We start from the raw sequence: 57,671 nt of genomic DNA, 5'->3' as shown, positions 1-57,671 counted from the left end.
ACTCGAACATCCAAATGTGTCGTTTTTTCACGCAAAGTCTCAAAAATGAAATTTTCAACTTTACCGTTAACTATCTGGCCGTGTGATTCAACATCCTCATTCTCACCATCCGCCTCCCAATCAAGGCGAGATGGCTTTACTGCATTATCTACTTCTAACTCACGTTTTACATGTATAAAAATTTTAAACTCGTTCGCGGAGCCACTAAAGGGATTAATTAATTTAGCAAGCGCCGATTTTAAAGAAATGAGCTTAATTCTAGGCCAAGACTCCCTTGGCGAAGTAATCTCAAGAACAGTTCCATGTTCAAGATCATAACACCCATCAGGAACGGAAAAATTATCAGAAGAACTATATTGAACTTGGATATTGACAAACTCGTTTCTGTCATCCTCCTCAAAATTATTCCAATCTATTTCCAATATTTCGACAGGAGCTCCAGGCAAGGCGGTACGTGTCTGAAGACGAAGTGCAGATCCAAGTCGGTCGCAGGAAAATCGTCCCACGCCCTTACTGCCAGCATACGCACGCTTTCCATCTAAACGGTCACGGTAGTCAATAGCAATTTCATCATCCTCGGAGCCATCTTTTTTAGCCGAGTACGCCACGAATAGCCATTTATGGATCAGATCATCATAAGACATCCCTTTTCCATTATCGATGATGAAAATTCTGTCTTCATCAAAGATGACATCAACGCGATCAGCGTGGGCATCAAAGGAATTCTTTACCAATTCAAAAACAGCCACGAAATCATTCGTGATCAAATCACGCCCAATAATTCGTTTAAGACCAGCACTAACTTTGAAATGAAGTGCGCTATCTTTTTTATCCAATGATTCTTACCCCCAATTTATATTCGCTATGGACTTGCAACTTCTTAATAGTTCTGCACTGACTACGATGATATCAACATGGACTAGAGAGGGCTACTTTAATATGCGTATGATATGCATGCATCTACCGAAGGCCATTTGAACCAAGTGATTGAAGTTCAACGTTTATCTTTGATATTACGGCATCAGCGAATGCTTCGATTGAAGGCCAGGTATGCTTTAGCGTTGCAAGATTAACACCCGCCAGCAACGGTTTTGCACTTTCCCAGCGCCCATCTTTTTTGGCCAATACCCGAAGCAGCAGGCACATCAGCTCATCACCTACTCTTGCACCGCTGGGCAACGACACCATCGCAAGCTTGAACGACTCCCCCTCACGCCATTGAAACTCGATTAAACTGCACACCTGCTGCTCACTAGTAATATCTGCAATCGCTACCGCTCGCCTTTGTTTCATCCCAGAATCCAAGTAACTCCATTGCCAGGCCTTATGCGGTTTCGTTAGCGGAATATATGCAATGGTGTCAGATCTCGGGCGGATCCTTGCTTGGCATTCAGGTAATCCATTCAGGTGCTTTACCATGGCCTCGAAATTTTCGAAGCTAGCCGGCATAGCCTCCTGGCGTACATGCCTGGTTTCCGCCGAGGTAGGCGTCACACCGTTATCGGCATAGGTACCATCACCTGTGCCGAGTACTTCCGTTGGTAAAGCAAGTGGACGGACAGTGCTAGCACTGAAGTAGTGGCACATCTCCTTCCCCGGCTTCTCCAGCTCCATCCCATCTAAAGCTCCAAAACGCTCCTCAGGAAGATCAATGATGGCTGAATGGATGTTGTAGGAAGGCTCGTCGTCGCTTTGTAGCTCACCATCGGCAACGTCTTTGCCGGATGGCCACCTCACTGGATATGCAGGCTCTTTCTGATCATCGGGAAGATCTTTCCCTTCTTCCGGCCGCAGGTTGCTGTTATCACGATAACAGGTAATTGCGCTGAACGGAAATGGACCTGAACAGTGTTCCAGTGCAAATACGATGAAACGCCAGCGTTTCTCATCTGGCGTCTTCATCGCTTTCATCCGTACCCGTAAGTTAGTTTCTCCTGAGAATGGAAATGCCACTTCGGGATAAAGGCGAGGCTTACTCTGCACAGCTTGCTTGATCATCGAATCATGAACCAAGGCGGCACCATTAAAAGCTTCTGGGCTATTCAGAACTCGGCCGATAATCCAGGCATCAGCATCGGCGAATTCTTTGCGCAGCTTGAGGATGCAGCGTTTCTCCTGCTCGATATAACCGCACTCTGCAGGATTCACAATTGTATCCAGCTCATGCCGAAAATCACCGGCAAAAATCGCCTTCGCAAGGTCAGTTGAGGTTGCGTAGTAGAACCGTATAATCTCTGCAACAGGTATGATAATGCCGTACGGATCACCCTGCCATTCGATAGCCAAACAATTGGTAGCAAGGCCAGCACCAATCTGATGATATTTCTTGCGAATGATTGAATCACCATCCACCAAGGCATCAGATTTAATCAGTCGCACCGTTTCTGTTGAGATGCCTAAATTATCGAAGGTCTTGGTCTTGCCTGCGTTTTCAACAAGACAGTGCCGACTCCGCCATAGAGAACCAATAGTAACAAGAGGAAGCTGTCCGACACCGATACTGATTGATCGGCGCTCTTCATGAATAACCGCGCTAGTTGCGGCATAGTCAGCCACGCCGTCAACTACCGGACTAATGATGAGTTGGATTTTCGGCTCAGAGGGAACCTGAGAATTGCGCTCTACACCACCAAACCAGTCTACCCTCCAGATTCGACCATCATCTGGAAACTCTCTGATCTTCGGTATTGCCCTTCGCATCTTCGCCCTTTCCAGTAGCGTTTAGCGATGTAGAGTACAAATTAGCGTTGTTCAGTCGCCATTAGCATTGGAAGTCTCATACACCCCCGCCTCGTGCGCCTGCTGATCAGCATGGTAGCTGGAACGCACCAGCGCACCCACGGCCGCATGCTTGAAGCCCATCTCGTAGGCAGTCGTCTCGAAAATCTTGAACTGCTCCGGCGTCACATACCGCAGCACCGGCAGATGTGAGTTGGTCGGTGCGAGATACTGACCGATGGTAATCATGTCGATATCGTGCGCACGCATATCGCGCATCACTTCCAGAATCTCTTCGTCCGTTTCGCCCAGGCCGACCATGATGCCGCTCTTGGTGGCGACATTCGGATTGCGTGCCTTGTAATCCTTCAGCAGCTTCAGCGAGTGCAGGTAATCCGCCCCCGGGCGCGCTTGCTTGTACAGGCGCGGCACGGTTTCCAGATTGTGATTCATCACATCAGGCGGTGTGGTCGTGAGGATGTCGATGGCGATATCCAGACGGCCACGGAAATCCGGGACCAGCACTTCGATCTGGGTACTCGGCGACAGTTCGCGTGTACGGCTGATGCAATCGGCAAAATGCTGCGCGCCGCCATCTCGCAGATCATCACGATCCACCGACGTCACCACGACATACTTCAGCTTGAGCGCGGCAATCGTCTCGGCCAGATGATTGGGCTCGTTCGCATCGAGCGGGTTCGGACGACCATGCCCCACATCGCAGAACGGACAGCGACGGGTACAGATATCACCCATGATCATGAACGTAGCGGTGCCCTTGCCGAAGCATTCGCCAATATTCGGGCAACTGGCTTCTTCGCAGACGGTATGCAGCTTCTGCTCGCGCAGAACATTCTTGATTTCATAGAAGCGGCTGCCGCTGGGCGCACGCACGCGAATCCAGTCAGGCTTTTGCAGCGGCTTATCGAGCGGAACAACCTTGATCGGAATCCGGGCGGTCTTGGCCTCGCCCTTCATCTTGACGCCTTGCTCGGCTTTTTCTGGCGGTGTGGTAATCGTGGGAGAGGACATGCTTGGGTAGACTCGTGTCGAGTGAATCGTAGTTTTAAGATGCCTGTGTCGACGACAATGCGTAGTCGGACACAGATGCTGTCCCCGGAAGGGCCAGCAAGGTATTGATTTTAGCTGCGAAACGCGGCGCAAGCGAGGCTGGCGTTTCATTTAGCCCGAAGTCGTTTAGCTGCACCATGCGCAAACCCTGATAGCCACAGGGATTGATGCGCGAGAATGGTTCGAGATCCATACCAATATTCACAGCCACGCCGTGGTAGCTTTTACCATTGCGGATACGCAGGCCGATACTGGCGATTTTGGCTTCATCAACATACACGCCGGGCGCATCCACCTTGCCATAGGCGTGAATATCAAAATCAGCAAGCAGATCGATGACCGATTGCTCGATGCGGCGCACCAGTTCGCGTACACCCAGCTTGCGGCGGGTGAGGTCAATCAACGGATAAGCCACCAACTGGCCGGGGCCGTGGTAGGTCACCTGACCACCGCGATCAATCTGGATAATCGGAATATTGCCCGGATTCAGCACATGTTCGGGTTTGCCCGCCTGCCCTTGTGTATACACGGGCGGGTGTTCGAGCAGCCAGAGCTCATCCGGCGTCGACTCGGAGCGCGCATCGGTAAAGGCCTGCATGGCACGCCAGGTAGGCTCGTATTCCACCTTGCCCAGCCACTGCGAACGCGCCTGGCCTTCGATATCGGACAGCAGTTCGCCTTCTGGCTTCACAGGACCACCTTCACCATCGGGTGCGCGGTCAGTTCGCGGTACAGATTATCCAGCTGCGGCTTGGAGTGCGCCGTGATGGTAATAGTGACCGATAGAAACCGTCCGCCGGAACTGGCACGCATTTCAACGTCCAGTTCTGTCACGTCGGGCGCATGGCCACGAACAACATGCAGCATGGTGGTGGTGAATTCGTCGTGATGCGCGCCCATGATCTTGATGGGAAAGCGGCACGGAAATTCGAGCAGGGTGTCTTGGGATTCACTCATGAAACGGTTTCTCCTGCACCCATGATGGATGCGGCACGGCAATAATTGATGCTGCGACACAGCAAAGCGGCGCATTTTACCTGATAGTCGATATGTCTGAAATGAGGGACAAGACGCTGATTTACAAGCGGCAAGGCAAAAAGGACGATTCAGCTCGCAGCACGCATCACACGCTGCTTGAAATCCTGATACAAGCCATCGACATGCACGGCCATCGGCCCGACAGCGCCGGCACCCACCGCCAGACCATCCAGCTCGATGATGGACAGCACTTCCTTGGAGGAGCTGGTCATCCAGATTTCATCAGCGGAACGCACTTCAGCTTCGCTGATCGCGCGAATCGCGAGTGGCACCTCGTGACGCTGGCAGAGCTCGATCACCAGATCATAGGTAATCCCCGGCAGCATCAGATTGGATTTGGGCGGCGTGGACACAACGCCCGCGTTCACGATAAAGATATTGCTGGCCGCACCCTCGGTCAGCCAGCCATCGCGAAACAGAATGCACTCGGCGCAGCCAGCGTGTCGCGCGGCTTCCCGCAGCAACACCGTCGGGAGCAGATTCAGGGATTTGATGTCGCAGCGCAGCCAGCGGAAGTCGGCGTGGCTGATGGCGCGCACACCTCGGCCCTTTAAGGCTGCATCCGGCGTAATCAACGGTGCCGGATTGACTAAGACCGTTGGCGGCACATCAGGCGGAAACGGAAAGTCGCGCTCACCTGCATTGCCACGTGTTACGTGGATATACACAGCCTGATCATCAAAGGTTTGCAGAGTAATGGCCTGTATGATGATTGCGCGCCATTCCGCGATCGAATGCGGATTGGCGAGACCAATCGAATCCAGACTGGCCTGCAGGCGATGAAGATGTTCGTCCAGCCTGAATGGCAAGCGAGAATACACTGGAATGACTTCGTACACGCCATCCCCGAACAGGCAGCCTCGATCCAGCGGCGAAATACGCGCATCTTCAGACTTGAGAAACTGCCCGTTCAAGTAAAGCATGGCTGGCTCCCGCCAGAATGGAATCAGCTATTGTAAGCAAACAGCTTGCGAAACGCATATTGCGATTTGACATGCTGATAGCCCAGTCCGCGATAAAAGCGATGGGCTTCCTCGCGCTGCACGGCAGAGCGCAGACTGACGCCGACGATGCCGCGTGTCTGCGCCCACAACTCCAGCGCGGTCATCAGCGAACGACCCACACCCTGACCCCGGTAATTGGAATCCACCACCATACCGTCGACCTCGATGGTCGGTGCGGCACCAATCAGTAGCCGGGTATATCCATGCACCCAGCCACAGATATGGCCTTCTTCGTCCATCGCGATGAAAACGGCGTGATCATCCTTCGCCAGAATGCGCTCCAGATTGGCACGCAATTCGGTTTGATCGACCGGATAACCCAGTTGCGAGGTCAGTTTTGCAAACGCGGCGAAATCACCGATTCCAGCCGCGCGTAGCCTTAGTGTTTGAACCACAGTTTCATACCGTCGATGGTGCGTCCGAAGAATCCCGCCTGTGGCACAGCCTCAAGCGCCTTGAGCGGTAATTCTGCCACGACCTGACCACCTTGGACTACCTTAACCAAACCAAGCGCTTGACCAATAGCAATTGGTGCAACAATTGTCGGCGAAACAACCACTTGCGTTTGCAGATTACTACCCTGACCCTTGGCCACAGTAATGAACTGATCGGCATCGACACCCAGTTTCACCGACTCTGCCGCCCCCTTGTAGACACGCGGCGTAGCCAGCACCTGCCGGGCATTCAGTACCTTGGGCGTATCAAAGAACTGCAGACCATAGCCCAGCAATTTGGCACTTTCATTGGCGCGGACGTTGTCCGACTCGGTGCCCAGCACCACGCTCAGCACGCGACGGCCATCATGCTTCTTGGTGGCGATCAGGCAGAAACCTGCGCTATCGGTATGGCCAGTCTTCATGCCATCCACTTCCGGATCGCGGAACAACAGCAGATTGCGGTTCGGCTGGGTGATATTGTTGTAGCGGTATTCCTTCATCGAATAGATCGGGAAGAACTCCGGGAAATCACGGATGATGGCCTGTGCCAGAATCGACAGGTCACGCGCTGTGGTGAAGTGCTGCGCATGCGGCAAGCCGGTCGAGTTCATGTAATGCGTGTTCTTCATGCCCAGACGCAGGGCTTCCTGATTCATCATGCCGGCAAATACTTCTTCACTACCCGCAATGGCTTCGGCGAGCGTCACGCAGGCATCATTACCCGATTGCACGATCATGCCGCGAATCAGCTCGGCAACAGTGGCAGGCTTCTTCGGATCGAGGAACATGCGCGAACCTTCGGTGCGCCAGCCGCGTTCGGATACGGTATAGCTTTGCTCGAGCGTAATACGACGCGTCTTGACCGCTTTAAAAGTCAGATAAGCCGTCATCAGTTTGGTCAGCGAGGCCGGTTCAACACGTGAGTCCGGGTCCTTGGCAGCCAGCGGAATGCCACTCTGGAAATCGACCAGTAAATAAGCACGTGCGGCGAGATCAGGTGCAGGCGGGACAGGCAGCGCGGCGCTTGCATTGGCAATCGTGATCGCGGCAAGCGCGGCAAGAATCATGTTTTTCATCTGGGATGCACTTCTTGGAGGAGCAAAGCGAGCCGGGACGGGATGCCCGGCGAATCGCGGAGGATTATAACGAATGTTTCGGTATCGTCATGTGACAATACCGGTGATCATGAGTTCGTGTTGTACAACAATCAGGTGAGCGAGTTAAACCCGACATCCAAACCGCCATCTTCAGTCTGAATACGCATCACCCAGTCGCGGCGACCCTGCACGCAGAAAGGAAGTGATACCTTTAGCGTTTGCACGGTATCAGAAGCCTTCTGCATGGGGAACTGCAACGGCCCCATATCCATCCCCATCATGGCCAGCTTGAGGGTGACGGGCTTGCGAATATTTTCGACAGTGAGCGTAAATGGTCGCAGCATCGCGGGTTGCTGATCCGCAGATACCCGAATAGTGCGTTTACCCATTTGCAACACACACCCTTCAACCAGATTGTTGCACATCACGATCTGTTTCGGTTTGGTGTGCTGCACATAGTAGCGGATGGCAAAGCTGCCAAACAGTAGGGCCACCAGCATAAATGCCATGAGTTTGAATCGTTGTGACTTAGCCATTAGATAAATAATCCTTCGTATTGCCAGGCAGCGCTAAGCATGGCAATCCCCTGACCACCACACTGAATGGCCTGCTGCACATCAACGTCGCGCATGCCACCAATGGCATAGACGGGTACAGGCCATCCTTGCGCAATCAATGAAGTGAATCGATCCCATCCAAGCGGCGGCAATTCCGCATGGCTTGGCGTAGCTGCTACATGCCCCAGCACTGCATAGTCCAGCCCTAAACGAGCCGCATGTGCCAGCTCAACCTCATTATGTACCGATGCGCCGACCCAGCCTGCCGGTTTCACCGTCATGTCCGCCAGCATGCGCGAGGACAGATGTACGCCATCGGCACCCAGGCGTGCGGCCAGTTCGATATCCCCGTGGACAATCAATCTGGCATGATACGCGCGGCAGCGTGTGAGCGCCGCTTCGGCCAATGCGGTCAGTGTAACAGCATCCAGCTGAGGCTCGCGCAGCACAAGCAGCTTCAGCCCTCGCGCCAGTGCTGCATCAAGCTGCTGCAGCCATTGATCCGTACCCAGACCCACCGCATTGGACAGCGCGATCATGCCGGAGAGTTGCAATCCACGCAAAATCGGTGCATTTGCGGGCAGAATAGGGTCAGCCGTTGTTGCTCCTGGCACCTGCCAGGCAAATGACTGCCCCTCATGCGATTGCAATTCGCCTTCCCACGCCGTTACCTTGAAGAAATTCAGGCGGACGGTGGCATGCGGATAGGTAAAGGTCTGCACCACCCAGGGCGTCGCAGCGGTGACCATAATGCCCAGCTCTTCCTGCAACTCCCGGGTGAGCGCTTCCAGTGGCGTCTCGCCCGCTTCCAGCTTGCCCCCCGGAAACTCCCACCAGCCAGCGTAGGGTTTGCCCTCCGGTCGACTGGCCAGCAGAAAAGTGCCATCGGGTCGAATCAGGATACCGGCAGAAACATGGGTGATTTTGACGGGTTCATTCATCTTCGCTTACTTTCCGGATACGTCCGTCGCTCGACCTGACGCATCACGTGCAAATTGCCAGGCCACACGCCCCGAACGCGATCCACGCGCCAACGCCCAGTTCAGTGCATCGCGTTCAATCATGTCGTTCCATTGCGGGCCACTTAAGTAGGTCAGCCAGTACTTCACCGCACGCAGATAGTCGTCCTGACTAAATGGATAGAAACTCAACCACAGACCAAATCGTTCCGACAGACTGATTTTCTCCTCCGTCGCATCGGCGGGGTGCCCTTCGCCATCTACATGGCGGACGGACTCGTTCTCTGAGAAATATTCGGGCAACAGATGACGGCGATTGGAGGTCGCGTATACCAGTACATTGGCGGGCGGCTGCGAAATCGACCCATCCAGCGCCGATTTCAGCGCTTTGTAGCCGGGGTCGCCCGCTTCGAACGACAGATCATCACAGAACACAATATAGCGCTCCGGACGCTCGGCCAGCCGCTCGATTACCTCGGGTAATTGCGCCAGATGGTCGCGATCAAGCTCAACCAGTCGCAGTCCGCTTGCCGCACATTGGTTCCACACGGCTTTCACCAGCGAACTTTTGCCCGTACCGCGTGCGCCAGTTAGCAATACATTATTGGCTGTCCGACCTGCTACAAATTGCTCGGTATTACGCAGCAACTCGGCCTTCTGGGCATCTACGTTCTGCAGATCATCCAATGAAATCCGGTGCGGCTGATATACCGCCTGCAACCATCCCAGTGATGCCCCCAACCCAGCCCATGTTCGCCAGCGATAGGCCGAAGCGCTCCAGTCAGTTTCACCACGCGATGGCGGAAGGAACTGTTCTAGGCGGGACAGGAGTTTACTGACGTGGTGCGGATCAAGCGGGGTGGAAGGGTTCATGCCAGTGCGGGCGGGATATGTGATTGGGGTGCATGATACATGGAAGTTGGACACAATTTGCTAACGATGATGCACCAGTTCAGCACTGATGCTTATTTCGTCGAGGTAAGATACTGCAAACATAAACTCAATCAGTGATAGGCATCATTTGATGTAAGATATTTTCTGATTACAACAAATGAAGAGAAATAATGGAATTATCCTGCAAAAAATGTGGTTATCTTCAGCGAACCAGTCGATCTGGTAACACCTGTATTTCCTGCGGCCACGAGATCGCAGCGCCTAAAAGAGCAAATTCCACGGACAACCATCATAGCGCCCGCCCATCCAGTAAAGCATCCACTCACCCGGATTCAATGCCACTTGTAGTTTCCGCATATATCAGGATATTTGACTTCAAAGGAAAAAGCAGCCAGAAAGAATTCTGGTCATTCTTTATATTCAATGTAATTTTTAGCTTGATTATTGCCAAGTTTGATCAACAACTCAGCTTAAATAAAAAAATAGAATCGGGCACACTCAATCTAGCATTCTTTGTCATAAATGCGCTTCCCAACCTATCACTTCAGGTCAGAAGACTTCATGATACCGGCAGAAGTGGCTGGAGCCTGCTGATTTTACTCGCCCCGCTCGTCACATATGCGGGGATGTCAGTCTTTACTTTACTGCTCAAACATTTTTCTCCCTCCAGCACCATTGCTTTCTTAGATCCATCGAATATTCAGGCATTGATTATTATCGGACTAGTTGCACTTTACAGTGTAATCCGTCTGTTGCATTGCTTCCTACAACCCAGTCTTGATGCAGAAGTTTCGCTATCGACCAACCAAAGCAGTGCACTAGATGAAGCTTGCGTACCTACAGAAAGTAAAGAAAAAAAACCAGATCTAAGCATCGATATACTACTTTCATTCTTCATACCCCTTGTTGGTATAACAATCGGCCCATTCGCACTTCTGCGCGGACAATATCGCAGAGGATTGGTTATGTTGCTATCTGGAATATCTGGATGGCTACTCTTTCAATTTATAAAATATTATTTTTTACTCTCAAGGCAGTAAAGGTCGAAAACTCTTGTTTAGCTAATCTAATGAATCAGGCCGGAAATCCGGCCTGATTCTTACAAATTAAATTACTATTTTACGTCCGATAATCCGCATTAATCTTCACGTAATCATACGAGAAGTCACAGGTCCAGACCGTGGCATTGAACTCGCCACGATTCAGTTCCACGCGGATGGTGATTTCGGCTTGCTTCATCACGCGCTGGCCGTCTTCTTCCTTGTAATCGGGATTGCGGCCGCCGTTTTTGGCCACCAGCACATCATCCAGATACAGATTAATGCCATCTACATCGAGATCGCTGATCCCGGCATAGCCTATGGCTGCCAGAATCCGGCCCAGATTGGGGTCGCTGGCGAAGAAGGCTGTTTTGACCAGAGGCGAGCGGCCGATGGCATATCCCACGGCCTTGCACTCTTCGTAAGTACGGCCACCGATGACATTGATGGTCATGAACTTGGTGGCGCCTTCGCCGTCGCGTACGATGGCTTGCGCCAGCACCTTGGCGATGTCGGTAATTGCATCGCGCAGCGTTGCGCACGCAGCGGAATCTACTGAATCAATCTGCACGCCGGATTTGCCGCTGGCAATCAGCATCAGCGAATCATTGGTGGACGTATCGCCATCGATGGTGATCGAGTTGAACGACACATCGGCGGACTGCTTCACCAGCGTCTGCAGGACATCCTGCTTCACGCCTGCATCGGTGGCGATATAGGACAGCATGGTGGCCATGTTCGGGTGAATCATGCCCGCGCCCTTGGCGATACCCGTCACCGTGACTGTCTTGCCGTCAATCACGACTTGCTTGGACGCAACCTTGGGCAGCACATCAGTGGTCATGATGGCTTCGGCTGCTTCGGACCAGCTGGCTTCCGTCAGATTGGCAATGGCTTGCGGCAGCGCGGATACGATCTTCTCAACCGGCAGCGGCTCCATGATCACGCCCGTGGAAAACGGCAGAATCGCTTCGCGCGCCACGCCCAGTTGTCCGGCCAGCGCATCACACACGGCCAGTGCACGTTCGCGTCCGTCCACACCGGTACCCGCATTGGCATTACCGGTATTGATCACCAGTGCCTTGATCGGGCCTGCGGCCAGATGCTGTTTGCAAATCTGCACAGGGGCTGCGCAGAAACGATTCAGCGTAAACACGCCGGCAACGGTTGCGCCGTCTTCGAGCTGGATGACAGTCACATCCTTGCGGCCCGGCTTTTTAATGCCGGCACTGGCAATGCCCAGCTTCACGCCGGGGACGGCATGAATGGTCGCAGGATCGGGGACAACGAGATTGACGGGCATGGCAGATTCCTTCGTACTGACTGTCATGGCATCCGGCAGCAGCCAAGTGAGCCGCGGATACCGCAAATTGTGCGCGATTGTAAACCCCATGCGCTTTTGATGCGATCAATAATTCCTCAATTTGGTGCAATGCAGCGCAAAAATTGCAAAATGTAGTGCGCCGTATGTCGACAACACCCTAAAAAATGTCACATGTTTAAAATTTTCAACACGCAAATAACATAACCCATTGATTTACATACGTTGCCGCAATGCAACAACCATTGCACCCTCATGCAACATATGGATAGAATGAATCTTCGTTGTCGCCACTTTGGTGCGCTCGCTCCGAGTCATCCTTGCCGCGACAAGCGAATGAGCATGTGAACAGCGATCCAGCCCGACCGTCCTACCCCTTGACGGCCTCAACGCCACTTACCCGTGTGGCACTGGCTCCCGGCTTTTGCACAATCGACGCAAAGCCGACGCAGCGATCGCGAACACAGCGCTTGCCCGAAAGCTGATTGGGATCTGATCAGGATCATAATCAGATTGCATGCAATCTGCTGAAGTCAGCTTCCGGGCAAGCGCTTATCCCCAACACGGGGTGCACCGTGTCCACCACGGCACGGCTGTCCGCCTGCAGGTCAGACTGCAGCGAGCGGCGCATCTCACGGCAATGACGGGTTTTACTATGAACGAGAAACAAAGCCGCCTGCGCGGCACGCTGTACCATCCCCGCTTCGAGCAGGACAGTTGCGGTTTCGGCCTGATCGCCCATATGGACGATAAGCCTTCGCACTGGCTGGTCTCTACCGCTATTTCTTCCCTCGCCAATCTCACCCACCGCGGTGCCGTGGCAGCGGACGGCAAGTCCGGTGACGGCTGTGGTCTGCTATTCCGCAAACCGGACGGTTTTTTGCGCGCAGTGGCGCGTGAAAAAGGCTTTGATCTGGCCAACCACTATGCAGCCGGCCTCGTGTTTCACAACGCCGAGCTGGAACAGGGCAAGCAATCGCTGAACCGCCTCCGTGACGCCATCGAATCACAAGGTCTGGAAGTCGCTGGCGTACGCAATGTGCCGGTCGATACCCGCGCCTGCGGCGAATACGCGCTGAAGACCCTGCCCGCGATTGGTCAGATTTTTGTGAACTGTCCCGCCAATATGGATGCGGCCAGTTTCGAGCGTCGTTTGTACATTGCCCGTCGTCTGGCCGAAAAAGCCAACCGTGACGATGCATCCTTCTACCTGCCCACCCTGAGTGCGCATACGATTTCCTACAAGGGTCTGGTGACCCCGGAAAATCTGCCGGTGTTCTACCCGGACCTGCAGGACGAGCGCTTTGCCTCGTCGCTGGCTGTGTTCCACCAGCGTTTCAGTACCAACACCTGGCCGCAGTGGAAGCTGGCACAGCCCTTCCGCTATGTGGCCCACAACGGTGAAATCAACACCATTTCCGGCAATCGTTCCTGGGCACAGGCCCGCGAAGCCATCATGGCCTCGCCGCTGATCCCGAATATGGACGATATCCGCCCCATCGTGCAGACCGATGGCTCGGACTCCATGAGCCTCGACAATATGCTCGAAGGCCTGCTGATGGGTGGCATCGACTTCTTCCGTGCCCTGCGCCTGCTGGTGCCGCCTGCCTGGCAGAATGTCGATACCACAGATAAAGAACTGCGTGCCTTCTACGAATACAACTCCATGCACATGGAGCCATGGGATGGTCCCGCAGGTATCGTACTGACCAATGGCCGCTACGCAGGCTGTATGCTGGATCGCAATGGCTTGCGTCCGGCGCGCTATGTGCTGACCCGCGACCGCCATTTCACCATCTCCTCGGAAACCGGCGTGTGGAACTACAAGCCGGAAGATGTGGTGAAGAAGGGCCGCGTGCGTCCCGGTCAGATCATCGCTGTGGACATGCAATCCGGCCAGCTACTGCTGCCGCATGAAATCGACCACAAGCTGAAATCGGCTCACCCCTACAAGCGCTGGATTCGTCAGTACGCATCCCATCTGGAACTGAGTCTGGATGAGGACTCGCAAGCACCGCGCGTCAGCCGTGACCAGCTCGATACTTATCAGAAGCTGTTCCAGGTCACACAGGAAGAGCGCGAACATGTGATCCGCGTGCTGGCCGACGAAGGTCAGGAAGCCGTGGGTTCCATGGGTGACGACACGCCAATGGCCGTGCTGTCCAAGATGGTGCGCTCACCTTACGACTACCTGCGCCAGCAATTCGCGCAGGTCACCAATCCGCCGATCGACCCGATCCGTGAAGCGGTGGTGATGTCGCTGAATACCGTCTTCGGTTCGGAAAAGAATATCTTTGAAGAAACCGCCGACCACGCCAAGCGCATCGAAGTGCGCAGCCCGGTACTGAGCTACGAGAAATTCCGCATTCTGACCTCGCAGGAAGATCAGGCCTTCCTGTCGCAGACCTTCGATCTTTGCTACGACCCGAAGAAGTCCAGCCTCAAGGACGCCATCGAGCGCCTGTGTGAACAGGTGGTCGCAGCGTCGGCTGCCGGTGTAGTGATCGCGGTGCTGACCGACCGCCATGTCGGCCCGGACAAGCTGCCGATCCATGCATTGTTTGCAACCGGCGCGGTACATCAGGCGCTGGTGTCTGCCGGTCTGCGCTGCAAGACCAATGTGCTGGTGGAAACCGCCACTGTGCGCGATCCGCATCAGTTCGCCTGTCTGCTGGGTTATGGCGCCACGGCGGTCTATCCATGGCTGGCGTACGAAGTGATCGCCGACATGATCGAAGCCGGTTTGCTGGCCGACACGCCGGGCGAAGCCATGAGCAAGTATCGCAAGGGCATCAACAAGGGCCTCTTGAAGGTGCTGTCGAAGATGGGCATTTCTACCATCGCCAGCTACCGTGGTGCGCAATTGTTCGAAGCCGTGGGCGTGGATCAGGAAGTGATCGAACGCTGTATGCAGGAAACCGTCAGCCGGATCGGTGGCTCCAACTTTGCCGATTTCGAAGATGACGCCAAGACGCTGCACCGCCTCGCTTTCAATCCGATGCGTCCGGTGCAACAAGGCGGCCTGCTCAAATATGTACACGGCGAGGAATACCACGCCTACAACCCGGATGTGGTGCAACAGCTGCAGAAAGCTGTTCAAGGCGGCGACTACGCCGAATACCTTGAATACGCCCGTCTGGTCAACGAGCGTCCAGTCTCCATGCTGCGCGATCTGATGACGCTGAAGCTGGATGGCGCGACCCCGATTTCCATCGATGAAGTCGAGCCGGTCGAATCCATCATCAAGCGTTTCGACTCCGCCGGGATGTCGCTGGGCGCCCTGTCGCCGGAAGCGCACGAAGCGCTGGCCGAAGCCATGAACCGTCTGGGTGGTCGCTCCAACTCCGGCGAAGGTGGCGAAGATCCGGCCCGCTACGGCACGGTCAAGATGTCCAAGATCAAGCAGGTGGCCTCGGGCCGCTTTGGCGTGACCCCGCACTATCTGGTCAATGCTGAAGTGCTGCAGATCAAGGTGGCGCAAGGTGCCAAGCCGGGTGAAGGCGGTCAGCTGCCGGGCGATAAGGTGAGCGGTCTGATTGCCCGTCTGCGCCATGCCAAGCCGGGTATCCCGCTGATTTCGCCACCGCCGCATCACGATATCTACTCGATCGAAGATCTGGCACAGCTGATTTTCGACTTGAAGCAGGTGAATCCGCAGGCGCTGGTTTCCGTGAAACTGGTGGCCGAACCGGGCGTGGGTACCGTGGCTGCGGGTGTGGCCAAGGCTTACGCCGATCTGATCACCATCTCCGGTTACGACGGCGGCACCGGTGCCAGCCCGATTACCAGCGTGAAATACGCCGGTACGCCATGGGAACTCGGCCTGACCGAAGCCCAGCAGGTGCTGCGCGCCAATGGTCTGCGCGGTCGGGTACGCATGCAAACGGACGGCGGCCTGAAAACCGGTCTGGACGTTGTGAAAGCGGCGCTGATGGGGGCGGAAAGCTTCGGCTTCGGTACCGGCCCGATGGTGGCGCTGGGCTGTAAATACCTGCGCATCTGCCATCTGAACAACTGCGCAACCGGCGTGGCCACGCAGGAAATCAAGCTTCGCTCGAAGTACTTCCTCGGCCTGCCGGAAATGGTGATGAACTACTTCCAGTTCGTGGCCCAAGAAACCCGCGAGTGGATGGCGCGCATGGGCGTGCGCAAGCTGGAGGACCTGATTGGTCACAGCGAACTGCTGACCCTGCTGGAAGGCGAAACCGAGCGCCAGCAGCGCCTGAATCTGGATGTGCTGCTGAGTCAGGGCGATATCCCGGATCACGAGCCGCGCTTCTGTGTCAGCGACAGCAACCCGAGTTTCGACAAGGGCGAGCTGGCGGAACGCATGGTCAAGGATGCGGCTTACGCCATCATGACCAAGTCTGCCACCACCTTTGAATACAACGTGCGCAACGTCAACCGCTCCATCGGCGCGCGTCTCTCCGGTGAAATTGCCCGTCAGCACGGCGCAGACGGCCTGCCGGACAGCACGCTGGATGTGCGTCTGAAGGGCACCGCAGGCCAGAGTCTGGGCGTATGGAATGCCAAGGGCCTGAACCTGACGCTGGAGGGCGATGCCAACGATTACGTGGGCAAGGGCATGAACGGCGGCCGCATTGTGGTCTACCCGCCCAAGGGCGTGATGTACGAACCACATGAAGGCACCATCATCGGCAACACCTGCCTATATGGCGCCACCGGCGGCGAATTGTTCGCCTCGGGCCTGGCGGGTGAACGTTTTGCGGTGCGCAACTCCGGCGCATTTGCCATGGTGGAAGGCATCGGCGACCACGGTTGCGAATACATGACTGGCGGCTGCGTGATTGTGCTCGGTAATACCGGCCACAACTTCGGTGCAGGCATGACTGGCGGCTTCGCCTTCGTGTACGACCCGGACGAGCGCTTCGCCTATCGCTACAACAATGAGCTGGTGGACATCCACCTGATCAACGGCGAAGCCATGGGCCAGTACCGTGCCTTCCTGCGTGAAAAGATCGAGAAGCACGTTGCGCTGACCGAATCGAAGATTGGCGCACAGATCCTTGAAGACTTCGAGGACTACGTCGACTACTTCTGGCTGGTGAAGCCGAAGGCAGCCAAGCTCGAAGAATTGTTGAAGGATTGATGAACATGAACGACGTTTTCCAATTCATGAATCTGGCCCGCGACCCGGGTGCGAAATTTGACGCAGCCGAGCGCCGGGGCAAGTTCATCGAGATCTATGCTTCGCTGGATAAAGACAGTGCAGCCGATCAGGCGGGGCGCTGCCTCTCCTGCGGCAATCCCTACTGCGAGTGGGAATGCCCGGTGCACAACTACATCCCCAACTGGCTGAGTCTGGTGCAGGAAGGCCGCTTGTTTGAAGCCGCCGAACTCTCGCACAAGACCAATAGCCTGCCGGAAATCTGTGGCCGCGTGTGTCCACAGGATCGCCTGTGCGAAGGCGCATGCACGCTGAATCAGGGTGGCTTTGGCGCGGTGACGATTGGCTCGGTCGAGAAATTCATCAGCGATGAAGCCTTCAAGGCGGGCTGGCGTCCAGATATGAGCCGCGTGGTGAAAACCGGCAAGCGCGTTGCCGTGATCGGTGCGGGTCCGGCTGGTCTGGCCTGTGCGGATGTGCTGGTGCGCAATGGCGTGATGCCAGTCGTCTTTGATCGCTACGAAGAAATCGGTGGCCTGCTCACCTTCGGCATCCCCGAATTCAAGCTGGAAAAAGATGTGGTGCGCCGTCGCCGGGACATCCTTGAAGGCATGGGCGTCGAATTCCGCCTCAATACCGAAATCGGCAAGGATATTGCCTTCGAGACGCTGGAGAAGGACTACGACGCCGTCTTCATGGGCATGGGCGCCTACAAGTATATGAAGGGCGACTTTGCCGGTGAATCCAACCAGGGCGTGCTCGAAGCCCTGCCCTATCTGGTGAACAACATCCGCCAGCGCATGGGCACACTGGGTAACGAGCCCTTCCTCAGCATGGCCGGCAAGCGCGTGCTGGTGCTCGGCGGCGGCGACACCGCCATGGACTGCAACCGCACCGCGATTCGCCAAGGTGCGGACAGCGTGATCTGCGCCTACCGCCGCGATGAAGAAAACATGCCCGGCTCACGCCGCGAAGTGGCCAATGCCAAGGAAGAAGGCGTGCAGTTCCTGTGGAACCGCCAGCCCATCGGCATCCAACAAGCCGCCAATGGCCTCGCCGTCACCCTGGCCGAAACCCGCCTCGGTGCACCGGATGCCAAGGGCCGTCGCAACGCCGAAATCATCTCCGGCTCCGAATCCGTCATCGAAGTCGACCATGTGATTATTGCCTTCGGTTTCAGCGTCGAACCAGCAGAATGGTTTGCACAGCACGGCATCAGGGTCGACGCGCGCGGCCGCACTGAAGCGTCCCCCCGCCAGAAATTCAAACACCAGACCAGCAACGCAAAGGTGTTTGCAGGCGGAGATCAGGTACGCGGCGCGGATCTGGTGGTGCGTGCGGTGTATGAAGGCAGACAGGCAGCGGAAGGGATGCTGGCTTATCTGGGGGTTTGGTAAGCCGCTGAGTAGCTGAAGGAAATCAAAGGCCCGCTTCGGTGAAGTGGGCTTTTTGTTTTTTCATCGCAGGAACACATGTCGACCATGCAGACAAATATGGGCGCTTCAACTCCGAACTGTCCTAGTTAGCACGGCCCGTGGATCAGGCAATCGACAAACAAACTGAAGTACTCCGCTAAAGATTGTGGCGGTGCAGGATAAAATGGTGCAGACATGGCCTGCATCAAAGCAAATAAAATTTGGACAATAAAAAAGAAACCAATTCGAAGCGGCACCGTCGATAGAAATCCGCCCCCTAAAATTGACGATGAAAGTGTAATAACAAGGAGAAGCACCCCAAATATCTCCCCAACCACTGCAGCCCCTCCACATGAGAATTGGCCGAAATATGCGCCACCTTCTGCCGCTAGAAATAAAGCCAAATACGGTAGGTAATTGCGTACCGTTATCCGTTCAGCTTCAAAGGCAGTGCTTCGATTCGAGCCACGAATAGCCGCAAATATGGTGCCGGAGATTGCACCTAGCATTGCAGCAATGCCAGCTGAGATCAAGATTTGGAAAAGGCTGCCGTGCATCCCCACAACAAACATGAGAAAAACCAGCAGCGACAGAATTGCGCCAGCAATGGGTGGCCCAGAGAGGGGGCTACGAAATGATACTGGGAGTAATCGTATTGTAGGGGTTGCAATAATAAATGTTGCGGGATAGGTAAATAACATAACCGGCAGCGCATAAGCCCACACTGGTCCAGGACATCCGGAGCAAGGTTCGCTCAGAAACGTCCAATAGAGATATGCCGCAATAGGAATAATGGCAGGCGCTATAAAATAAGCTGCAATTATCCGCAATTTACTGACCATAATTTGCATCCCGAGCTCGTATTGACGCTGATTTCATCGAAATGATCAATGATAACGCATCTGATTCCACTGAAGCTTTTTAAGCAGCTGAGGAATTACCCCCCACCGACCGCGTCGAGCATCGCAAGCCGCGCCGGGGCAGTCTGGCACCGCTGTTTGAGCCCGGTCAGCGACCGGGCGAGTTCGGTGCCGGCCGGTGCGGCTGAGAAGCACAGAGCACCGATCGCAGACCGGCGTGGCCTCCGGGGGTCGCCTTTTCTTTGGTTCTTTCTTCTTGTGCCCCGCGGGTATGGCGAAGCAAAAGAAAATATCGCGCCCGAGAGGGCAAGACAGCTACGCACATGCACTCGGCTGCGAGCCGCTCCACCCCAACACATCCGCCTGCATCGCCCCCACAGTCATCTATGCTCAATACACCTGCATCCCAGCAATGGAGCACCCGCCATGCGCTTGCAACAACTATTCGGCAGCCTGTTCAGCTCAGGCGAGACACAACCTGCCCAGCAACATCCAGGCAACCCGCAACCGGGCGCACACGTGGAAGATCTCCTGCGCAGCCTGTATGTCATGGCCACAGTCGTCGAAGCGCGCGATCCCTACACCGGCGGCCATCTGTGGCGGGTCTCCCGCTTTAGCCGCCAGCTCGCAGAAGCAGGCGGGCTACCGGCAGCCGATATCGCCCGCATCACGCTGGGCGGATTTCTGCATGATCTGGGCAAGGTGGGCATTCCGGATGCCGTGCTGAACAAACCGGACAAGCTCACGGATGAAGAGTACGCCATCATCAAAACCCATCCGCAGGTAGGGGAACGCCTGCTGGCCGAACATCCGCTTTCACGTCTCGCTCACGCCGCCGTTGTGGCGCACCACGAAACACCCGACGGACGCGGTTATCCCAATGGTTTGTCTGGAGACGCCATTCCCGTGGATGCACGGATTGTGGGGGTATGCGATGCCTTTGATGCCATGACCAGCAATCGCCCCTATCGTCGCGGCATGCCGGTGGAACGGGCACTGTCCATCATCCAGGACAATTTGGGGAGGCAGTTCGACCAGACCTGGGGTCACCTGTTTGTCGAACAGGGCCGGGCTGGGGCCTTTGACCATGTCGTCGGCCATTCGGATACGGGCATGGCGGTTCAAGCCTGTCCCAGCTGCGGCCCGACCATTGTGGTCAAGCGCAGTCAGCGCACGGGGGACACCACCTACTGTCGCTGCTGCGGCGCACAGGTTCGCATCCATGCCAATGGATCGGACATCACCATCGAGCCCACCGGACAGGCCGGCACTGCCGATCAGCTGCAGGCCGATGTGGATATGGCTTTGATTGACGGACTAGTGAGTGAATCGATTAAAGCGCTGCGCATCGAATAAGCGTCAAAAATAAACCCGCCTTGCGGCGGGTTCATCATCTGCTAACTGCTTATTGGGCAGTCCACTGCTTCAACCAACCCAGCACTTCATCGTGCCATTGGATGGAATTGGCAGGCTTCAGCACCCAGTGATTTTCATCCGGGAAGTACACGAACTTGCTCGGAATGCCCTTGCGCTGCAGCGCCGAGAACACCGACAGACCTTGCTCCACGCCCAGACGGAAGTCGTTCTGGCCATGCACCACCAGCATCGGGGTCTTCCAGTTCTTCACGGCGTTAACCGGGTTGTAGCGCTCGTAGTTTTCCGGGTGGTCGTACTGGGTTCCCTTGTTTTCCCACTCGGTGAACCATAGCTCTTCGGTCGCGTAGGCGGCACCACGGGCATCAAAGATACCATCGTGGCTGACCAGACACTTGAAGCGATCCGACCAGTGACCGGCGATGTAGTTGATCATGAAGCCGCCGTATGACGCACCCAGTGCACAGGCGTTGTTGCCATCGATGAAGCTGTACTTCTCGACTGCAGCGGCCAGACCCTTCTGCAGATCTTCGAACGGTGCAGCACCCCAGTTACCGCTAATTTCATCGGTAAACGCCTGGCCATAGCCAGTCGAACCATGGAAATCGATCATCACGGCGGCGTAGCCAGCACCGGCATACACCTGCGGATTCCAGCGATAGTGCCAGTCGTTAGCGAATGAGCCTTGGGGGCCACCGTGGATCAGGAAGGCCAGCGGGTACTTCTTGCCAGCCTGATAGTTGGCCGGCTTCACCACATAGCCGTACACCTTCTCACCCTTGGCGCCAGTAAAGCTGAACTGCTCAGGCTCGCCCAGTGCGGTCTTGGCCATTGCTTCGGCATTCACCGAGGTCAGCTGCACAGCCTTGCCGCCTTCCAGTGCGTACACATCATCCGGGTGCTTCAGATCGTTCCAGGTGTAGACCACGCGATTCTTGCTAACGGACAGACCAGACACCTGACCTGCGCCCGTCAGCTTGCTGACCTTGCCGGAGGCCAGCTCGATCGAGAAAATCGGATGCTGACCGATGTCGTCGGTAGTCACATAGACATGTTCGCTATCGGCTGCAAACTGCAGATCACCCACCGAGCGATCCCAGTCTGCGGCCACGCTGCGGGTGGTGCCAGTTTTCAGATCATGCAGGCGGATGTGGAAACGGTCGGCTTCAAAGCCCGGACGATCCATCGCCTTCCAGGCCAGATAGCGACCGTTTGGCGATACAACCGGCTGGCCATCCCAAGCGGGATTATCACCGCTCAGGTTCTTTGGTGCAGCACTGCCATCCAGCGGCACAGCGTAGATATCAAAGTTGGTCGACCAGGCTTCTTCACGACCGGCCAGACGCACGGAGAAGTAAGCTGTCTTGCCATCCACGCTCACGGTGTAGTCTTCGCTACCGCCATGCGGCTTGGTGTGGGTGTCGCCATCCATACCACGCATCAGATCCACGCCATCCTTGACGGTACCCTGAGCCGGCACTTTCACGGCGAACAGGTGATTGCGGCGACCATCGGCCCACTCGTCCCAGTGACGCACAAACAGGCGGTCATACACCTGTGCGGTGGATTTCACCTTGGCCTTGTCGTCCAGCTTGGTCTTGGTGCAAGCGATGTCATTACAGGCCGGGAATACGCTCAGGGACACCAGCAGGGTGTCATCCTTCGGGCTCAGATTGAAGCTTTCGACATCCAGCGCCAGATCGGTCACTTGCAGGGCTTCGCCGCCATTGGCTGGCAAACGCCAGATCTGGCTGGAACCGCTGCGGCTGGACAGGAAATACAGCCACTGGCCATCGCTGGACCAGCGGGCGTTGCTTTCATTGCCCTTGCCGGAGGTCAGCTGGCGGCTGGCTTTCTGCTTGAAATCGTAGGCCCACAGGTGGGTGGCACCCTTGTTGGCTTCCACATCGATGGTGCGCAGACCATAGATCACGGTATTGCCATCGGGCGACAGGCGCGGTTCGCTCACGCGCTTGAGGGATACCAGCTCGCGAATATCAATCGCGTGTGCCGGAGCAGACAGAGCGGCCAGCGAACCGATAACGGCTGCGACCAGGGCTTTTTTAACTGAAGCCATGCAAGGGACTCCTGCGGGTCTTGGGTAGGGAAACGTCATTCATACGAATGCAACCGCCGAATGATACGACTTTTCCCGCCCCGCGCAATGGACAATCCCCTGAACTGTCTGGCGAATGTCACCCGAAGAGTGCAACCAGTTGACGCGACAGCGCCACCAGCGTGCCGTCAGGCGCGTAGATACTGGCGGTCTGGCTGCTATAGCCATCGCGCGCAGAAATCGCTTCGGCATCAAATAGCCACCAACCATCCTGCGGGAAAGCCGCCGGATGTTGCACAAACTCCAGTGCCCAGGTCATGGAGCTGGCAGGCGATGGGCCCTTCATCAGCGACAAGCCTACCGGCGGAATGGCATCGGCCATTGCAATAATCGCCAGCTCGTCGACATCTCCCGCATCGCGCGGACGCACATAGATCTGATTGGAAGGCTGTTTGCCGCCGGAAAAGGGCAGACTGCCGTCTACCCAGCGGTATTCATAATGACGGGTGAATTCCGGTACGATGCCCGGAATAAAGGGCAGCGAGGGTGCCGCATCGACCGGCTTGGTTTCCGGTGCACGAGGCGCAGCCACTTGCACTGCAGAGTCACGTTCAATACCCAGCAGTGCAATCACCAGACAGGCTGGCTTGCCCTCGGAGAGCAGGCGTACTTCTACCTGCGATGCTGCCCGACCGGTCCGCAGCACATCCACGGTGATCTCGACTTCACCCGGTGCAATCGGTGCGATAAAGGTGGTTTGCAGCGACCATACGGGTGGCGCATCAGGCAGATGCGTCCGGATGGCCTTCATGGCGAGTGCAGCCTGCAGGCCACCAAACAGTGCTCTACCCTGCGCCCATGAAGCGTCTGTGGTTGCGGTGAATCGTCCGTCACCATTTGCAGTGAGGGATTGCAGAACATCGGACAGAGACAGCATGCCACACTCCAGAGTCAGGGTTGATCTGATGACTCTGGCTCAAAGCCGGGTAAAAGTCAAACAAGCGTTTGCTTACCCTACTCAAGCGGCTTGTCGCGGCTTGAATGCTTTCCTCCGATTCGCTTCCGCAGCAAATTCTTCCAGATCCGGATCGAGCGCATGGCGGGCAGACACGATGCCGACCGGCTTGCCATTGACCACCACCGGCACATGACGGAACCCATGCTCAAACATCAGCAGCATCGCGTAACCAAAAGAGTCGCGCGGATCCACGGTCATCGGGTTCACTGTCATCACATCAGACAGCTGCGTGCTATCCGGATCACGATGCTCGGCGACCACGCGGAAGGCCACATCTCGCTCGGTAAAAATACCCACTAGTTGCTCGCCCTCCACCACCATCAATGCACCGACATTCTTGTCGCGCATGTGCTGCGCTGCCTCGGCTACCGTTGTACTAGGTGGCGCCAGGAGAGTCTTTTCGCCCGCCATTAATTCCCTGACTTCGAGTCCGAACATGATTGCGATCCGCATGTAAACTGCATGGAAAAAGCGGCTGCTTCTTTTCGAAGCAACCGCTTAGAGCATACCCAGCTGTTGAGCGAATCGCCTTGACGCCTATCAAACGCCCTGCTTGGCAGGTTTGGCAGGTGGCGAAACAGCAGCAGGAGAAGTCTGCTTTATCACTGCCTGCATGCCTGGACGCGCCGTTGGCAGACGGTTTGCCACCACCATGGCACCTTCTTTCAGCCCCTGTTTGATCGCAACCATGCCCGTGCGTTCGTCGCGTTCGCCAACCTCGACATTCGCTCGCGCCAGCTTGCTACCATCGATCCAGTAGACATATGTCTGACCATTGCCATCCTGAACAGCAGTTTGCGGTATGGCCAGGCGTGCGGACTGGGCGAGCAAGTCCAGCTTGCCCTGAGCAAACATGCCCCCGCGCAACAGTCCGGCATGATTATCCAAAGACAGGAAGACGGTAATGGAACGCGAACCAACCTCAGCTTCCGGATTGATCCGTTTGACGACGCCGGTAAATTGGCGATCGGGAAATCCATCCACAGCAAACTCGGCGCGGCTACCTACCTTGACGCTGGCAATATCGGTGGTAGGCACGGTCGCCTGAAGCTCCATCTCGCTCAGATCGACCACGGATACCAGTTCGGCATTCACCTCTACCTTTTCCCCCGGCTGAATGGCACGCTTACCGATCACGCCCGACATTGGCGCACGTAATACGGTATCGTTCAGCGAAATCTGCGCCGACTCCACCTGCCCTGCAGCCGCTTTCACACGTGCCTTACTCATCTCAACGCTAGCGAGGCTGGAATCGTAATTGGTGGACGAAATAAAGCCCTGCTTTTGCAGCACCACATTCTTTTCGTGGGTGCGCTGATCCAGCGCCAGCTGAGCCTTGGCAACTTCTAAATTGCCTTCCTGCTCATGCAAGTGTGCCAGATAACTGCTCTGATCAAAGCGTGCCAGTACCTGTCCCTTACTGACTTTTTCACCTTCCCGCACCAGTACATCGGTGACGACCGCACTGATCTTGGAGCGGAGCACCGCATGCGTCACCGGCTTGAGCGAGCCACTCAGGGGAATCCGGTGATCGAGGCTACGCATTTCCGCGCGCGCCAGATCGGTCGAAACAAACTCCAGCTTGTCCGGCCCCTTGTTTCCCTCCTCTTCTCCGTCACCCTTGTGACCCTTGCTGGTCGCCATGACAACCACCCCGCACAGGACAACCGCACCCAGTGCGCCTGCCCACAATCCCTTGGATTTCAGATTCATGATGTTCTGTCTCCGTTATCTATTCGTTCAGGCCTGCGAATCTGTCGCCAGAACCTGTGTGTTGATCGTGTCATGCTCATGTGTAGATTGAGCATGCTTGGCCGCTTTGCGAGCGCGGCGCTTGTCCACATAGCCCACCAGATAGCTGTACAGCACCGGCACGACTACCAGCGTCAACATGGTGGAGGTAATCACCCCGCCAATAATCGCCCGTCCCATCGGGGCTTCGATTTCGCCACCGTCACCTGCGCCGATGGCCATCGGCAACATACCCAGCACCATGGCAGCTGTCGTCATCAGAATCGGACGCAAACGTACCTGACCAGCCTCTAGCAGCGCTTCGTGCAACGGCTTACCCTCGGATCGGCCCTTATTGGCAAAGTCCACCAGCAGAATCCCGTTCTTCACCACCAGACCCATCAGCATGATAAAACCGATCATCGAGAACAGATTGAATGTGGTACCCGTCACCAGTAGCGCCAGCACCACCCCGATCAGCGACAGCGGCAGGGAGGCCATGATGGCCAGTGGCTGGACAAAGCTGGCGAATTGCGAAGCTAGAATGAAGTAGATGAACAGGATGGCCAGACCGAGCGCCCCCAGGAAAGCGGTAAACGCCTCCGCCATATCGGATTGCTGACCACCATTATCAAAGCGATAACCCGGTGGCAACGCAGTCTTGTCGAGAATCTTCCTGACCTCTGCCCCCACTGTCCCGCTAGGACGGCCATCCACGTTTGCATAAACCGATACACGGCGCTGCAGATCCAGACGCTTCAGCTGATTCGGGCTGGACGCCTCTACAAAATCAGCCACCTGACGCATGCTTACCAGAATAGGCTTACCATTTTCATCCACCTTGGCACTTGTCACGGTCAAATCCTGCAGATCGGCCGCTGCCTTGCGCTCGGAGCGCGGCAGGCGGGCGATCACATCATAGTTTTGTCCATCCGATGCCAGCCAGTGAGAAATGGCGTCGCCAGCCAGCAGTGGCCGCAGTACCCGGCCTAACTGACCGTTACTGACACCCAGATCGCTCGCCGCTTCATGATTGATGCGCACGGATACAGCAGGTGCTGCCTCCTTTTCACTGCTTTGCAAATCGACAATGCCCGGAATCTTGGCGATTTTCTGCATCAAATCCTGGGAGATTGCAGTCAGCTGTGACGCATCCGGCCCGATAATCGACACAAAGATGGCATTCCCGTTATTACCCAGCTGCAGCTCAATCCCGGCAACCTTCTGGATGGCCTTGCGGACATCGGTTTTGATCTCCTGGGCCGAGCGACGCGGTTGCACATGCTTATCGACCAGTTTCAGACCAATGAAGGCGTAGTTGCGGCCATCTTCCGTACCGACATTGGTTTGCACCAGCGCAATTTCTTTAAAACCATGCAGGATATCTTCAACCTGGCGAACCTTAGCATCGGTGTAATCGAGGCTGGAGCCCACAGGTGTATTCAGTTGCAGTGCGATAAAGCCATCATCTGACTCTGGCACAAACTCTGCCCCCAGCATCGGCATCAAGGCAACGCTTCCCAGAAAGGTCGCCGTTGCAATCGCCAGCACACTTTTGCGATGATCAAGCGACCACTTCAGGATGGCGTCGTACCAACCGTGTACGCGCTCGATAAACTGCTCGAACTTGCCCAGCAAACGTCCCAGCCACGGCATGTACTTGAAGCGGCCTTCTTCCGGATCGTGCCAGATCGACGATAGCATCGGGTCCAGCGTGAAGCTGACAAACAGCGACACCAGCACAGCCACCGTCACGGTAATCCCGAACTGATAGAAGAACCGACCAATGATGCCGTGCATAAAGGCGACCGGCACAAACACCACCACAATCGCGAAGGTGGTGGCCATCACCGCCAGACCGATTTCCTGCGTGCCTTCCAGTGCAGCCTGAAAGTGGCTCTTGCCCATCGCCAGATGCCGCACGATGTTTTCCCGCACCACGATCGCATCGTCAATCAGCAAGCCAATCGACAGACTCAGCGCCATCAGGGTCAGGAAGTTCAGCGTAAATCCGAAGGCGTGAACCACGATAAACGCAGCCAGCACCGAAATCGGCAGCGTCAGCGCAGTAATCACTGTACTACGCCAGGAGTGCAGGAACATGAATACGATGAACACTGTCAGCACACCGCCTTCGATGATGGTCATCTTGGTGCTATCAACGGATGACTTGATGCTGTCCGAGTTCGCTTCGGTGATTTTCAGTTCTACATCGTCGGGCAAACGCTTTTGCAAGTCGGACACCGACTTTTTGATGCCATCACCCAATTCGACCACATTGGCACCCTGAATCGGCATGATATCCAGCGAGATCACCGGTTTACCATTCAGTCGCGAAATGGAGGTGCGCTCTTCTTCGCCATCCACAATATCCGCGACCTGATTCAGATAGACCGGCGTATTCCCGCGACGCGCCACAATCAGCTTGCCGAACATTGCCGGGTCTTTAATCTTGCCTTCTACCCGTACCAAGTGTTCTTTCACATTGCCGATCACGGCACCTGCCGGCACATCCTGATTGGCATCCTGAATGGCACTGATCACCTGATCCACGCCGACTTCAAGCGCGCGCATGCGGTCAGGGTGCATAAAGATCTGAATCTGGCGCGCGACACTCCCATTCACACGCACACTGCCCACGCCGCCTACCATGCGCAACTGCTTGGCGATCACCTGATCAGCCATGGAGGTGAGCTCGCGCAGCGAGCGGGTATCGGAACGCAGCGCCAGCTGGACAACCGGCTGGCTGTTTTCGGTGATATCCGCCTTCAGCACCAGCGGATCCTTCACTTCCTTGGGGAAGCTCGGACGCACCAGCGCCACCTTGTCGCGGATTTCCTGAATCGCCAGTGACGAATCCACATCAAGGCGGAACTCGATCTTCATCATCCCCACGCCTTCGCGCGAAGTGGCCCAGATATGCTTGATACCGTTGACGGTATTGATCTGATCTTCCAGCGGCTTGATCACATCGTTTTCGATTGCCTCGGGTGAGGCGCCCGGATAAACCACCTGCACAAAAGCAAGCGGGCTGGCGATGTTCGGCATGCGCTCTACCGGCAACAGCCGATAGGACACAAACCCAAGCACCAGCAAGGCCAGCATCACCATCGAGGCGAATACCGGATTCTTGATACTGACTTTGGTCATCCACATTTTATGTTGCCTCCCGGCGGGACTGCTTTATCAGAGCATTCAAGCGCATTTATATCGGTCCTGCATGACAGGCCTGACACATCGACCCGTCACATGCGTATCAAATTAAAAATACTTATGAGTATGGTATCAAAGTTTTGCGCATAAAAAAAGGCTGCACATCAATGCAGCCTGCCAGACGGTGCACTTTCCCCACTCTGAGATCAGGGACGGCACTTGTACATGGTAAACGTACGCTTGCCGATTTCGGGGCGCTCACCGGGGACCACAGTATCCGCACCGCTCTCCAACGCCGCATTGCGCGCCAGTTGTGACAGATCTGCATCCACGTCCTCGATGCTGCGACTGATGAATCCCACCTTTTCCAGCACGCTGACTGTGGTCGCACCCTTGCGCTGACAGCTGCTGACCTGTGTGGCTTCTGCAACAGACACACGGTCGGAACCCGCGGACACTTTGACCAGATTGCTCGCGCACCCGCCCAGCAATGCAGCCACAACCACGCCAGCCATTGCAAGATTGAACTTACTCATAAACGACCCCTCCCGATAAACAAACTCGGCAAGCTTACCACTGCGGCAGTGTTGAGCAAGCTCGCACAATGATACAGAGACGGATAAGCAAGAATGAGACTCAACTGTGTTTGAAATAAGCCGTCCTTACTTCCCCGCCCGGCTTAGTCTTTCAGCGCCGAATCCCAATGCTCCGCAATTTTGCCGTTCTCGATGCGGAACATATCAAACCAGGTGGTGGTGTAGGTTTGCTTCGGGTCTTTCGGATCTGGCATTGTGCTCACAAAACTCAGCACTACCAGATCACCTTCCGCAGTGATGGAAACCACAGGCTGCTGAATCTCTGCCTGAATGGCTTTGGGTTTGGCAAAGGCCGAGAAAAACTGCACGAATCCCTTGCGTCCGGTCGGCACATTGGGATTGTGCTGGATATAGGATTCGGTCAGGTATTTGTCCGCCAGCTCCAGATGCCCTGCTTCCAGCACCTCGCGCCAGAAGTCGAACACCAGTCTCTTGTTCTTCGCCAGTTGCGCATTGTCGCTGGCCAGCCATGCGGCCTGACTGGCGGCAGGCTTAACAGGCATTTGTGCGTGTACATCAGACAGAGTAGACAGACAGAGCAGTGCGGCGGCAATGGGGGTGAGCAGTTTCATGAGGCATCCTGTGGGTTGGGAAGGCGCAGGTAGCCGATACTACCCGCCGTCACTCAATCATCCACCATACTGGCCCCGGCCTCCAGTAACAGTCGCCGCAAAATCGAACGATGGCAACGCACCTCATTGTCGCAATAGCAGCCCATGGAAAAATTCGTCTGTTTCGACAGCGCCGCCAGCAGCTCAATTGTCCGGCTTGCATCCGGCAATTTCATCTCGCTCAAAAAGGCTTTCTCGAATACCCGCCACTGCGCATCTGTCTCGGCGGCTTGTCCGAGCTTCATGGTCTCGGCGCTAGGCGCCAGATTCGGATACCACACGTCGTACCAGTTGCCCGAAGCAAACTCGCTCTTCGGCACCCCACGCGGCGGACGGCGTACCGTCCCCATGCGCAAGCCCTCATCAGGTGCGCGGGGACTGCCTAGCTTGATGATGCGGATGGGCATGGGGCGGGCTTTCGTTGGATGGGAGTAAACCCCGAATATGGTCGGTTTACTGCTGATAAAACCAGTCGAGAAAAGTACCTGCAACTTCCGGCGTCATTTCCAAAAGCGCCTCAGCCATTTCAATCCGCCCTTTCGACACAGCGATGGCTGCAAGCACACTCGCCATAAACGCGTCATCCCACTCCCGGCCAGAAGCAGCCGCAACCAGTGCAGGCATGCTGGAAAGAGCGTCGAAATATGCAGCCGATAACGTGTCCGGAATCACCGTTTGATTTTTGACACGGCAAATTTCTACCCATGCAGGGAACTGAAAGTAAGCGAAGTCGACCTTCAAGGGATTCGCAATGATTGCAGCCACAACATGGGGAACTGCTGCAAATGAAGCCGTAAAAACGTCTCCCTGATGGGCTAGTGCGCTCCACAAACTGAACCAAGGTTCCTGATCATTACTGGATTCAGGCGCATGACTCAACTGACGCAAAAGTTCGGGAATATTCTCAGCAGACCCGTAAGCGTGATGGAGTTCAGACCAAAGTGGACTATCCAGATTTAGCATTTGAGGTCCCTAATCAATTGTCCAGACTCGAGTAAGACATCAGCGATTTAGAATGAGTCTCGTATCTACTTGCCCAGATAGAGCCGCCTCAACCGATTCAGCCCAATCGGTAACAATAGCCTGATCTATAGGGCGCCCATCTTCAAGCAAAGACATTGCGCCAAGCAATCCACCGAGTTCTTCACACCCGAGCGTATGCTGTTTATCCAGAAATGCATACATAGCCAGATAGGCTTGCTCAGGAGTGAGTACACGTTTTTCAGTCATATAAAGCCTCAAGGTGCTTCAATTACCCCAACGCCCGCACAATAAAATCCCGCTTCACCGTCGGCCGGGGCACTTTGATGTCAAACCAGCGGCGTACATCCATTTCCAGCCCGATGCCGTGCATATAGTTGTACAGCGCCTTGTTCAGTGCCCCGCCCAGCTCGCCATGATCGACGCCAGTGGGGTCGATAAAGCCAATATCGTTAATCGCAAAGGTCACTTTCGGCAGCGGCTTCAGCTTCACGCCATAGGCATCCGGGTCTTTGCCGACCGGTGAATGGATGGTGCAGGCAAAACGGTGGAAGAATCCTGATTGAATACAGCCGGATTCAAATAACTGGCGCACGTATTCCAGCGCGTCCACTGTATCCTGCACCGTTTGCGTGGGGAAGCCATACATCAGGTAGGCATGCACCAGCACGCCAGCATCGGCAAACGCATGGGTTACCCGCGCCACCTGATCGACTGATACGCCTTTTTTCATCAGCGCCAACAGTCGATCGGAGGCTACTTCCAGCCCGCCGGAAATGGCGATGCAGCCGCTTTGCGCCAAGAGCTGGCAGAGTTCCGGCGTGAAGCTCTTTTCAAAGCGGATATTACCCCACCACGAAATATTCACGCCCCGGCGCAGCAGCTCTTCGGCCAGTGCCTTCAGCACTTTGGGCGGTGCGGCTTCGTCGACGAAATGAAAGCCAGTCTGGCCGGTTTCCGCAATGATGGCCTCGATGCGATCCACCAGCAGGGTGGCATTCGCTGCTTCGTAGCGCGAGATATAGTCCAGCGTCACATCGCAGAAGCTGCATTTCTTCCAGTAACAGCCGTGGGCAATGGTCAGCTTGTTCCAGCGCCCGTCCGACCACAGCCTGTGCATCGGGTTAAGCATGTCCAAGAGCGACAGATAACCATCCAGCGGTAGGCCATCCCAGGTAGGCGTGCCGACTTCTGCAAACGGCACATCCGCTTCCGGATGATTGATATAACGTACCGCGCCAGCTTCGCGCACAAAGGTGCGCACCAGCTGCTCGACCGGCCGCTTGCCCGCCAGATGATCCATCAGCGCCAGCAAGGGTCGCTCGCCATCGTCCAGCGTCAGGTAATCGAAATAGTCGAACACACGCGGCTCTTTCAGCTCGCGCAGTTCGGTATTCACAAAGCCGCCCCCCAGCCCGATTTTGATCTCGGGGCGCGTGGCCTTGATGGTTTGCGCGATGCGGAAGGCAGCATAGACGGCACCGGGAAACGGCACCGAAATCAGTACCAGATCGGGTGCGTGGGTGTTCAGCGCGGTGAGCGTCAGGTCTTTCAGGTAGGTATCAACCAGCGTCTCCGGCGCGGCCAGTGCGCGCGCCAGTGGCTCAAAGGTAGGCTGGCTCAGCGCCAGCGATTCGGCGTAGCGCACAAATTCGAAACGCGCATCGGCCACTTCGCGGACGATATCGGCCAGATCATTCAGATACAGCGTCGCCACATGGCGGGCGCGATCTTGCGTACCCAGCATACCGAAAGCCCAGGCCAGCGGATCACCATCCTGTGGCTGCTCGGGATCGGCATAGTTATCAATTGCCACAAAACGCGGGCCTTCGGGCAGATACAGGCGGCTGGCAATGCGGTGCGCCAGCGTCGGGTCCTTGCCCTGCAAAAAGGCGATGGCCGGATCAACCGTGCGCGCATAGTGATCAAAATATTCGACAAAGCCATCCACCACTTCGCTGCGCTGCGCCTGCGGGATTTTTTCGGCTTTCTTGAACAGATCAGTGAGCCCCGCTCGAGACAACAGCTTCAGCACCAGCTTGAGCGCCAGATCTTCCTGAACCGCATTCACCTTGCGCGAGCGCAGGAAGCCGGTCAGGTAAGCCGTAGACGGGTATGGCGTATTCAGCTGCGTCATCGGCGGGATGATGGACAGAACCTTGCCCTGCCACGCTACGGGTGGCTCAGCGGCTTGCACCGTAGAAATCGGAATCACGTCCACGTCTCTCTTGCCTTATTTGTCAGTACGCGCCAGCAGGCCCGCCATCAGATTCGCCAGCTTGGCCTTGCCTTCGGCCTTGCTTACATCGGCTTTCTTTTCACCGGCCAGACGACCGCTAAAGCGGACCTCGTCTGCAGGCAGCTCCTTCAGGAAGCGCGAGGGTTCCACCACGCTCCATTCACCCGCCCGGCGACGTTTGCCGCAATAGGTAATGGTCAGGCCACGCTGCGCACGGGTAATCCCCACGTACATCAGGCGGCGCTCTTCTTCCACCATATTGCCGTCGATGGAATTGGTGTGCGGCAGAATGCCCTCTTCGCAGCCAATCAAGAATACGTGCGGATATTCCAGCCCCTTGGACGCATGCAGCGTGGTCAGGCGCACCGCATCGACTTCTTCCTCATCGCGCCCTTCCAGCAGGGTAATCAGCGCGATTTTCTGGGTCATTTCGATGAGATTGGTGCCATCCTCATCCCAGCGGCGGTTAAACCACGCCACCAGCTCCAGCACATTCTTCCAGCGCGTTTCTGCCGGACGCGGCTCGTCGGTTTCATAGAGCCATTGCTCGTACTCAATGGCATCCAGCAATTCATTCAGCAGCGCACCAGAGGGTTCCTTCGGCGCACGCGCCTGAATGCGGTTGATGAACTTGCAGAAGGTCAGCAGCGCCTCTTCCTGTTGTGGCTGCACGATGCCTTCAAAGCTGGGCAGATGCAGCGCTTCAAAGAGCGATACTTTCTTCTGCGCCGCAAATGCGCCCAGCTTTTCCAGTGTCACATTGCCGATGCCGCGCTTGGGCGTGGTCACGGCCCGGATAAACGCCGGATCGTCGTCTTCATTCACAATCAGCCGCAGATACGCCATCACATCCTTGATTTCGACCTTGTCGAAGAAGGATTGCCCGCCGGAAATCTGATACGGAATCTTGTGATTGCGGAACTGCGTTTCGATGATACGGCTCTGGAAATTACTGCGATACAGCACCGCGTAATCGCCAAACTTGGTGCGATTCTCGAATTTGTGCGCCAACAGTCGCATCGCCACGGTTTCGGCTTCGTGCTCTTCGTCCTTGGCTTCGACCACCTGAATGGGATCGCCAATGCCCAGCTCCGACCACAATTGCTTCTCGAACAGCTTGGGGTTATTGGCAATCACGGTATTCGCGGCGCGCAGAATCCGCGCAGTGGAGCGGTAATTCTGTTCCAGCTTGATCAGATGCAGCTTTGGGAAATCTTCCTGCAGCAGCTCCAGATTTTTCATATTGGCGCCGCGCCAGGCGTAGATCGACTGATCATCGTCGCCCACGGCAGTAAACATGCCGCGCAGGCCGGTCAATTGCTTCACCAGCCGGTACTGACAGGTATTGGTGTCCTGATATTCATCCAGCAACAGATAGCGCAATTTCAGCTGCCACTTGGTGAGGATGTCCATCTCGCGCTCGAAAAGCTCCACCGGCAGGCGGATCAGATCATCGAAGTCGACCGACTGATAGGCAAAGAGCGTGTCCTGATACTGGCGATAGATGCGCGCCAGCCGCATTTCGCCGTCGCTTTGCGCATCGCGTAGCGCCATATCCGGCGAGATGAAATCATTCTTCAGGCGCGAAATCTGGCCAATTGCGCCGCGGATTTCTTCCTTATCGGTCGTCGCCAGAATGTCCGAGACAATCTTGTAGGCATCAGACGAATCGAGGATCGAAAAACGCGGCTTGTAGCCCAGCGCTGCCGCTTCCTGACGGATGATCTGCAGCCCCAGCGAGTGGAAGGTCGAGACCGTCAGGCCCTTACATCGGGAGGGGTCGAGAATACCAGCCACCCGCTCCTGCATTTCCCGCGCCGCCTTATTGGTAAAGGTAATGGCGGCAATATTCTTCGCCTCGTACCCGGCGTGCTCGATCATGTAGGCAATTTTCTGCGTGATCACGCGGGTTTTGCCTGATCCGGCACCGGCCAGCACCAGCAAGGGACCATCAAGGTAGCGCACCGCAGCTTGCTGCGGCGGATTCATGGAATGCAACATGGAGAATATCTGTAGGGATTAGTCGAGCATTTTAGCACGATGCGCCCCGCATCCCGGCGCACCTGCCATCGGCTTGCAGGTGGTCTTATTGCGCCAATTACCCAATTTAAGCCATGCTGACCTTTATACCGGCCATTTGGCAGGGATTACCCTGTCTTAGCATGCGCCGTGAGTGGCATTTAACTGGACTGACATTCCCGGAGACACAGCATGGGCGCGCTCAGCCTGCGCAAAATCAGCAAAATCAGCGGGGACACGCGCATCCTCAACAACATCAATCTCGACATCGACAAGGGCAGCTTTCTGATTCTGGTCGGCCCCTCGGGTTGCGGAAAGTCCACACTCCTGAATTTAATTGCGGGACTCGATGAGCCCTCCAACGGGGATGTCCTGATTGGCGATGAAGTGGTGACGCAGCGCTCACCCAAAGATCGTGACATCGCCATGGTCTTCCAGAGCTATGCGCTCTACCCCAACATGACCGTGCGCGAAAACATCGCGTTTGGCCTGCAAATGCGCAAAGTATCGAAAGCCGAACAGGAAGCCACGATCGCCCGCGTCGCCACCATGCTGCAGATCGAGCCCCTGCTGGATCGCAAACCCAAAGCCCTGTCGGGCGGCCAGCGTCAGCGCGTCGCCATGGGTCGGGCGCTGGCACGCAATCCCGCGCTATTCCTGTTCGACGAACCGCTTTCCAATCTCGACGCCAAATTACGTGTAGAGATGCGTACCGAGATCAAACGCCTGCACCAGCGTCTCGGCACCACCATGGTGTATGTGACGCACGACCAGATCGAAGCCATGACGCTGGGGGACCGCATGGCGGTGATGAAAGGCGGAGAAATCCAGCAGTTCGGCACGCCGGACGAGATTTACAATGCACCCGCCAATCTGTTTGTGGCCGGATTCATTGGCTCGCCCGCCATGAATATCCTGCCCTGCACGCTGGTGGTGGCAGATGGTCGTACCAGTGTCAGCCTGCAATCGGGCATGCATGATGCCATCCGCGTCGATCTGGGCGTGGCCACAGACGCACACGCCGCACTGCACCAGCATCCTGTTCTGCTGGGCGTGCGCCCCGAACACCTGAGCGATGCCGATCCACTGGCGTTCAATTGCGGCACCACGCAGCTAGATGCCACGGTCGAGATGCTGGAACCGACCGGGCCGGATACCCATGTCAGCCTGACATTAAACGGCGTACCCGCCATTGCACGCAGCAAACCATCGGCAGCGCAACCCATCGGTGCTACCATGCGCCTTTCGCTGTCCGTTGCGAATCTGCATCTGTTCAATCCAGACTCGGGACTGCGAATTTAGGGGAATTTTTGCGCAAATTGCAGTACGTTCAGCAATTTGCCAGCGTGTGATTCCATGTTTTTTCTGTGCTAACTCCCGAAGGACAAAGCACAATTTGACACAGGACGCTCAACTCGTTATTATCCCCCCTCTTTGCGTTTTCGAGCGCGTCGCCGGTTTGGGCTGACGTGCCCTGCTGAACCCGTTTTTTTAGAGATAAGTCGGAGTCCAAACATGGCTCGTGTATGTAAAGTAACTGGCAAGGGTCCGATGGTCGGAAACAACATCTCCCACGCCCACAACAAAACCAAGCGTCGTTTCCTGCCGAACCTGCAATATCGCAAGTTCTGGGTAGAAAGCGAAAACCGTTGGGTTCGTATTCGTGTTTCCAACGCTGGCCTGCGTACCATCGACAAGGTTGGCATTGACGCCGTTCTGGCCGATCTGCGCGCCCGTGGCGAACTGTAATCGGGAGTAATAGAACATGCGTGAAAAGATCAAGCTGGAATCGACCGCTGGTACCGGTCACTTCTACACAACGACCAAGAACAAGAAGACCACGCCTGAAAAGCTGGAAATCAAAAAGTTCGATCCGGTCGCTCGTAAGCACGTCGCCTACAAGGAAACCAAGCTCAAGTAAGCATTGCTTGCCTGGCTTGTCTCTAATGTTTGGTGAGACGCAACTTAAACCTCCGTTCACACGGGGGTTTTTGTGTTTTCTAGCAGCACAAAGTACATCACTCACACTCAGTCATATACCGAGTATTGCGAGATTGTTGTCGACATGAAAAAAGGCATCATTCTGTTTGCCCATGGCGCCCGAGATCCGCTCTGGGCATTACCACTGGAAGCACTCAAAGCAGCCGTCGCAAGCCGCACGGACGCACCGGTCGAACTCGCCTATCTCGAATTGATGCAACCTACACTGGCTGACAGTGTGGCACGTCTAATCGGACAACACTGCTCTGCCATTGAGATTGTGCCCTGTTTTATTGCACGCGGCGCACATCTCAAGCGAGATTTACCGGCACAGGTAGCCGAACTGATGGCGCAACATTCAGGGCTGTCGATCACCATGAGCGATGCACTCGGTGAAGTGGATGCCATTCAGCAGGCCATGGCTGACTGGATCGTCAGCCGCCCTCAGACATCAGCCTGATCACTCAAGCCCCACACACGTTGCAGGGTGCGCTTGAGCGCCATCACCAGCAAGTCACCTTCGCTATCCGCCTGGTAGATAAAGCTCAGCCAGACACTGGCACCCGAATCGCCCCATGCAAATGTCCGGCCAGCTTCAATTGACGGCCTGACCAGATCCTCGCGCAATGCGCACAGACCCAGCCCGGCCTCGACACAGGCAAGCATGGCTTGCTCCTGATCGATATCGAATACCTTTTTCGGGGTGATGTTGTGCTCGCGCCAGATTTCAGCGTGCACTTTAGAGAGCATGGAAAACTGACTCGCCCCCACCCACGGCTGCCGCCCTAATTCGCGCCAGTCGCAGCCATCAAGCCGTTGCGCCCACTCTTTTGGCCCCACAACGATGAGACGCTCTTCACTCAATGGCGTGGTATGGACATTCTGATAGGGATTGCGACCGATAAAGAATCCTGCATCCACCTCATGTTTGCGAACCGCATTGAGCACGGCACCGCTTACACCTTGCGAGGTTGCAATCTGCAGTAAGGGATAATCTGACTTGAGTGCGCGCAACCATTGCCCCATACGCAACACTTCGGGCGTCAGGATGGTACCCACGCGCAACTTGCCGGAAAGCTGCCCCTTCAGTGAGCGAGCATGATTAAGCATGTCCCGGCTCACTTCGATGATGCGCTCGGCATCACCCAATAGCATCTGCCCCGCCTCGGTCAGCGTTACGCCGCTGGGTGTGCGGGAAAACAAGGCCACGCCTGTCTCTTCTTCCAGCGCCTTGATCTGTGCTGTCACTGCAGGCTGGCTAAGGTGCAGGATTTCGGCTGCCTGAGTCAGGTGCCCCTGCTGAGCCACCGTTACGAAGGTTCGCAACTGGTAGATTTCCACGTTGTGTCTCCCTGTTTTTGTTTGCATCACGGCCACTGGCTTGCCGTGCTACGCCGTGCGCGCTTATGCTTATCCCGACAGGTTAATGTCATTCCAGACAGCCGTCGACCCTTATATAAAAGGATTGACCTGTTTGATCATAGGCAAACACCTTGCACGTGGAGCCATTATGCTGGTTATTTGATATCAGCCCGGAGCATTCATGACCGCCCTCAGCCTGATCGAAGCGTTCTGTGACGAGTTTGCCCATACCGCCCCATTTGACCACATGGAGCGCGCAACACTGCGTCAACTGGCAGAACAGGCGGAGCTTGCCTATTTCCCGGCGGGCACGACGGTGTATCAAGCCGGACAGGCGATTCCCTACCTTTTTCTGATCAAAGAAGGGCGCGTTGGCAGTCGCTACAGCGACAATGAAATTCATGAATACACCAAAGGCGACCTGTTTCCACTCGGTGCAATTCTCACCGACCAGAGCGCTGCCGCTACCATGGAAGCACTGGAAGATACATTCCTGTATCGATTGCCGGGTGCCACAGTTGAAGCATTGCGCCAGCAAAGCCCCGCTTTTGCAGACTATTGCCTGAACCGGATCGGCCATCTGCTACTGCGATCCAGACAGGAACTGCAGGCCACGCTATCACTTGATAGCCGGCACGCTGCGCTGAGTACCACCATCGGGCAGATCATGACGCAGCCGATTAGTTGCGCGCCTGACACACCCTTACTGACTGCGCTGCAACAGATGCAAGCCGCACGCATTGGCTCGATCCTGATTGTGGATGGCCAAGGCATCGCTCATGGCATCTACACGCTGCAGGATCTGTTACGCACGGTGCTGTCGCAGGCGGATCTGAACGCCCCCATTTCGCAGTACATGAACAGCCCCTTGATTTCACTCTCACCGGATGCACTTGCCACCGATGCTGCGCTTTCCATGGCACAGCATCGGATACGCCACATCCCCGTGATCGAACAGGGAAGATTGCTGGGTATGGTGTCGGAGCGCGACCTGTTCGGCCTGCAGCGTGTCAGTCTGGGCAGCATCGAGCGCCAGCTGGAGCAGGCGGATTCGCCCGAGACCTATGCCGTGGTTGCAGAACAAATCCGCCAGCTGGGCGTCAATCTGCTGGCGCAAGGTCTGGCAGCCGAGCCACTGGCCCGGTTGACCGCCACGCTCCATGATCGATTATCCGCACGTATCATCGAGCAGCATCTCGAGCCGCTACGGGCTCAAGGTATGCAGCTGACGTGGCTGGTTTTCGGCAGCGAGGGACGGCAAGAACAAACCCTCGCAACCGATCAGGACAACGGATTGATCTTTAGCTGTCCGACCGGGGAATCTGCAGACGTGATACGCACAACACTGCTACCTGTATGCGCCACCATCAATCATATTCTCGACCGCTGCGGCATACCGTTATGCAAAGGCAATATCATGGCCATGAATCCGGCCTGCTGCCTGAGCCTGGACGAATGGGAAAACCAATTTGCAAGCTGGGTAGATGACGGCACGCCCGATAGCCTGCTGGCGGCCAGCATCTATTTTGATTTCCGCCCAATCTGGGGTGATGATGTACTGGCTGAGGCGCTGTTCGCGTCCATGCAAGCCCGTATTCGCGAGCGACCGCGTTTCTTATGGATGCTGACCCGGAATGCACTACTCCACGAACCGCCGCTCGGCCTCATACGCGACTTTGTGACGCAGCAGCATGAGGGTCATGCGGTCATTGATTTGAAAGCAGCGGGCACCGTATTTTTTGTCGATGCAGCGCGTATCTTTGCACTGGCGGCAGGCATCCGTATCAGCGCCACAACTGAGCGCCTGCGACAGGCGGGTGCAATCCTGAATATCGCCGCCTCGCGAATCGAATCGTGGATAGATGCGTTTCAATACTTGCAAATGCTGCGGCTACGCTGCCAGCAGGCAGAAATAGCGAGAGGCGAAATCCCCGGCAATCTGGTGCGCCCGGATCAGCTCACAGTACTCGACCGGCGTGTTCTGAAAGAAGCCCTGCAGGAAGCCAAGCGCATCCAGCGTAGCCTCAATCTGCACTGGCCCGCATGATGCCATCACTATACCGGCTCTTGCCCTGGCTATCCCCCCCCATCAGGCCGTGTGACTGGCGCACCCCGCTTGCGGACATGCACTGGCTGGTGGTTGATTGCGAATCAAGCGGATTGAATCCCCGTCGGGACAAATTGATCGAACTCGCGGCAGTCCCCATTGAAGGCCGGATCATTCATCTGGGTCGAGCCATGGAGCACGTGCTGCGCCAGGACAGCACCAGCAGCATCGCCAATATTCTCATTCACGGAATCAGCGGCCGCCGCCAGCTGGATGGCGACGCACCGGAGCTGGTCATGCAGACATTTGCGGCGAAGCTAGACGGCGTGGTTGTGGCAGGGTTTCATGCGGCATTTGATCGCGAACTCTGCAAGCGTGCCCTGCATCGCTACACCCTCAAGCGCTTAACCGGAAGATGGCTGGATCTCGCCGATCTGGCGCCAGCAATCTGCCCGGAACACGCACTCACCTGCCACACGCTGGACGACTGGCTCGCAGCCCTCAATATCCGCGTTGCCCATCGCCATACAGCTGCAGGTGACGCCCTGGCGACGGCGCAGCTGATGCAGACGCTAATCGCCAGAGTCCCCCCCGAATCCAGTGCTAAAGATCTGTTCAAACTAGCCGCAGCACATCGTGAGCTGGCGTTGCAGCGCAGCGTACTTAGATAAGTGACCTATTTCCTTGCTTTACCGGATGCCTTGATCAATTTACGCAATCGTTGCGCCGAATCATCGTCAAGCCATCCTTCATAAAATCGCTGAAATCGCTCTGAATTCCCTGCAGTCCGTATCACCCTGTTCATACGCTCGACAATGCGCTCGCCAAATGCACTTTTTGAGCAAGAAATCCGGGATGCCATCACATCGGGTTCCTCTTGTACCGGCAACCATCGCAACATAGATGCAGTTTCCGCATCCTGACGACCCAACCAGGTAATCTCGAAACCATACGTCAGCGCCGCATCAAGATTACGACCAAGTGCAACCCGCATGGCCAGCGCATCATCACCGGATGCGAGATCAATTCGCTCGAGCTGTGCACCTTCCGAATTGAGCAATGGATCAACTGTTCCACCATAAATGCGCTGATTCATCACGCCAATCCGACCTATATTAGATTGAATGAATTGCCGTAATGACACGCGTCCCTCCTCATCCATGAGCGAACGCAATGAGGCCAGCTTGTCCGCACGAATCAGCAGCCCACTTGGTAGAAAACTAAAAATGACATCACTGAAAACGCGTGACTGCGCACGCTCGGCAGAGTAGGTTGCACCCGCAATGCAGACATTCGGATAAACAGTGATATCGTGCGAAATTCTGACGGGCGCGGCAATCACGATACGGTGTTCATACTCGGGCAACCCTTCCTGAATCACCTTCATGATCTGATCAAGATAGCCTTTTCCCTGATCACGCCCCCTTAAAATGATCCCGGGAGGAAAGTCTCCGGCATACCACTGGATGACCTCCGCAGTCTGCGCCGTAGAAATCGCCATAAAAAACGCAGCGAATGCAATCCACCCTGTCCGCACCCGGTTAACCTTTCATTGAGCTTATCAGATCAGCATAACAGAACACCCGCGCAATCAAAGTACTCACCCGCCGGGAGTGATGTGAATGGTGTAACGACTTGCCTCGTATCTAAGTTGGCATCACCGATCAGAAGACTGCTTCAGCACTGGAGAACGCTTCAGTTCGACTAAATACCATACGACACACAGCAAGAGCCAAGAGAATGAAATGGCTTTTTCAATTCATACATTTCTACTTCAGCAAGACCGTCTGTCGCTTTCCTGCCAATCAGCTTTCCTGATCCCGCCAATCAATTCTGCAATGAAGGTTCGTTCAAACTGTTATGCAGCCTATCGTGTGCACCTGCAACATTGATATGACTGATTTGGCATATCCAAATTCGCGATTGGTCGGCACATACGTACCGAGAATACATTGACCCTACACCGCCCAGGGATTAATACGCGAGGCGGATCACCGAAGAATGGAGAAGCTCATGGAACACGACCTGATCGCAAGCATCAAGGCGAATCCAAAGTTCGCTGAACTGGTGCACAAAAAGACCAGCCTGGGGTGGACGCTGTCCATCATCATGCTGTTCATTTACTACGGCTTCATCCTGCTGATTGCGTTTAATCCGCAATTTCTCGGCACCCCGGTGTCAGAAGGCAGCACCATGACCATCGGCATTCCGGTTGGCGTAGGTGTTATTTTGTCCGCCTTCGTACTCACAGGTTTCTACGTCAAGCGCGCCAATAGCGAATTTGATGATCTGACACGCCAAGTCGTCGAGGAGACACGCAAATGAAAGCCAACTACACGCAACGCGCCGCCATGGCGCTTGCCGGGATGATAGCGCCCGGCATGGTACTGGCCGATGCACTGGCTGGTCAGACTGAAAAGCAGGCCGTCAACGTGTCTGCCATCGTCATGTTCCTCGTATTTGTGGCACTCACACTGTACATCACCAAGTGGGCGGCTGGCCGTACCAAATCTGCCAAGGACTTCTACACCGCAGGCGGTGGCATTACCGGCTTCCAGAATGGTCTGGCCATCGCGGGTGACTATATGTCCGCTGCCTCCTTCCTGGGCATTTCCGCCATGGTGTACGAAAAGGGCTACGACGGCCTGATCTACTCCATCGGTTTTCTGGTCGGCTGGCCTGTGATTCTGTTTCTGGTAGCTGAGCGCCTGCGTAACCTCGGTAAGTATACCTTTGCCGATGTCGCCAGCTATCGTCTGGCACAGGGTCCGATTCGTACACTGGCCGCAACCGGCACACTGGTTGTGGTTGCGCTGTACCTGATTGCCCAGATGGTGGGCGCAGGTCAGCTGATCAAGCTGCTCTTCGGTCTGGAATACAATCTGGCCGTGGTTGCCGTCGGCGTACTGATGGTGCTCTATGTGATGTTTGGCGGCATGCTGGCCACCACCTGGGTGCAGATCATCAAAGCGATCATGCTGCTGTGCGGTGCGACCTTTATCGCCGTCATGGTGCTGGCATCCGTCGGATTCAGCCCGGAAGCCATGTTTGCCAAGTCGGTTGAAGTAAAGAAGACTCAGGCTGCCGCTCTGCAAGTCAAAGCACAGGATGCCAAAGCCAAAGCTGACGCCGCTGCGACCGCCAATGCCGCCGACGCCAAGGAACTGGGCGAAAAAGCCAAGAAGCTGGGCGAAGACGCAGGCAAGGCCGCCAAAGCCAACATCATGGCTCCGGGCAACTTCAACGACAAGACCGTCAACACCAAGAGCGCAATCGACGCGATCTCGCTGGGTATTGCCCTGATGTTCGGTACCGCCGGTCTGCCACACATCCTGATGCGCTTCTTTACCGTGGGTGATGCAAAGGAAGCCCGCAAGTCGGTGTTCTACGCAACCGGTTTCATTGGTTACTTCTACATCCTCACCTTCATCATCGGCTTTGGCGCCATCATGCTGGTCAGTACCAACCCTGCATTTAAAGATGCAGCCGGTAAGTTGCTGGGTGGCAATAATATGGCAGCGGTTCATCTGGCGCATGCTGTGGGTGGCGATCTGTTCTACGGCTTTATCTCTGCCGTGGCCTTCGCAACGATTCTGGCGGTGGTATCCGGTCTGACACTGTCCGGCGCATCTGCCATCAGCCACGACTTGTACGCCAATGTGTTTGCCCGCGGCCAGCATGACGAAGGCAAGGAAGTCATGGTATCCAAGATTTCCACACTGGCACTCGGTGTCATCGCCATTCTGCTGGGTATCATGTTCGAAAAGCAGAACGTCGCCTTCATGGTGGGTCTGGCCTTCTCGATTGCCGCGTCTGCCAACTTCCCGGTGCTGGTGCTGAGCATGTTCTGGAAGGGTCTGACCACCCGTGGTGCCGTCATCGGCGGTGCAATCGGCCTGATCATGGCTGTTGTGCTGATCATCATGGGCCCGGCCATCTGGGTTGACGTGATGGGTCACGCAAAGGGTAGCGAACTCTTCCCGTACAAGAATCCGGCTATCTTCTCGATGACTGCCGCCTTCCTGTTCACCTGGCTGTTCTCGATCACCGATAAGAGCAAGCGCGCTCAGGACGAAGCAGACGCCTTCGAAGCGCAGTTCGTTCGCTCGATGACCGGCATTGGTGCCGAAGGTGCCTCCAAGCACTAAGCACCCGCAATTTGATTGTCCATAACTCGACGGCACCCGCCGCATGACGGCGGGTCGCCCTCCGCGACCCGCCTCTCAGGAGATAAACATGTCCACGCTCGAATCTGTACTCAAGGAAAACCGCGTATTCCCGCCGACTGACGATTTCCGTCTGAATGCCAAGGTGTCCGGTATTGAGGGTTACAACACGCTGTGTGAAAAGGCGACCGCCAACTACGAGGGCTTCTGGGACGAAATCGCCCGCGAAATGCTGACCTGGCACAAGCCCTACACTCAGGTACTCGACGAAAGCAATCGTCCCTTTTTCAAATGGTTTGCCGATGGCGAACTGAATGTCAGCTACAACTGTCTGGATCGTCATCTCGATACCAAGGGCGACAAGACAGCGATCATCTTCGAAGCGGATGATGGCGCCGTCACCAAGGTAACGTACAAGGAATTGCATGCCAAGGTGTGCCAGTTTGCCAATGGCCTGAAATCACTCGGCGTCAAAAAGGGCGACCGTGTAGTGGTGTACATGCCGATGGGCGTGGAAGCCGTTGTCGCCATGCAATCCTGTGCACGGATCGGTGCGATTCATTCAGTCGTATTCGGTGGCTTCTCGGCAAAGAGCCTGCAGGAACGCATCAACGATGCAGGAGCCGTTGCCGTCATCACCGCAAACGAAAGCCTGCGCGGCGGCAAAGCTGTGCCACTCAAGGCAGTGGTAGACGAAGCCATTGCGCTCGGTGGTTGTGAATCTGTTAACAAGGTTGTCGTATTCCAGCGTACCGCCAATACAACCGCGTGGGATGCAGGACGCGATATCTGGTGGCACGAACTTACCGCTACACAAGCGGCACAATGCGAACCAGAATGGATCAATGCCGAAGACCCACTGTTCATCCTGTATACATCCGGCTCCACCGGCAAGCCAAAGGGTATCCAGCACTCTTCGGCAGGCTATTTGCTGGGCGCAGCCAACAGCTTCCGCTGGGTATTCGATCACAAGGGTGATGACGTCTTCTGGTGTACCGCCGACGTGGGCTGGATTACCGGTCACAGCTATGTTTGCTACGGCCCCCTGGCCAATGGCGCCACGCAGGTTATTTTCGAAGGCGTACCAACCTACCCCGATGCCAATCGTTTCTGGGAAATGATTGCCCGCCACAAAGTCACGATTTTCTACACCGCACCGACAGCGATCCGTTCACTGATCAAGCTGGGTGCCGATCTACCAAAACAGCATGATCTGAGTTCGTTGCGCCTGCTGGGCACGGTGGGCGAGCCGATTAATCCGGAGGCCTGGATCTGGTATCACGAAGTGGTTGGCGGCGGCCGCTGCCCGATTGTGGACACCTGGTGGCAAACTGAAACCGGAAGCGCCATGATTGCCCCCCTGCCAGGTGCAGTGGCGACCAAACCGGGTTCCTGTACGCTCCCGCTGCCCGGCATCATGGCAGACATCGTTGATGAATCCGGCGCCACAGTCGAACCCGGTAAAGGTGGGATCTTGGTTATCAAGCGCCCGTTCCCAAGCCTGGTACGCACGATCTGGGGGGATGCCGATCGCTACAAGAAGACCTATTTCCCGGAAGAATTCAACGGTCAGTACTATCTGGCAGGTGACTCGGCTAATCGTGACGAAAACGGCTACTTCTGGATCATGGGGCGGATCGACGATGTACTGAATGTGTCGGGACACCGTCTGGGCACCATGGAAATCGAATCTGCGCTGGTTGCCAATCCGCTGGTCGCGGAAGCCGCAGTTGTGGGCAAACCGCATGAGATCAAGGGCGAAGCAGTAGTTGCGTTCGTGGTACTCAAGGGTGCACGTCCGATGGGCGCGGATGCCAAGAAGGTGGCAGATGAACTGAAGACATGGGTGGCCCATGAAATCGGCAAAATTGCGCAACCAGACGATATCCGTTTTGGCGAGAATCTACCCAAAACACGTTCTGGGAAAATCATGCGTCGTCTGCTGCGGTCCATCGCACGCGGCGAGACGATTACGCAGGATACCTCGACACTAGAAAACCCAGCCATTCTGGATCAACTGCAGCAAGCGATTTAAAGCGTCTCGCCCACACACAGCCACCGGACTCCGGTGGCTTTTTTATTTTGTCCCCACCCAAAAAACTCGCATTTTTTTGCACTTTTCAGCGTCGCCACACCCCAGAATTAAAAATTCCACGCACCGTAAAATGTGCTTTATTAACAGCAACATAAGACAGAAATATATAAACATGAAATAAATCAGTCATTTTTACGCACGCTTTTTAGCGCATTTCACAGGATGAATCCCCCCTCATTCATGAGAGTATTCATGAAAGCTGCAATCTAGGAAGATACATGCACTCGGACGACGCACTGCCACCCCCACCCTGGCAGCGCAACGGCGGCGGCGAACATCGACTTGATCAGGAAGAGGATCAGGAGGAAATAACTTCGATGCCGGCGCTTCGAAGAATACGTCTGTTTATATTGTTTGAATATTTTAAGTGATAGCGCTTTATAACCTAGCAGACAGGCCGCCCTCGCAAGAGCGCGGCCTGTTGATTTTTGCACATCTCCCGCTTACATGCCAACATTCTCGCCCGGGTGGCCTTGCAATCATCCAACACATCATCGCACATTCGGCTTGACCCTCACGCAACGTAAGGGCTGACAGTGTACGTATGGAGGCAGACACATGACACTTCGAGTGGGCGAACTAGCAAAGCAAACGGGACTCACCGTTCGCACCCTGCATCATTACGACCAAGTGGGCTTGCTCTCCCCCTCCATACGCGCGGATAACGGCTACAGGCTCTACAGCGCTCATGATGTGTCCAGGCTTTACAAAATACTGGCACTCAAGCGGCTAGGCCTGAGTCTGGATGATATCCGCACGACACTCGAGGGATCGGGTGATTCGCTTCCAGCACTGATTCAGCAACAGATCGCAGGCCTGAATTCACAGATCCAGAATGCGATCTCGCTCAGAGACAGGCTAGTTCAGCTGCATCAGCAGCTTGATCGCGGCGATTCGCCTTCCCTCGCTGACTGGCTTAAGACACTGGGGATGATGACCATGTACGACAAGTATTTCACCACGGAAGAGCAAGCTGAGCTACATGCACGGCGCGATCAGCCTGAGGTTGCACGCACCGAGGCCGCCTGGCCCGAACTGATTAACCGGGTATCCGGCTATATGAAGGCCGACCTTCCACCTGCGCATCCAGACGTGCAAACTGCCGCTCGCACCTGGCTTCACTTTGTTCAGTCATTTACCGGTGCGAATCCATCCCTGATGGTCAAATCGGCCAATATGATGATGAATGAAAAGCCAGTACAAGCAGCAACCGGTATTGAGCCAGATATGATGCGCTATATGGCGCACTCACTGGCCACCATCAGGCTGGAGCTATATTCGCAGTTCCTGAGTGAATCAGACATGCAGACCATGCGTCAGCATTTCGGAACAATGGGCAATGAGTGGCTACCCGTGATTCAGCGTGCACGCACACTGCTGTCGCAGGGCTTAGCAGTCGATCATCCTGAAGTTCAAGCGATTGCCCGGCAATGGGAGGCGCTGACTGAACGTGCAGCAGGAACTGATCCTGTCACACGGCAGCGTTTACGTGCTGCCTGGGAGAGTGATCCCGCATTGATGGCTCGTACAGGCGTCGATCGCGCCCTGCTCGACTATATGCGTCAGGCAGGCATTGATGCAGTCTTCTGATTTGACGATGCCTTAGCAAATCCACAAAGGAAAACGCCACGCATTGCGTGGCGTTTCTATTTACACAGGCAGCAGAGGATTACTCGGCTGCTGGTGCAGCCTGAGCAGCGGCTTCGTCAGCCAGCGCAGCCTTGATCGACAGGCGCACACGGCCCTTTTCGTCTTGCTCCAGTGCCTTCACGCGCACAATCTGGCCTTCCTTGAGGTAGTCAGCCACATTGTTAACACGCTCGTTCGCAATTTGCGACACGTGCACCAGACCATCGCGACCCGGCATGATCTGGACGATCGCACCGACGTTCTTGTCGAGAATCTTCACGACCGGGCCTTCGTAGATCTTGCCGATTTCGATCTCGGCTGTGATCTGCTCGATGCGACGCTTGGCTTCATCCGCACCTTCGGACGATACGGAAGCGATGGTAATCGTACCGTCTTCCTGGATATCGATCTGGGTACCGGTTTCTTCGGTCAGCGCGCGGATCACCGAACCACCCTTGCCGATCACGTCACGGATCTTTTCCGGATTGATCTTCATGGTGTACAGACGCGGAGCATGCTGGCTGACTTCAGCACGGGCTTCGCCCATTGCACCCTTCATCTTGCCCAGTATGTGGATACGGCCTTCCTTCGCCTGATCCAGCGCCACCTTCATGATTTCCTTGGTGATGCCATTGATCTTGATATCCATCTGCAGCGCGGTCACACCATTTTCGGTACCGGCCACCTTGAAGTCCATATCGCCGAGGTGATCTTCATCACCCAGGATATCGGACAGCACGGCAAAGCGGTTACCTTCCTTGATCAGACCCATGGCGATACCGGCCACATGCGCCTTCAGCGGCACGCCAGCATCCATCAGAGACAGACAGCCACCGCATACGGACGCCATCGAGGACGAGCCATTGGATTCGGTGATTTCCGACACCACGCGCATGGAGTAGGAGAAATCTTCCTGCTTCGGCAGCACGGCCACCAGTGCACGCTTGGCCAGACGACCGTGACCGATTTCACGGCGCTTCGGCGAACCGACGCGGCCAGTTTCACCGGTGGAGTACGGCGGGAAGTTGTAGTGCAGCATGAAGCGTTCGCTGTATTCGCCAGCCAGCGCGTCGATGATCTGCTCGTCCATCTTGGTGCCCAGTGTAGCCACAACCAGTGCCTGGGTTTCACCACGGGTGAACAGCACGGAACCGTGGGTGCGCGGGAGGACGCCAGTACGGATTTCAATCGGACGCACGGTGCGGGTGTCGCGACCGTCAATACGCGGATAACCGTCCAGAATCTGGTTACGCACGATCTTGGCTTCCATATTGTGGAAGATATCCTTGATCTGGTTAGCGCGCAGGGTATCGGTTTCTTCAGTAATCAGCGCAGCTTCAACCTTGGCCCAGGCTTCATTCAGCTTGGCTGTACGTTGCTGCTTTTGCGGGATACGGAAGGCTTGAGCGATGTCTTCGCCACCAGCAGCCTGAATCTGGGCTTCCAGTTCGGCATCGGTTGCAGGCGGTTCGAATTCCCACATTTCGGGATTCACTTCGTCGGCCAGTTCGTTGATGGCCTTGATCGCAGCTTGCATCTGCTCGTGGCCGAACACGACGGCACCCAGCATCACAGCTTCGGACAATTCCTTCGCCTCGGATTCAACCATCAGCACGGCTTGTTCGGTACCTGCCACCACCAGATCCAGTTGCGAGCTCTTCAGCTCGGTACCGGTCGGGTTCAGGATGTACTGACCGTCCACATACGCCACGCGCGCGGCGCCGATCGGGCCCTGGAATGGTACGCCGGAGATAGCCAGTGCGGCGGATGCACCGATCATGGCGGGGATATCCGGATCGATTTCCGGATCAACAGACATCACGGTCGCAACGATTTGAATTTCGTTGTAGAAACCTTCCGGGAACAGCGGACGGATCGGACGATCGATCAGGCGGGAGGTCAGGATTTCCTTTTCGGAAGGACGGCCTTCGCGCTTGAAAAAGCCACCCGGGATCTTGCCGGCGGCATAGGTACGTTCCATGTAATCAACGGTCAGCGGGAAGAAGTCCTGACCCGGCTTGACCTTCTTGGCACCCACTACGGACACCAGAACAACGGTGTCATCCATCGACACCTTGACTGCGCCAGATGCCTGGCGGGCGATTTCACCTGTTTCGAGGGTGACAGTGTGCTTGCCATATGCAAACGATTTTGTAATGCGATTGAACACGAGAGGTTCCTTATTCACGCTCATCGCTGTCAGCGAGCAACGATGCAATTCCCTCCGGCGCGCTGATCTCCTCCGCATGACGGGGACGCCGGGGCCTCAGCCAACCTGCCACACCCGTCGACGGCTGAAGCCTGTTCGAGGACGGCGTGCGATCGTTGCATAAAGCAACTGGATGCGATGAAAACAATAGACTGCGCGAATTAACATCGGCAATCGGAGAATTCGGGGTGATGCAAAAAGATCAAGGCAGTGTAAACAGATTGGTACAACTTGCTGCCCCAATAAACAAAAAGGTCGCGGTTTCCCGCGACCTTTTCTTGAAGCGCTTACTTGCGCAGACCCAGCTTGGCGATCAGAGCACGGTAGCCATCCAGGTTAGTGCGCTTGAAGTAATCAAGCAGCTTGCGACGACGGCTAACCATCTTCAGCAGACCACGACGGCTGTGGTGATCCTTGGCGTTAGCCTTGAAGTGATCGGTCAGATCGTTGATGCGAGCGGTCAGCAGAGCCACTTGAACTTCGGTGCTGCCGGTATCGCCAGCGGCACGTTGGTTGTTCTTGACGATTTCTGCTTTTTGAGCAACGGTAATTGCCATTTGGTAAAACTCCAAAACATAAAATGCACGTTATCGTGCAGTCGAGCAAGGCGAGCCACTTGTCGCAACCCCTCCCGGCTCCCGGCTCAATCATGGTGCCGGATTTATTCCTGCAACCACAGTTGAGAGCAATCTACGTGGCTGAATCACGCCATCCGACAATTCACCAAGCCCAAGAAAGGTTCGCGCACCATCGCCGACGTCACCATACAGACGCAAGAGCCGGATTATTGCATCTTTTTCGGAAAAACGCACGCTCATTCCGTGGGTTAAGCGATCCGTTGCCGCGCGATCCAGTGTGCGTTCCGGCAAGTCCGCGACCAGTGCATCGGCTGGCAGCAACAAGGCATCCCGCCCAGCTTCGTCCAGTGCCTCGAACTGCTCGACCGTGATAGCCTGCTTTAAATCAAAGCCGCCGGTAAACGTCCGGCGCAAGCCCGTAAGGTGGGCGCCACATCCCAGTTGCTCGCCGATATCTTCGGCCAGCGTTCGAATGTACGTACCTTTACTGCAGGACACATCCAGCACCAGCCTGTCACCTTCGAAGAACAGCACCGTAATGGCATAAATCGTGATCCGGCGACTTTCACGCGGAATCACGATGCCCTGGCGGGCATATTCGTACAGTGGCTTACCTTCATGCTTGAGTGCGGAATACATGGGAGGCGTCTGGTCGATTTCGCCCAGAAAAGCCGAAATCACCCGATCCACATCCCCACGCGTCACCGCAACTGGTCGCTCAAGAATCACCTCACCCTCGACATCACCTGTCGTGGTGTTTGCGCCCAGCTTCAGCTCGGCCAGATAGCGCTTATCCGCATCCAGCATGCGCTGTGCGAATTTGGTTGCCTCGCCAAAACACAAAGGCAGCAACCCTGTCGCTAACGGGTCAAGCACGCCAGTATGCCCTGCCTTATCGGCATTCAGCAGCCACTTGCACTTCTGCAGCGCCTGATTACTGGATGCACCAATCGGCTTATCCAGCAGCAGTACGCCATCCACTTTACGACGAATCCTTTTTGGCTTGGACATACTTACGCGTCCTGATCGCCTTCTTCGTCCTTGGCGTGCGTCGCCACAGCCTGGTCGATCAGCTTATCCAGACCCATGCCACGCTCTACCGAGTGGTCGTACTCAAAACGCAGTTCCGGAATCTTGAAGATCTTGATGCGACGGCCCAGTTCATTGCGGAAAAAGCCGGATGCGCGGTTCAATGTCTTCCAAGTTTCCTCGTCTTCACCATGCATCAGCGTAAAGAACACCTTGGCATGACTAAAATCGCGGGACACTTCGACATCTGTCAGCGTCACAAAACCGATGCGCGGATCTTTAAGCTCCATGCGGATCAGATCAGCCAGTTCACGCTGGATTTGCGGACCGACGCGATCCGAACGTTTGAAATCTTTTGCCATTTTTCCCCCCAGGGAAGAAAGAAGGGGGAAGAGGGAAGGGAGCGGGCAGCATGCACCCTTCACCCTTCACTCTTCCCCCTTCCCGTTTTACTCAATTACAGGGTACGTGCCACTTCGATAATTTCGAAGACTTCCAGTTGGTCGCCAACCTGGATATCGTTGTAGCCCTTGAGCGACAGACCACACTCGAAACCAGCCTTGACTTCCTTGGCGTCGTCCTTGTAACGCTTGAGGGAGTCCAGCTCGCCCTGGTGGATAACCACGTTGTTGCGCAGCAGACGCACACCAGCGTGACGCTTAACCAGACCGTCGAGCACCAGACAGCCAGCAATCGAACCGATCTTGGAGATGGTGAATACCTGACGGATTTCCACCTGACCGATGATCTGCTCGCGCTTCTCCGGAGCCAGCATGCCGGACATCGCAGCTTTCACTTCATCCACTGCGTCGTAGATGATGTTGTAGTAGCGAATATCCACGCCTTCGCTCTCGGCAAGACGACGGGCGGCAGCATCAGCACGCACGTTGAAACCGATCACGACAGCCTTGGAGGCCAGCGCCAGATTGACGTCGGACTCGGTGATGCCACCTACGCCCGAGTGCAGGATGTTGACGCGCACTTCGGCGGTCGACAGCTTTTGCAGACTCTGGCTGAGGGCTTCGAAGGAACCCTGAACGTCGGCCTTGATGATCATCGGCAGGTACTGAACCTCGCCTTCGGTCATCTGCGCCATCATGTTTTCCAGCTTGGCGGCTTGCTGCTTGGCCAGCTTCACATCGCGGAACTTGCCTTGACGGAACAGGGCGATTTCTCGCGCCTTGCGCTCGTCAGCCAGCACCATGGCATCTTCGCCAGCGTTCGGCACATCGGATAGACCCAGAATTTCGACCGGAATCGACGGACCTGCTTCGTTGATGTTCTTACCGGTTTCATCCAGCATCGCACGGACACGGCCGAACACACCACCCGCCAGCACCACATCGCCCTTACGCAGCGTACCGGTTTGCACCAGCATGGTCGCAACCGGGCCACGACCCTTGTCGAGACGCGCTTCGATGATCAGACCCTTGGCAGGTGCATCCACTGGTGCTTCCAGCTCCAGCACTTCGGCTTGCAGCAGAATCGCGTCGAGCAGTTCATCAATACCGGTACCCATCTTGGCGGATACATGCACGAACTGCGCATCGCCACCCCAGTCTTCGGACACCACTTCGTGGGCGACCAGTTCCTGGCGGATACGTTCGGGATTGGCATCCTGCTTATCGATCTTGTTCACTGCCACCACGATCGGCACACCGGCTGCCTTGGCATGGTGAATCGCTTCGATGGTTTGCGGCATCACGCCGTCATCAGCCGCCACCACCAGCACCACGATATCGGTTGCACTGGCACCACGTGCACGCATCGCGGTAAACGCTTCGTGACCCGGGGTATCTAGGAAGGTGATGATGCCCTTATTGGTTTCAACGTGGTATGCACCGATATGCTGGGTAATACCACCCGCTTCACCTGCGGCAACCTTGGCGCGACGGATGTAATCCAGCAGCGAGGTCTTACCGTGGTCAACGTGACCCATCACCGTCACCACCGGTGCGCGATGTGTCATCTCGTGTTCGACATTGGCTGCGTCGTCGAGATAGGTTTCCGGATCGTCCGTCTTGGCGGCAATCGCGGTGTGACCCATTTCCTCAACCACAATCATGGCTGTTTCCTGATCCAGCACCTGATTGATGGTCACCATCATGCCCATCTTCATCAGAATCTTGATCAGCTCAACGGCCTTGACCGACATCTTGTGCGCCAGATCGGCCACAGAGATCGTTTCCGGCACGGACACTTCGCGTACTTGCGGTTCGGTCGGCGCCTGGAATGCATGCGCATTGTCAGCACCCTTATGGCGGCCGCCGGACTTCTTGGACTTCCAGTCGCTACCGGCATCACCGCCGCGCGTCTTGAGGCCACCGCGACGCTTTGCACCATCGCCCCACTCGTTACCACCGCCCTTACCGCCCTTGCGATCATCACGACCGCCCTTGGCAGGACCAGCACCATCGCGAGCAGGCGCAGCAGCAGGCGCAGCTGCCTGAGCAGCACGTGCATCCTGGGCACCTGTTTTCATCTCAACGACAGGCTTGGCTGGCTTCTTGGATTGCTCGCCCGGCTTGGCTGGCGCCTTGTGCAGGGTATGATCCTTTGGCATGGCAGCCTTGCGTGCAGCCTCTGCCTTTGCTGCTTCCGCAGCGATGGCGGCAGCTTTGCGCGCAGCTTCACGATCTTGCTTGGCCTTGATTTCGGCAGCCTGACGGGCACGCAGCTCATCCTGACGACGGCGCTCGATTTCACGCTGCGCAAGTTCCTGATGACCCAGCACGTCAGCACGTGTCAGCGGCGCAGCAGCTGGTGCAGCTTCTTCCGCAACGGCCTCTGCAGCAGGCGCTTCAACAGGCGCAGCTGCTACTTCAACCACAGGCTCGACAACCGGCTCAGGCTTCACATCAACCACAGGCTCAGGTACCACGACCGGCTCGGGGATCACTTCGACCACCGGCTCGGGTGCCACTTCCACGACTGGTTCAGGCACCACGACCGGCTCGACCACTGGCTCGACGATGGTTTCGATCGCAGTCTCGACTGCCTCGACCACATCCACGGTCACCTCATCAGCGTGCGCCTCAGGTGCAGCTGCAGCGACTTCAGGCGCCATCACCACACGCTTTTTCTTCACTTCAACCTGAATGGTGCGCGCCTTGCCGGTCGCATCGGACTTCTTGATTTCCGAGGTCTGCTTACGTGCCAGGGTGATTTTCTTTTCCTGGGACTGACCATGTTTGCTGCTCAGGTAATCCAGCAGACGCGCCTTGTCCTGCTCGGTCAGCGCATCGTTTACTCCTGCCTTACCCACGCCGGCAGCACGCAGTTGCTCCAGCAACTGTTCTGGCGGCATCTTAAGATCTGCCGCAAATTGGCTCACGTTCATTTGTGTCATTCGCACTCCTATCTGCACGGGGCACTACCGTGCCCCGTCCCCGCCCACCGCTCACTCGAACCAGTGTGCGCGTGCAGTCATGATCAATTGCTTGGCCGCTTCTGCCTCAATACCGGCGTATTCAACCAGTTCATCCACGGCCAGCTCAGCCAGGTCATCACGTGTCAGTACGCCACGCGATGCCAGCTCAGCGGCAATCTGCGGTGTCATCCCATCCAGTGTCAGCAATTCGCCGGCACCGTGTTCGACAGCCTCTTCCTTTACGATGGCCTGAGTCAGCAGGGAATCGCGTGCGCGGCTGCGCAACTCGTTCACCAGATCTTCATCGAATCCATCGATCTCCAGCATTTCATGAATTGGCACATAGGCCACTTCTTCCAGTGTGGAGAATCCCTCTGCTACCAGAATGTCGGCGACTTCGTCGTCCACATCCAGCGCAGAGATAAACAGTTCACGTACCCGTGCGAATTCGGCTTCGTGCTTCTTCTCGGCCTCTTCCACGGTCATGATGTTCAAGTCCCAGCCAGTCAGCTCGGATGCCAGACGGACATTCTGACCGCCACGACCGATTGCCATGGCCAGATTATCTTCGTCGACCACCACATCCATGCTGTGCTTGTCTTCGTCGACCATGATCTTGACTACTTCGGCCGGTGCCAGCGCACCGATCACGAACTGTGCCGGATCATGCGACCACAGCACAATGTCCACACGCTCACCCGCCAGTTCCTGTGTCACGGCCTGAACGCGGGAACCGCGCATACCGATACAGGTACCTTGCGGATCGACGCGCTGATCGTTCGAGCGAACGGCAATCTTGGCGCGCACACCCGGATCACGGGCAGCACCCTTGATCTCGATGACGCCTTCTTCGATTTCCGGCACTTCCAGCTCAAACAGCTTGGCGATGAAATCCGGCGAAGTACGCGACAGAATCAGCTGCGCTCCGCGACCATCGCGATCGATCTTGGCCAGGAAAGCACGCACACGGTCACCCACGCGCAGATTTTCCTTTGGAATCATCTGATCGCGCGGCAGGCGCGCTTCCAGCTTGCCCACTTCAACAATGGCGTTACCACGCTCGATGCGCTTGATCGTGCCATTGACCAGGTGCTCGCGACGCTGCAGGAAGTCATTCAGAATCTGTTCGCGTTCTGCGTCACGGATCTTTTGCAGAATGACCTGCTTGGCAGTTTGTGCACCGATACGGCCAAATTCGATCGGCTCAAGCGGCTCTTCATAGAAGTCGCCAACCTGCAGGTTCATACCCTTTTCGATCACGTCTGTCATCGCGAACTGACGCGATGGTTCTTCGTGATCATTGTCTTCAACGACTTCCCAACGACGGAAGCTGTCATAGGCTCCGGACACACGATTAATGGATACACGCACATCCACTTCATCGGTAAAGCGCTTCTTGGTCGCCGACGCCAGCGCCATTTCCAGCGCGCTAAACACGATTTCCTGGCTTACATTTTTCTCGCGTGCCAGCGCATCGACCAGCAACAGGATTTCACGACTCATTTCTCGAACACCTCCAGCCAGATTGCATGGGCCTCAAGGCCAATCTATCCCTTTACAACCGCCCCGGTATCAAAAAACCGGAACGAGGCGCACCTTGTCGATCTGCGACAGTGGCACCGACAACGTGGTGTCGGCATTCTCTGCCACCAGCACATTGCCCTCACTCAAACCCTTCAACTCGCCGACAATTGTTTTGCGACCATCGAGCGGCAAGCGCAATTTGATCTTGATCTGCTTGCCGGCAAAGCGGACGAAGTCCGACTCTTTCCTGAGCGGACGATCCAGTCCCGGAGACGATACCTCCAGGCGGTCGTAATCGATGTTTTCGACCATGAACAGGCGAGTCAGGTGATTACTGACCGACACGCAGTCCTCCACCGTAATGC

General features: G+C 55.9%; 48 protein-coding genes (2 of these 48 only partly in view). 14 read left to right on the top strand and 34 right to left on the bottom strand.

Annotation, left to right across the window (positions count from 1 at the left end):
• The 11 genes from KSF73_05030 to KSF73_04980 all read right to left on the bottom strand — a co-directional run.
• Positions 1-836: the 5' portion of an ATP-binding protein gene (locus KSF73_05030; protein MBV1775075.1), read on the bottom strand. 1,597 nt of this gene lie to the left of the window's left edge; 836 of the gene's 2,433 nt are visible here — the first part of the coding sequence; the start codon lies at positions 834-836; the stop codon falls past the left edge of the window.
• Between the two features lie 124 nt (positions 837-960).
• Entirely contained in the window at positions 961-2,700 is a 1,740-nt protein-coding gene (locus KSF73_05025; protein MBV1775074.1) for a hypothetical protein, read from the bottom strand.
• Positions 2,701-2,751: 51 nt separating this feature from the next.
• The gene (gene lipA / locus KSF73_05020; protein ID MBV1775073.1) at positions 2,752-3,750 is read right to left on the bottom strand and encodes a lipoyl synthase; all 999 of its coding nucleotides are present in this window, start codon (positions 3,748-3,750) and stop codon (positions 2,752-2,754) included.
• 34 nt (positions 3,751-3,784) lie between these two features.
• Entirely contained in the window at positions 3,785-4,387 is a 603-nt protein-coding gene (lipB, locus tag KSF73_05015; GenBank protein MBV1775072.1) for a lipoyl(octanoyl) transferase LipB, read from the bottom strand.
• Between the two features lie 89 nt (positions 4,388-4,476).
• Positions 4,477-4,746 carry a DUF493 domain-containing protein gene (locus KSF73_05010; protein ID MBV1775071.1) on the bottom strand — a complete coding sequence of 90 codons (270 nt, stop codon included), beginning with the start codon at positions 4,744-4,746 and terminating at the stop codon, positions 4,477-4,479.
• A 149-nt stretch (positions 4,747-4,895) separates the two neighbouring features.
• Positions 4,896-5,750 carry an aminotransferase class IV gene (locus KSF73_05005; protein ID MBV1775070.1) on the bottom strand — a complete coding sequence of 285 codons (855 nt, stop codon included), beginning with the start codon at positions 5,748-5,750 and terminating at the stop codon, positions 4,896-4,898.
• 23 nt (positions 5,751-5,773) lie between these two features.
• Positions 5,774-6,226 carry a GNAT family N-acetyltransferase gene (locus KSF73_05000; GenBank protein ID MBV1775069.1) on the bottom strand — a complete coding sequence of 151 codons (453 nt, stop codon included), beginning with the start codon at positions 6,224-6,226 and terminating at the stop codon, positions 5,774-5,776.
• Entirely contained in the window at positions 6,211-7,344 is a 1,134-nt protein-coding gene (locus KSF73_04995) for a D-alanyl-D-alanine carboxypeptidase (protein MBV1775068.1), read from the bottom strand. The genes KSF73_05000 and KSF73_04995 overlap by 16 nt, the downstream gene beginning before the upstream one ends.
• Before the next feature lie 131 nt (positions 7,345-7,475).
• Positions 7,476-7,901, bottom strand: coding sequence for a hypothetical protein (locus tag KSF73_04990; protein ID MBV1775067.1), 426 nt, complete (start codon positions 7,899-7,901; stop codon positions 7,476-7,478).
• Positions 7,901-8,863: a Nudix family hydrolase gene (locus KSF73_04985; protein ID MBV1775066.1), complete on the bottom strand. Its 963-nt coding sequence runs from the start codon at positions 8,861-8,863 to the stop codon at positions 7,901-7,903. Before KSF73_04985 ends, KSF73_04990 begins: the two co-directional genes overlap by 1 nt.
• Before the next feature lie 6 nt (positions 8,864-8,869).
• A complete protein-coding gene (locus KSF73_04980) occupies positions 8,870-9,754 on the bottom strand; it encodes an ATP-binding protein (GenBank protein ID MBV1775065.1) in 885 nt (294 codons plus the stop codon).
• A 191-nt stretch (positions 9,755-9,945) separates the two neighbouring features.
• Between KSF73_04980 and KSF73_04975 the strand changes: the two genes are divergently transcribed.
• Positions 9,946-10,815, top strand: a complete 870-nt coding sequence (locus tag KSF73_04975; protein MBV1775064.1) for a DUF805 domain-containing protein — start codon at positions 9,946-9,948, stop codon at positions 10,813-10,815.
• A 79-nt stretch (positions 10,816-10,894) separates the two neighbouring features.
• Here KSF73_04975 and argJ read toward each other — a convergent pair whose 3' ends face one another.
• Positions 10,895-12,118, bottom strand: coding sequence for a bifunctional glutamate N-acetyltransferase/amino-acid acetyltransferase ArgJ (argJ, locus tag KSF73_04970; protein ID MBV1775063.1), 1,224 nt, complete (start codon positions 12,116-12,118; stop codon positions 10,895-10,897).
• Positions 12,119-12,791: 673 nt separating this feature from the next.
• On the opposite strand from argJ, the gene gltB reads away from it, so the two are divergent.
• Together gltB and KSF73_04960 are read left to right on the top strand one after the other, a co-directional pair.
• Positions 12,792-17,246 carry a glutamate synthase large subunit gene (gene gltB / locus KSF73_04965; GenBank protein ID MBV1775062.1) on the top strand — a complete coding sequence of 1,485 codons (4,455 nt, stop codon included), beginning with the start codon at positions 12,792-12,794 and terminating at the stop codon, positions 17,244-17,246.
• Positions 17,246-18,661: an FAD-dependent oxidoreductase gene (locus tag KSF73_04960; protein MBV1775061.1), complete on the top strand. Its 1,416-nt coding sequence runs from the start codon at positions 17,246-17,248 to the stop codon at positions 18,659-18,661. Before gltB ends, KSF73_04960 begins: the two co-directional genes overlap by 1 nt.
• A 125-nt stretch (positions 18,662-18,786) precedes the next feature.
• Here the strand turns inward: KSF73_04960 and KSF73_04955 are convergent, their stop codons facing one another.
• Positions 18,787-19,530 (bottom strand): hypothetical protein, encoded by a 744-nt coding sequence (locus tag KSF73_04955; GenBank protein MBV1775060.1) that lies wholly within the window; start codon positions 19,528-19,530, stop codon positions 18,787-18,789.
• Between the two features lie 435 nt (positions 19,531-19,965).
• Here KSF73_04955 and KSF73_04950 point away from each other — a divergent pair, with 435 nt between their 5' ends.
• Positions 19,966-20,895: an HD-GYP domain-containing protein gene (locus tag KSF73_04950; GenBank protein MBV1775059.1), complete on the top strand. Its 930-nt coding sequence runs from the start codon at positions 19,966-19,968 to the stop codon at positions 20,893-20,895.
• A gap of 49 nt (positions 20,896-20,944) precedes the next feature.
• Here KSF73_04950 and KSF73_04945 read toward each other — a convergent pair whose 3' ends face one another.
• The 12 genes from KSF73_04945 to KSF73_04890 form a co-directional block, all read right to left on the bottom strand.
• On the bottom strand, positions 20,945-22,990 hold the full coding sequence (locus KSF73_04945; GenBank protein ID MBV1775058.1) for a S9 family peptidase: 2,046 nt from the start codon (positions 22,988-22,990) through the stop codon (positions 20,945-20,947).
• A gap of 118 nt (positions 22,991-23,108) precedes the next feature.
• Positions 23,109-23,906 (bottom strand): thioesterase family protein, encoded by a 798-nt coding sequence (locus KSF73_04940; protein ID MBV1775057.1) that lies wholly within the window; start codon positions 23,904-23,906, stop codon positions 23,109-23,111.
• Between the two features lie 81 nt (positions 23,907-23,987).
• Positions 23,988-24,440, bottom strand: coding sequence for a CBS domain-containing protein (locus tag KSF73_04935; GenBank protein ID MBV1775056.1), 453 nt, complete (start codon positions 24,438-24,440; stop codon positions 23,988-23,990).
• Positions 24,441-24,527: 87 nt separating this feature from the next.
• A complete protein-coding gene (locus KSF73_04930; protein ID MBV1775055.1) occupies positions 24,528-25,700 on the bottom strand; it encodes an efflux RND transporter periplasmic adaptor subunit in 1,173 nt (390 codons plus the stop codon).
• Between the two features lie 27 nt (positions 25,701-25,727).
• Positions 25,728-28,874 carry an efflux RND transporter permease subunit gene (locus tag KSF73_04925; protein MBV1775054.1) on the bottom strand — a complete coding sequence of 1,049 codons (3,147 nt, stop codon included), beginning with the start codon at positions 28,872-28,874 and terminating at the stop codon, positions 25,728-25,730.
• A 203-nt stretch (positions 28,875-29,077) separates the two neighbouring features.
• Positions 29,078-29,407, bottom strand: coding sequence for a DUF4156 domain-containing protein (locus KSF73_04920; protein ID MBV1775053.1), 330 nt, complete (start codon positions 29,405-29,407; stop codon positions 29,078-29,080).
• Positions 29,408-29,550: 143 nt separating this feature from the next.
• On the bottom strand, positions 29,551-30,039 hold the full coding sequence (locus KSF73_04915; protein MBV1775052.1) for a nuclear transport factor 2 family protein: 489 nt from the start codon (positions 30,037-30,039) through the stop codon (positions 29,551-29,553).
• A gap of 53 nt (positions 30,040-30,092) precedes the next feature.
• Positions 30,093-30,485, bottom strand: coding sequence for a DUF488 family protein (locus tag KSF73_04910; GenBank protein ID MBV1775051.1), 393 nt, complete (start codon positions 30,483-30,485; stop codon positions 30,093-30,095).
• Between the two features lie 46 nt (positions 30,486-30,531).
• Positions 30,532-31,041 carry a hypothetical protein gene (locus KSF73_04905; protein MBV1775050.1) on the bottom strand — a complete coding sequence of 170 codons (510 nt, stop codon included), beginning with the start codon at positions 31,039-31,041 and terminating at the stop codon, positions 30,532-30,534.
• Between the two features lie 39 nt (positions 31,042-31,080).
• Positions 31,081-31,308, bottom strand: coding sequence for a hypothetical protein (locus tag KSF73_04900; GenBank protein MBV1775049.1), 228 nt, complete (start codon positions 31,306-31,308; stop codon positions 31,081-31,083).
• A 22-nt stretch (positions 31,309-31,330) separates the two neighbouring features.
• Positions 31,331-33,196 (bottom strand): radical SAM protein, encoded by a 1,866-nt coding sequence (locus tag KSF73_04895; protein MBV1775048.1) that lies wholly within the window; start codon positions 33,194-33,196, stop codon positions 31,331-31,333.
• Positions 33,197-33,292: 96 nt separating this feature from the next.
• On the bottom strand, positions 33,293-35,299 hold the full coding sequence (locus KSF73_04890) for a UvrD-helicase domain-containing protein (GenBank protein ID MBV1775047.1): 2,007 nt from the start codon (positions 35,297-35,299) through the stop codon (positions 33,293-33,295).
• 210 nt (positions 35,300-35,509) lie between these two features.
• Between KSF73_04890 and ugpC the strand changes: the two genes are divergently transcribed.
• The 4 genes from ugpC to KSF73_04870 all read left to right on the top strand — a co-directional run bounded on the left by ugpC (position 35,510) and on the right by KSF73_04870 (position 37,757).
• Positions 35,510-36,619, top strand: coding sequence for a sn-glycerol-3-phosphate ABC transporter ATP-binding protein UgpC (gene ugpC, locus KSF73_04885; protein MBV1775046.1), 1,110 nt, complete (start codon positions 35,510-35,512; stop codon positions 36,617-36,619).
• 213 nt (positions 36,620-36,832) lie between these two features.
• Positions 36,833-37,066 (top strand): 50S ribosomal protein L28, encoded by a 234-nt coding sequence (gene rpmB / locus KSF73_04880; protein MBV1775045.1) that lies wholly within the window; start codon positions 36,833-36,835, stop codon positions 37,064-37,066.
• Between the two features lie 16 nt (positions 37,067-37,082).
• Positions 37,083-37,238 (top strand): 50S ribosomal protein L33, encoded by a 156-nt coding sequence (rpmG, locus tag KSF73_04875; protein MBV1775044.1) that lies wholly within the window; start codon positions 37,083-37,085, stop codon positions 37,236-37,238.
• Between the two features lie 144 nt (positions 37,239-37,382).
• A complete protein-coding gene (locus KSF73_04870; GenBank protein MBV1775043.1) occupies positions 37,383-37,757 on the top strand; it encodes a CbiX/SirB N-terminal domain-containing protein in 375 nt (124 codons plus the stop codon).
• Here KSF73_04870 and KSF73_04865 read toward each other — a convergent pair.
• The gene (locus KSF73_04865) at positions 37,742-38,638 is read right to left on the bottom strand and encodes a LysR family transcriptional regulator (protein MBV1775042.1); all 897 of its coding nucleotides are present in this window, start codon (positions 38,636-38,638) and stop codon (positions 37,742-37,744) included. The two genes, KSF73_04870 and KSF73_04865, sit on opposite strands and share 16 nt — an antisense overlap.
• A gap of 202 nt (positions 38,639-38,840) precedes the next feature.
• Here KSF73_04865 and KSF73_04860 point away from each other — a divergent pair, with 202 nt between their 5' ends.
• Both KSF73_04860 and KSF73_04855 read left to right on the top strand, forming a co-directional pair.
• Positions 38,841-40,706, top strand: coding sequence for a CBS domain-containing protein (locus tag KSF73_04860; protein ID MBV1775041.1), 1,866 nt, complete (start codon positions 38,841-38,843; stop codon positions 40,704-40,706).
• On the top strand, positions 40,703-41,377 hold the full coding sequence (locus KSF73_04855; protein MBV1775040.1) for a 3'-5' exonuclease: 675 nt from the start codon (positions 40,703-40,705) through the stop codon (positions 41,375-41,377). Before KSF73_04860 ends, KSF73_04855 begins: the two co-directional genes overlap by 4 nt.
• Positions 41,378-41,382: 5 nt before the next feature.
• Here KSF73_04855 and KSF73_04850 read toward each other — a convergent pair whose 3' ends face one another.
• On the bottom strand, positions 41,383-42,207 hold the full coding sequence (locus KSF73_04850; GenBank protein MBV1775039.1) for a TIGR02285 family protein: 825 nt from the start codon (positions 42,205-42,207) through the stop codon (positions 41,383-41,385).
• 512 nt (positions 42,208-42,719) lie between these two features.
• Between KSF73_04850 and KSF73_04845 the strand changes: the two genes are divergently transcribed.
• The 4 genes from KSF73_04845 to KSF73_04830 all read left to right on the top strand — a co-directional run bounded on the left by KSF73_04845 (position 42,720) and on the right by KSF73_04830 (position 48,557).
• Positions 42,720-43,031 (top strand): DUF485 domain-containing protein, encoded by a 312-nt coding sequence (locus KSF73_04845; protein MBV1775038.1) that lies wholly within the window; start codon positions 42,720-42,722, stop codon positions 43,029-43,031.
• Positions 43,028-44,854, top strand: coding sequence for a cation acetate symporter (locus tag KSF73_04840; GenBank protein ID MBV1775037.1), 1,827 nt, complete (start codon positions 43,028-43,030; stop codon positions 44,852-44,854). Before KSF73_04845 ends, KSF73_04840 begins: the two co-directional genes overlap by 4 nt.
• Before the next feature lie 88 nt (positions 44,855-44,942).
• A complete protein-coding gene (gene acs, locus KSF73_04835) occupies positions 44,943-46,907 on the top strand; it encodes an acetate--CoA ligase (protein MBV1775036.1) in 1,965 nt (654 codons plus the stop codon).
• Positions 46,908-47,525: 618 nt separating this feature from the next.
• Entirely contained in the window at positions 47,526-48,557 is a 1,032-nt protein-coding gene (locus KSF73_04830; protein MBV1775035.1) for a MerR family transcriptional regulator, read from the top strand.
• A 79-nt stretch (positions 48,558-48,636) separates the two neighbouring features.
• On the opposite strand, the gene pnp is transcribed toward KSF73_04830, so the two are convergent.
• The 7 genes from pnp to rimP form a co-directional block, all read right to left on the bottom strand.
• Positions 48,637-50,766 carry a polyribonucleotide nucleotidyltransferase gene (gene pnp / locus KSF73_04825; GenBank protein MBV1775034.1) on the bottom strand — a complete coding sequence of 710 codons (2,130 nt, stop codon included), beginning with the start codon at positions 50,764-50,766 and terminating at the stop codon, positions 48,637-48,639.
• A 326-nt stretch (positions 50,767-51,092) separates the two neighbouring features.
• Positions 51,093-51,362, bottom strand: coding sequence for a 30S ribosomal protein S15 (gene rpsO / locus KSF73_04820; protein ID MBV1775033.1), 270 nt, complete (start codon positions 51,360-51,362; stop codon positions 51,093-51,095).
• Between the two features lie 90 nt (positions 51,363-51,452).
• Positions 51,453-52,394, bottom strand: coding sequence for a tRNA pseudouridine(55) synthase TruB (gene truB, locus KSF73_04815; protein MBV1775032.1), 942 nt, complete (start codon positions 52,392-52,394; stop codon positions 51,453-51,455).
• 2 nt (positions 52,395-52,396) lie between these two features.
• Positions 52,397-52,774, bottom strand: a complete 378-nt coding sequence (gene rbfA / locus KSF73_04810; GenBank protein MBV1775031.1) for a 30S ribosome-binding factor RbfA — start codon at positions 52,772-52,774, stop codon at positions 52,397-52,399.
• 95 nt (positions 52,775-52,869) lie between these two features.
• Positions 52,870-55,761 (bottom strand): translation initiation factor IF-2, encoded by a 2,892-nt coding sequence (gene infB, locus KSF73_04805; protein ID MBV1775030.1) that lies wholly within the window; start codon positions 55,759-55,761, stop codon positions 52,870-52,872.
• Positions 55,762-55,812: 51 nt separating this feature from the next.
• Positions 55,813-57,285, bottom strand: coding sequence for a transcription termination factor NusA (gene nusA / locus KSF73_04800; GenBank protein ID MBV1775029.1), 1,473 nt, complete (start codon positions 57,283-57,285; stop codon positions 55,813-55,815).
• A gap of 69 nt (positions 57,286-57,354) precedes the next feature.
• Positions 57,355-57,671, bottom strand: partial view of a ribosome maturation factor RimP gene (rimP, locus tag KSF73_04795; protein MBV1775028.1) — the 3' portion only. 112 nt of this gene lie beyond the right edge of the window; 317 of the gene's 429 nt are visible here — the last part of the coding sequence; its start codon lies off the right edge, out of view — the gene reads right to left on this strand; its stop codon occupies positions 57,355-57,357.

It is taken from the genome of Burkholderiaceae bacterium DAT-1 (assembly GCA_019084025.1).
In the GTDB taxonomy this organism is placed as follows: Bacteria; Pseudomonadota; Gammaproteobacteria; order Burkholderiales; family Chitinimonadaceae; genus DAT-1.
The sequence above is the reverse complement of the archived record's forward strand: the minus strand, read 5'-3'. Positions and strand labels throughout refer to the sequence as shown.

What these genes read in the sequence shown, in the direction of transcription:
- KSF73_04895 (MBV1775048.1), bottom strand. Translation starts at nt 33,196, where the DNA reads ATGACGCAGCTGAATACGCCATACCCGTCTACGGCTTACCTGACCGGC.
- KSF73_04855 (MBV1775040.1), top strand. Translation starts at nt 40,703, where the DNA reads ATGATGCCATCACTATACCGGCTCTTGCCCTGGCTATCCCCCCCCATC.
- argJ (MBV1775063.1), bottom strand. Translation starts at nt 12,118, where the DNA reads ATGCCCGTCAATCTCGTTGTCCCCGATCCTGCGACCATTCATGCCGTC.
- ugpC (MBV1775046.1), top strand. Translation starts at nt 35,510, where the DNA reads ATGGGCGCGCTCAGCCTGCGCAAAATCAGCAAAATCAGCGGGGACACG.
- KSF73_04985 (MBV1775066.1), bottom strand. Translation starts at nt 8,863, where the DNA reads ATGAATGAACCCGTCAAAATCACCCATGTTTCTGCCGGTATCCTGATT.
- KSF73_04830 (MBV1775035.1), top strand. Translation starts at nt 47,526, where the DNA reads ATGACACTTCGAGTGGGCGAACTAGCAAAGCAAACGGGACTCACCGTT.
- KSF73_04955 (MBV1775060.1), bottom strand. Translation starts at nt 19,530, where the DNA reads ATGCAAATTATGGTCAGTAAATTGCGGATAATTGCAGCTTATTTTATA.
- KSF73_04900 (MBV1775049.1), bottom strand. Translation starts at nt 31,308, where the DNA reads ATGACTGAAAAACGTGTACTCACTCCTGAGCAAGCCTATCTGGCTATG.
- rpsO (MBV1775033.1), bottom strand. Translation starts at nt 51,362, where the DNA reads ATGGCAATTACCGTTGCTCAAAAAGCAGAAATCGTCAAGAACAACCAA.
- lipA (MBV1775073.1), bottom strand. Translation starts at nt 3,750, where the DNA reads ATGTCCTCTCCCACGATTACCACACCGCCAGAAAAAGCCGAGCAAGGC.
- gltB (MBV1775062.1), top strand. Translation starts at nt 12,792, where the DNA reads ATGAACGAGAAACAAAGCCGCCTGCGCGGCACGCTGTACCATCCCCGC.
- KSF73_04930 (MBV1775055.1), bottom strand. Translation starts at nt 25,700, where the DNA reads ATGAATCTGAAATCCAAGGGATTGTGGGCAGGCGCACTGGGTGCGGTT.
- KSF73_04980 (MBV1775065.1), bottom strand. Translation starts at nt 9,754, where the DNA reads ATGAACCCTTCCACCCCGCTTGATCCGCACCACGTCAGTAAACTCCTG.
- KSF73_05005 (MBV1775070.1), bottom strand. Translation starts at nt 5,750, where the DNA reads ATGCTTTACTTGAACGGGCAGTTTCTCAAGTCTGAAGATGCGCGTATT.
- KSF73_04925 (MBV1775054.1), bottom strand. Translation starts at nt 28,874, where the DNA reads ATGTGGATGACCAAAGTCAGTATCAAGAATCCGGTATTCGCCTCGATG.
- KSF73_04975 (MBV1775064.1), top strand. Translation starts at nt 9,946, where the DNA reads ATGGAATTATCCTGCAAAAAATGTGGTTATCTTCAGCGAACCAGTCGA.
- KSF73_04935 (MBV1775056.1), bottom strand. Translation starts at nt 24,440, where the DNA reads ATGCGGATCGCAATCATGTTCGGACTCGAAGTCAGGGAATTAATGGCG.
- KSF73_04910 (MBV1775051.1), bottom strand. Translation starts at nt 30,485, where the DNA reads ATGCCCATCCGCATCATCAAGCTAGGCAGTCCCCGCGCACCTGATGAG.
- rpmG (MBV1775044.1), top strand. Translation starts at nt 37,083, where the DNA reads ATGCGTGAAAAGATCAAGCTGGAATCGACCGCTGGTACCGGTCACTTC.
- rbfA (MBV1775031.1), bottom strand. Translation starts at nt 52,774, where the DNA reads ATGGCAAAAGATTTCAAACGTTCGGATCGCGTCGGTCCGCAAATCCAG.
- KSF73_04850 (MBV1775039.1), bottom strand. Translation starts at nt 42,207, where the DNA reads ATGGCGATTTCTACGGCGCAGACTGCGGAGGTCATCCAGTGGTATGCC.
- KSF73_05025 (MBV1775074.1), bottom strand. Translation starts at nt 2,700, where the DNA reads ATGCGAAGGGCAATACCGAAGATCAGAGAGTTTCCAGATGATGGTCGA.
- KSF73_04940 (MBV1775057.1), bottom strand. Translation starts at nt 23,906, where the DNA reads ATGCTGTCTCTGTCCGATGTTCTGCAATCCCTCACTGCAAATGGTGAC.
- truB (MBV1775032.1), bottom strand. Translation starts at nt 52,394, where the DNA reads ATGTCCAAGCCAAAAAGGATTCGTCGTAAAGTGGATGGCGTACTGCTG.
- nusA (MBV1775029.1), bottom strand. Translation starts at nt 57,285, where the DNA reads ATGAGTCGTGAAATCCTGTTGCTGGTCGATGCGCTGGCACGCGAGAAA.
- KSF73_05010 (MBV1775071.1), bottom strand. Translation starts at nt 4,746, where the DNA reads ATGAGTGAATCCCAAGACACCCTGCTCGAATTTCCGTGCCGCTTTCCC.
- KSF73_04870 (MBV1775043.1), top strand. Translation starts at nt 37,383, where the DNA reads ATGAAAAAAGGCATCATTCTGTTTGCCCATGGCGCCCGAGATCCGCTC.
- KSF73_04860 (MBV1775041.1), top strand. Translation starts at nt 38,841, where the DNA reads ATGACCGCCCTCAGCCTGATCGAAGCGTTCTGTGACGAGTTTGCCCAT.
- rpmB (MBV1775045.1), top strand. Translation starts at nt 36,833, where the DNA reads ATGGCTCGTGTATGTAAAGTAACTGGCAAGGGTCCGATGGTCGGAAAC.
- KSF73_04890 (MBV1775047.1), bottom strand. Translation starts at nt 35,299, where the DNA reads ATGTTGCATTCCATGAATCCGCCGCAGCAAGCTGCGGTGCGCTACCTT.
- KSF73_04960 (MBV1775061.1), top strand. Translation starts at nt 17,246, where the DNA reads ATGAACATGAACGACGTTTTCCAATTCATGAATCTGGCCCGCGACCCG.
- KSF73_04920 (MBV1775053.1), bottom strand. Translation starts at nt 29,407, where the DNA reads ATGAGTAAGTTCAATCTTGCAATGGCTGGCGTGGTTGTGGCTGCATTG.
- KSF73_04915 (MBV1775052.1), bottom strand. Translation starts at nt 30,039, where the DNA reads ATGAAACTGCTCACCCCCATTGCCGCCGCACTGCTCTGTCTGTCTACT.
- KSF73_04995 (MBV1775068.1), bottom strand. Translation starts at nt 7,344, where the DNA reads ATGAAAAACATGATTCTTGCCGCGCTTGCCGCGATCACGATTGCCAAT.
- KSF73_04845 (MBV1775038.1), top strand. Translation starts at nt 42,720, where the DNA reads ATGGAACACGACCTGATCGCAAGCATCAAGGCGAATCCAAAGTTCGCT.
- acs (MBV1775036.1), top strand. Translation starts at nt 44,943, where the DNA reads ATGTCCACGCTCGAATCTGTACTCAAGGAAAACCGCGTATTCCCGCCG.
- lipB (MBV1775072.1), bottom strand. Translation starts at nt 4,387, where the DNA reads ATGCAGGCCTTTACCGATGCGCGCTCCGAGTCGACGCCGGATGAGCTC.
- KSF73_04840 (MBV1775037.1), top strand. Translation starts at nt 43,028, where the DNA reads ATGAAAGCCAACTACACGCAACGCGCCGCCATGGCGCTTGCCGGGATG.
- infB (MBV1775030.1), bottom strand. Translation starts at nt 55,761, where the DNA reads ATGACACAAATGAACGTGAGCCAATTTGCGGCAGATCTTAAGATGCCG.
- KSF73_04950 (MBV1775059.1), top strand. Translation starts at nt 19,966, where the DNA reads ATGCGCTTGCAACAACTATTCGGCAGCCTGTTCAGCTCAGGCGAGACA.
- KSF73_04990 (MBV1775067.1), bottom strand. Translation starts at nt 7,901, where the DNA reads ATGGCTAAGTCACAACGATTCAAACTCATGGCATTTATGCTGGTGGCC.
- KSF73_04945 (MBV1775058.1), bottom strand. Translation starts at nt 22,990, where the DNA reads ATGGCTTCAGTTAAAAAAGCCCTGGTCGCAGCCGTTATCGGTTCGCTG.
- KSF73_04905 (MBV1775050.1), bottom strand. Translation starts at nt 31,041, where the DNA reads ATGCTAAATCTGGATAGTCCACTTTGGTCTGAACTCCATCACGCTTAC.